Source organism: Flavobacterium sp. UBA5153, assembly GCA_002413745.1.
Classification (GTDB): domain Bacteria; phylum Bacteroidota; class Bacteroidia; order Flavobacteriales; family Flavobacteriaceae; genus Flavobacterium.
Genome location: DHXP01000062.1, coordinates 24,295 through 81,965, shown reverse-complemented (window position 1 = coordinate 81,965; position 57,671 = coordinate 24,295). Strand labels below are relative to the sequence as shown.

Here is a 57,671-nt window from a genome sequence, read left to right as displayed (position 1 = left end):
TATAAGCCATTTGGCCTTTGGATTCAGACCAATTGTCATTGCCTATTTACACTTGGTTTTCTTGGCAATAATTACCTTATTTTTATTGTTTTATATCTATGCAAATCATTTAGTAATAATTACCAAAAAAATAAAATATGGAGTACTCTTATTTTCCATCGGTGTTTTATTAAACGAAATTGTATTAGCTGTACAAGGTATGGCATCACTTAGCTATACCATGATTCCATATATAAATGAAATACTTTTTGCTGTTGCAATTGTTTTATTCATTGGAATTGGGTTAACTACTTATTTTTCCATAAAAAAAGTTAAAAATAACCCACCTTTATGATTGTACTCATAAAATAAATGTTTGGCAATGAGGTACTTTGCATCTATATAATTAAAGCACTTTTATTATGAAAAAACCAATTAAATTATTGCTTTTGGCTAGTTTTGTTATTGCTTTTGGATGCAAACAGAATAGCGAAGCTACAACTGAAACCAAAACAGAAGATACTTCAACCCAAAGTGTCGGACAATCTGGAGTGAAAGACGACACTTCTGCCCCAAACATTGTTCAAGTTGCCTCCGGAAGCAAAGACCACACGACACTTGTAACCGCTTTAAAAGCTGCCGGATTAGTAGATGCCTTGAGTAATGCTGGCCCATTTACCGTTTTCGCCCCAACCAATGCCGCTTTCGATAAACTACCTGCCGAAACAGTTGAAGGATTATTAAAACCAGAGAAAAAAGAAGACTTGTCAAATATACTGGGCTACCATACTTACGTAGGTGTTCTAAAAACAGAATACATGCAAGACGGGCAAGAATACGATATGGTTTATGGAGGCAAAGTAAAAATCACTAAAAAAGGGGACAAAACTTATGTCAATGGTTCAGAAATCGTGGCTTCAATACCAACATCAAACGGAATAATTCACGTGATTGGTGATGTATTACTTCCAAAATAAAATTATTAATTCTTCTTACTAGGTTGAAAAAGCGTGAATTAGAACAACTCACGCTTTTTTATTTAAAGTATATTATACCAATACTGTTTATAAATCAGTCCAATTATCAATCAAAGTGCAGTCGAGAATCATTATTACATCTCGACTACACTTGATGTGACAAAAAAATATTGGGCATACACATTGGCCGGTGGTTATTATCCCAATGTTTTATGTATCATTGCCGCAGAGATATTAATTGCTCTTTGCTTGATTTCTTCTGCTTTAACTCCGGCAAATAATTCATCCACCGTTTCATCAAACAAAGCGTTCCAATGTTGAAAATGACCTCGATTCATTTCTCTTTTTTTATGCAATTCCTCATGGGTTTCCATTGGATTCCCATTATAATTTCCAGTTGAAAACAAAATATTTTCCCAAAAATCATACATTTTAGGTAAATGTTCTTCCCAGTTCACTTTGGCAACATCATTAAAAAAATAACTGATTTTTGCATCGGTCTTTATTTTATCATAAAAAGCATTGACCAATTTTTCTATATCTGACCTGTTTTTAATATCTGTTTTCATGTTTTCTATGCTTTAAACGACGACAGTAATGTTGTATTTATGGCTAAAATCCTCCTTACAAATCTTTGTTTTTAAATTTTTTAAGTGAAATATAAAATGGAATAATTACCCATAAACATAATAACGAAAACGAAATAATCAATCCTAATGAAGTGCCGAAAAAGTCTTTAAAAATAGCTCCTGTGTAACCCATCATTGCCGAAACATCAAGGTGCAACAGTATTTGGATTCGGGCTAAATCAATTGGACTTAAAGCGGTAATGCCAACCATTATTTTTTCGATAGGGTATTCTGAAAATTGAAATAATAAAAACAAAACCATTCCATCAAAAATCAGGGCAAAATACAGCCAGGTCATTATGGCAATTCCTATTCCTTTGGATTTATCTCTGGTAAGAATGGAGCTCAAAAATGCCAAAGCCACAAAAACCAACGAAATCAAGCATCCTATAATAAGCATCATTATCCCGACACTATCCGGAGCATAGATTAATAGCGGAATTCCGGCACCAATAAAAAAAGCCAAAACCATTGATAAGGAAAGCCCAAGGAACAAACTCAACCAAATTTTTTTCCTCTTGACAGGCTGGCTTAACAAGAGTTCAATAAATTCTGAAGAATTGTATAGATAAATAGTTGCAAAAAGTATGGAAACTAATGGAACCGTAAATAAAATTACATTCAAAACTGTAAGCAATCCTTTGGCGGTATTATCTTCCAATCCAAATGAACTCCAGGAAAGCAGAGCCAAAATAAAGGCATAAGCCAATACAATCTTATTTTTTAGAATGTCTAGAAAAATGATTTTAATTATTCTGTTCATTACTTTGATTTTTTAGAATTTTTGCAATTGCCTTGGATATTTTGTGTTCGCCCGTTGATTCCAATAAATCATCAATTGTTTTATGAAAATGTACTTTGCCATCTTGCATAAAAATAATTTGGGTAATCATATCATCCAATTCGCTCAAAAGATGAGAAGTAATCAAAACAAGTTTTCCCTTTTCTTTTTCCTGTATTATTTTTTCCTTCAAAATTTCAGAAGCCAATGGATCTAAACCCGCTGTTGGTTCGTCCAAAATCAACACATCAGGATTAAACAAAAAAGCTAATGTAGCACTCACTTTTTGAGTTGTTCCACCCGAAAGTGTTCTCATTTGCTTGTCGAATATTTTTTCAAGTCCAAACGCATTCAACAAATCCTCATCCAGATCTTGATCAGAATTTCGAATTTTTTTAATCATTTCGATAATTTGTCCAACGGTCATATAATCCGGGTAACGTCCTATTTGCGGCATATAACCTATTTGTTCCCTATATTTAAACTTTCCAAGTATAGATTTTTGGTCAACTAAAATATCCCCTTTGCTGGGAATTACCATGCCCAAAATACTTTTTATCAAAGTTGTTTTTCCGCAACCATTAGGACCGATGAGCGCAATACATTCCCCTTTTTTGAAAGAAAGATTTATATCATTCAACACTTCTAATTTTCCGAATTTTTTGTAAATATTTTTTATTTCTATCATAAAGACAAGGAGTGCATTAATGGTGTATTATCTATAAAATTATCTGGGGTAATACTAGGTAAAACTTTCTCGGATTTATCTAAAAGCGTAATCATGAAACTCCTGAAAAGCAACATTGCCGATGGATTCTTTTCTGTAAGTACGGCAAACAAACTCAATGGATGATAGGGAACATCTCCCACACCATTTTTGTCTAAATCATAGCCTTCATATTTGTCCCAATAATTACTGTTGAAAGTGTTGAGGACCAAACTTCCATTGGTACTGATATCAAAAGTATTCCCTATGAAATTATTGTTTTTTATTACATTATCCATGCAACTTGCCTGGATATTCATTCCCCAACCATTGGCTTCAAAAACGTTTTTCTCTATAAGAATCCTATTCGTTCCTTCCATGTGAATTCCAGAGGTATTTTTAGTGAATTTATTTCCTATAATATAACTATCCGAAATTTCTTTAAGAAACAATCCATAAGCGGCATCCCCCCAGTTTTCTTCAAAATGGTTATTGAACATCTTCACTCTTTTGGTAAACATTACGGCAACTCCCGCGCCATTATTTTTAAAAACATTTGAAATATAGGCATCATCATTGGAGAACATAAAATGCAATCCGTAACGGATATTTTTAGTGGAAATATTTCTCCAGATTACTGAATTGGTTACAAATTCAAAATAAATTCCATCGCGATGTCCTGAAATAGTGTTGGCAATAATTTGAAGACTGTCACTTTTCCAACAGTGAATTCCGTTGCCTATTCGTTGTTCTTCTTTACCATAAGCAGATAATTTGTTGTTTTTTATAATGCAGTTTTTACCGTTTTGAATATAAATTCCGAAGAAATTATCGTCAAGAATATTATTCTGGATGACAACATAATTTTTATTATAAACTTTAATTCCACATGGATCTTCAAGCGAAGCATAACCAGATCGTATTACTTTAAAACCATCAACTATCACACCATCCGCTTTAATAGAAAGTATCTCATATTTTTTTTGACCATCCAGAACTGGGAAATTTTTACCTAAAAAAACAATTTTTTTATCTATAACAATATTACCTTCTCTATAAATTCCTTTATAAACAATAACAGTATCTCCTGTTTTGGCTATCCTAATAGCTTTTTTAATTGATTTTATTGATTTGTTGGCCCCAACTTCAATCACGTTTGCATAAAGAAATGAAGAAAACAACAGAAATAAATAGAGCAATCTTTTCATCATTTCCCTTTAAGACATTTAATTTATAATTGTAGATTGTTTTTGTAAAATCGCCTTCCAAGTGGTAGATTCTGCATTCAATTTTGCACCAAATTGTTTTGCTTCATTTTCATTGGAAAAAGCAATAATATTACCTCTCATCGGACTATGAATATCCCCTCCAGTGAAAAAAAAAGCAGTTTCAGCAGGAATCAAAACATTATCTTGGGTATAATCAAGTACATGAAAATCCTTCATTTTTGTTTCGGAATTTGATTTACAATAATTTACCATACACATAATATCGTCAAATTTATATACCCTTCCTTTCTGGGTAATCACTTCAGCTCCATATTTAGGATCCGCTATGCTCATTTTACAAAAATCACAATTATCCACATTTAATTTAATAGGGACTGCTTTGACATTTGTACATGATAAAACAGAAAATGACACCAAGAAAAATAAAACAGCTCCGATTTTAGGTTTTCTAAATCTTTGCAACAAATGGGTTTCTTTCACCACAATAATAAAAAGTAAAACCCCAGCGGCAATCATCATCCATCCGCCAATATCCGGAATAGAGTAAGCCCCAAAATTCAGCAATTGCCTGTATCCAATTAACGGTGGCTGATAGGCCATCCCTGGCACGACAATCGCGGCATTCGGGTTAAGATTATGCCCATACTCATAGTTCCATCTGTAAAAATCCACACCTGCCAATATTGTGAAAAGCACAAAAGACACGAAAAGTAAAATCACGCCCTTTCTTTTAGCCATAAAAAACACTGCCAAAGAAAACAATCCGAAAAAAACAAATATATAAGGCAATACTGAAAATTCCACAAAATCTTTCGTGTGCAATGTTTTCATGCCAATATAATGGTTCAATCCGTTAATAATGTCTACATCACCCCCAATTTTGTTGGCGTGTAATTGTAACACCAATCCTTCAGGATATTGAGGTGCCGTCAATTCAATTCTCCACATTGGAAACAACAAAGAACCAAATAATAGTGCGCTTACAATCAAAAGAACGACTTTTGAAAATAAAGATATTTTTGAAGTATTCATATGAATATAATATTTGTTTATTTAATGAATATGGAATTCGCATGTCTTCATCGGTGTTTCATCGAGTCATTGTTATGCTCCTTTCATAGTTGTTTTTATAAAAAAAGGGAACAAAGAAATTTTGTTCCCTTTTTTTATAAAAATTTATTTATTTAGTAGCCGGAAGATTTGTTCCTAGACTAAAAGTCAATGGAACATTGCTTCCAGCAGGCGAAACCCTAACATATCCTTGCATTTCTTGATGCAATGCGCTACAGAAATCCGTACAATAGAATGGAACTATTCCTGCTTTTTTTGGAACCCATTTTAAAGTGGCTGTTTCTCCAGGCATGATTAATAACTCCGCATTATCCGCTCCTTTAATGGCAAATCCATGAGGAACATCCCAATCTTGCTCTAAGTTCGTAACATGGAAATAAACCTCATCCCCCAATTTTATACCTTCAATATTATCAGATGCAAAGTGAGAACGAATCGAAGTCATATAAACATCAATTCTATTCCCTTTTCTTACCACTTTTGCTTCTTTCTCCCCTTTGGTCACATAAGGATTATTGTTATCCTCTATTTTATAGAATTTTAACTGACCATTATTTCTGATTAAATCTGCTGGTGCGGCTTGTGCATAATGGGGTTCCCCAATGGTTGGAAAATCTAGAATCAGTTTCATTTTATCACCGGTAATATCAAATATTTGGGCAGCTTGGGCTAATTCTGGACCTGTTGGCAAATAACGGTCTTTAGTAATTTTATTATAAACAATCATATATTTTCCAAATGGTTTTCTGCTGTCACCACCGGGGATACAAAGGTGTCCGGGAGAATAATAAGTAGGTGCTCTGTCTAAAATTTTTAATGATTTGATATCCCATTTTACTACTTCAGAAGAAACGAAGAAAGTAGTATAAGCATTTCCTTTTCCGTCAAATTCTGTGTGTAACGGTCCTAAACCTGGTTTTTTAACTTCACCGTGCAACACAGCTTCATATTTAATAACCGGAATTCCATCGAATTCACCATCAAATTGTTTATTGGCAATAGCCTTTTGTAATTTGTCGAAACTAAATACAGGAATTAACGCGGCTAATTTTCCACTTCCTACAATGTATTCCCCAGTAGGATCCACGTCACAGCCATGAGGCGATTTTGGACAAGGAATAAAATAACAAAGGTCTTTCAATACTTTAGAATCCAGAACTAAAACTTCCGTTTTTATTTCAGATTTTGCAGTATGTGTTTTTTCATCCCATGTGTTATGGGCATATTTTGCCGGCACTTTTTTTCCTTTACCCGCTTTAATATATTCTTCGGCTTTTTTCCAGTTTACAGCCATAATGAAATCTTTGTCTTTTTGTGAAGCATTTACTTCAAGTAAAGTATTGGCTTGTTCCGTATTATAACAAGAGAAGAAAAACCAACCGTGAGATTTACCTTTCCCGGCATGACTTAAGTCGAAGTTTACCCCTGGAGCTTCAATTTGGAAAGCAATATCCATTTGACCTTCTTTGCCCACTTTTACAAAACTTAAATATCCTTTAAAATTTTGTTTATAAGTGTTAATTGGCACATCCCCATTAGCGTTATCCGGCGGGATACTAAAACGAGTTCCGGCTACTACATATTCCGTGTTTTCGGTGATAAATGGTGAGGAGTGATTCCCTGCACTATTGGGTAGCTCAATAATTTCTGTCGTTTTGAAGGTTTTCAAATCAACACGAGCAATTCTTGGCGTATTATTGGCATTGGCAAAAACCCAACGGCCATCAACCTCCCCATTAGTTTGAGACATTTCAACGTGATGTTGATCATCCCATGGAATAAGCCCATGAGAAGTATTCAGCATTGGTTTCGTTTCTTCACTGAAACCATAACCACTTTGAGGATCCACAGAAAAAATAGGAATCACTCGCAGTAATCTTCCGCTTGGCAAACCATACACACTCATTTGGCCACTAAAGCCTCCCGAAACGAAATTATAAAATTCGTCATATTTTCCCGGTGCAACATAAGCTCTTTGTGCAGCGTCACCGCTAACAACGTCGCCTGAATCTTTTGGCTTACAAGAACTAAAAAATGCGGCTACCATAAAAATGACCAGGGTAGTTTTTAAAAATTTATTTTTACTCATAATTTCTGTTTTTTTTGGTTTCGTGAATCTTTGATTTTATAATACTTTCAATTATAGGTTAATTAATTTTACGATACTTATTTTACGCCATCATTTTTGCGCATAAACTCAAGGACATTTCTTGCGTCAGCATCATTAAGTGATTGATTTGGCATGCGAACCAAACAAATTTCCAATAGAGCTTGAAGCTTGGGATCTTTGTCAATCATCGCATCAGGATTTGTGATAAAATTCATAATCCATTCTGGTTTTTGTCTGGAAGTAACCCCTTTCCATCCTGGACCCACTAACTTTTCATCGGTCAACTTGTGACAAGCAGAACATTTTACTGATTGGATTTTTTCACCTTCGGCAGCCATAGCCACATCTAGCTTGTCTCCTAAATCTACAGTGGTAAATTTTCCAATACCCCTGTTTGGATCATAAGTAGACGAAGTTGCGGCTGCTTCGGTAGTTTCTCCCGAAGTTGTACCCGTTGAAAAATCTTCGGTGGATTTTTCTTTTTTGCCACATGATGTCAACATTGCAAACGCAACTATAAAATAAAATAATTTGTACATAAAAATTGGTTTTAAAATTTCTTGAACAAATTTCTGAATTATTTAAGTGACTGATTATGATTGTAATCATATTTAAAAATGTTTTTTGTTATATTTTGCACAATGCAAACAAAAAATAAATGATAAACTTTTGTTAATAATTAAACCTTTGAAACTTACCTAAGTCTTATATCAATACCTTAAAAATTTTAAAAGATGAAAAATTTAATTATTGTTGCCTTACTTATTGTTGGAATGTCGGCTTTTGCCCAGAACAGAAAAGAGATGGAAAAAAGACCGTATCGAACTGAGATGGAAAAACTATCCCCAGAACAACGAAACCAATTAATGTTGAAAAAAATGACATTGGAATTGGACCTGAATGCAAAACAGCAAGAACAAGTTGGGCAAATCATTGCCGAACAAAGCACCAAAAGAGAGGCTATGAGAGCCGAACGGATGGCGAAAAAAGAAAGTGAAAGAAGACCAACTGCCGATGAACGTTTTGCCTTGAAAAACAAAATGCTTGATGAACAAATTGCCATGAAAGATAAAATGAAAAAAATATTATCGCCAGAACAATTTGAAAAATGGAATAATTTAAAAGAAAAACATCAAGACAGAAGAGGAGACAGAAGAGGAGACAGAAGAGAAGGATGCAAAATGGGAAACTAATGTAAACAAAGGCTGTAAAGTGCTATTTATCGTGCCTAACAGCGCATTTTAACCTTGGATTCACAAAATTAAAAAGCTTCCGGTTAATGCCGGAAGCTTTTTTTACCCTTACCCCCGGTACCTATCGGAACTTCTCCGAAGGAGTGGGAGAAGGAATTCCTATAATTCTTTAAAAAGTTTTTGATACTTTATCGATGGCTCGAATGGTAAAATCCAAGTCTTCATAAGAAAGGGCGTCAGTGACAAACCAAGTTTCATAAGCCGATGGGGCAATATAAATGCCTTCTTGCAACAATCCGTGAAAGAATTTTTTGAAGGTATCATTATCTCCTTTTGCGGCAGTTTGAAAATCTACCACTGGAGCAGCATCAAAATGCACCGAAACCATTGATCCGATGCGATTAATTGTAAAAGCCACCTTATTTGCTTTTAAAACTTGGTCGATTCCTGCTGCCAAGTAAGCTGTTTTTTCTTCCAATCTTTTAAAAATAGCTGGTTCATTATCCAATGCTTGCAACATTGCCAGTCCTGCCGCCATCGCCAACGGATTTCCAGACAAGGTTCCGGCCTGATAAACAGGCCCAAGTGGAGCCAAATAATCCATTATTTCATTTCTGGCTGCAAAAGCACCCACGGGCAAACCGCCACCTATTACTTTTCCGAAGCAAACAATATCGGCTTTAATGTTAAACAATTCCTGCACCCCGCCTCTTGCGAGTCTAAATCCTGTCATCACCTCATCAAAAATCAACAGAATTCCATTGTCGGTACAAAGCTGTCTTAGTCCTTCAAGAAAACCTTTATTTGGTGGAATACAACCCATATTTCCCGCGACAGGCTCCACTATTATGGCCGCAATTTCGTTTTTATTGGCTCCAATTAAAGCGGCCACGTTTTCTAAATCATTGTATTTTGCCAGCAAAGTATCCTTTGCGGTTCCAGCTGTAACGCCAGGACTATTGGGTGTGCCAAAAGTAATTGCTCCACTTCCGGCTTGTATCAAAAACGAATCGGAATGACCGTGATAGCAACCTGCAAATTTGATTATTTTATCTTTTTTGGTAAAGCCGCGAGCCAATCTTACCGCGCTCATGCAAGCTTCGGTACCCGAATTTACAAATCTGATTTTATCGATATTTGGAACCATCGAAACTGCCAAAGCAGCAATCTGAGTTTCTAATTCTGTTGGCATACCAAAAGAAGTTCCTAATTTGGCTTTCTCGATTACGGCTTGAACAACCGGTTCATAAGCGTGACCCAAAATCATTGGCCCCCAAGAATTGATATAATCAATTAATTTGTTTCCATCCTCGTCATATAAATAAGCCCCTTTGGCGCTTTTGACAAAAATCGGAGTTCCGCCTACCGCTTTGAAGGCTCGAACAGGAGAATTCACACCGCCTGGAATTACTTTTTCTGCTGCAGCAAAAAGCTGGCTACTTCTTTGATATAACATATAGTTTACTTTATAATTATTGATTGCCCTATTGAAATTGCGTTATCTAAAATCTTGTTTTTCTTTTTTAAATCCTCAATTGAAATATTGTATTTTTTTGAAATTGAATACAAAGTATCTCCTTTTGTAACTTTATATGAATCATCGTTGAGAGCAATAACATCGTTTTGTTCAACAACTTCACTATCTATTCTTAAAGTTTCAACGTCATATTTATACAATTGAAACCGTTCTATTAAACTAATTAATTTTGCAGGATACAGCGAATCCGTGGCGTAACCCGCATCCTTTAAACCTTTGGCCCAATCCTTGTAATTTTTTTTATTTAATTTAAAAAGTTGTGAATACCGTGATCCAGCCGTTAAAAAAAGAGAGTGATCTCGAAACGAATCATACGGATTGTCATATTTTCTGAAACATTCGTCAATTGAATCATCATCATACTTAATGCTTGCCCCTAACCAATCTTTATGGCATTTTATCCCAAAATGATTGTTTGCATATAAACATAACGGTCCCGTTCCCGATCCTGATTCCAGTATTGCCTGTCCCAAAATTATACTTGCAGGAATACCATATTTTTTCATATTGGATTGTGCCACGCCTTTATATTTTTCGATGTAAGCCAGAATCAATTCATTGGTGACTTTTACGCGAGTTGTGGCTTCGAGAATTTGTGTTTCTGAAGTATTGTTTTCGGCATATTTTGCATTAGATGTATTCTCGTTTGTTTTTTTGACAGAAGATTTTCTCGGGGATCTTGCCACCGAAGTATACGGTTTGGAACCTTTTCTGGTGGTTTGAATGACCGACTTACTCGTATTACAACTTACGAAAAGCAAGGCTATAGTTAGGATTACATATATTTTATTCATATGTAGATATTTATTGTTTTTTATCGGTCATATGTAATTGCTTCGCCTGTTCGCTTTCGCTCGGGTCGCATATCTTCATTAGTGTTTGCGATTAATTTTTCGTTTATACTCATTTCATTGAAGTCTATTATTGGTAATTTTTTGGATTTCAGTTTCAAATTCATTCCTGCGATTCCTTGAATTCCACCGGTATGAATGAGTAAAATTTTTGAATTTTCCGGAAAATAATTCTTTTGAATCAAATCCATAACGCCAAAAACCATCTTCGCCGTATAAATGGGATCCAAAGGAACTTTATTGTCTACGTAAAACTGATTGATAAAGGCGATTAATTCCGGGTTTACTTTTCCGTATCCACCAAAATGATAATCGGTAATTAATTCCCAGTTCTCGTTTCGTGCAAAATTACGAATTTCATTATTTAAAAAATCACCTTTCAGGGCGGGAAATCCCAAAACTTTTTGATGTGCCAAAATACTATTTATAATTCCCGAAATTGTCCCTCCGGTTCCAACGGCGCAGCAAACAAAATCAAACTGGGCATCCTCCTTGGTTAGAATTTCCTCACAACCTTTGATGGCCAATTCATTGGTTCCGCCCTCGGGAACAAGATAAAAATCACCAAATTCGTGTTTTAATTTTTCCAAAAAACTAGCTTCGGTTTTATGGCGATACTCTTCTCGACTAACAAACTCGAACTGCATTCCGCAATCTTGGGCAAATTGCAAGGTGGGATTCTCCAATATTTTCTCCCGCAATTCATTCCCTCTAATAATTCCGATGGTTTTGAAACCTTGTTCTTTTCCCGCAAAAGCAACTGCAGCAATATGATTGGAGAATGCGCCGCCAAAAGTGAGTAGCGTTTCCTTGTTTTCGGCTTTTGCTTGAATCAGGTTATATTTTAGCTTTCGGAATTTATTCCCTGAAACAATTGGATGAATCAAGTCTTCTCGCTTAATATGCAAGGAAATTGAGTTCAGAAATTTTATGGATAATTGTTGATTCAAACCGGACTGTTTTTTACAAAGGTATAATTTATATGCAATAAAAATGCAACCTTTTTAGATTGCATTCAGTGTTATTGTCCGTTGAAGTGAGTTAATTTTTAACAACAATCTTTGTTCCCATTTTTGTTTTATCATTGGCGGTTAACTTAACAAAGTAAATACCATCACTTAGATTTGATGTCGAAAATTCATAAGAAGAATCATTTCCCAACTGGTTTTTAGTGAAAATTAACCTACCGACCACGTCATACAAATCGCAGGACGCAAGTTCTTTTTGCAAAGGATTGCTTATTGTCAGTTTTTTGGCAGCATTGTCTTGGTACACCACGAAGTTTTTATTTGCAAAATCATTTACCTTTAAAGTGCCATTTTTAAAGGTAATTTCATATTGCGTATTGTTTGTCCCTGCTGGTAATGTCACGTCAAATACGCTGTTTTTAATATCATAAAATAAATTAGCCGTTTTATCGTGCAAATAAACGTTTGTAACTTCGGCAAGGTTTAAAATTTCGTGGACTGTGATTTTATAATTGGCCTGTGCCGTATTTCTAAATCCAATAGCTATTTTTTTGTCAATATCAAAAGGCATGACATTGACAACATATTCATTATTATTAATTACAAAGTAATTATTTGCCAGACCATTATTTGGTGACGCAGCATCCATGGCACGATCGACTCCATCAGTGGATAAAGGATCGAATGCCAAAACCATCTGGCTAATTGGCCCGTTGTCTAATAAAGTATTAAAACGAATTTGTGGCGTTGTATCTGCAGTGGCAGCACTCTTATTGTTTGTCCTTTTTTCAAACTGTGAACTATTTGCGGCTCCTTCTTTTATAAAAATCCTGTAACTGTTTTTCATTTGAACATTCCCGTTTGCAAGCCCTTCAATCATGAATCCTTGACCTATGGGAGAATATTTTCTCTCAAAATAATTACCGGAGCTCCCTAAATTGGCAACTTCATTACCTGCTCCATCATAAGTAAAAAATACTGCGGGAACATAAATATTGGCTCCGGAATACGTGCCATATCCGCCTCTATAATCCCCTACATAATGTGAATTCACTGTTTTATCCTGTTCCCAGAAATAAGCAGTACCGGTACAATTTAATTCGGCAATTAAAAACGCCTGCAAATTTATTGCAGACGGATATGGGTTTCCGGTTAATGTTAATTCGCCTGTTAAAACAGGAATATTAATGGTTCCATCATTTGGTTTTCCCCTGAAATCGTAGCGCTGGTGCTTCCCATCGGGATTGTTTTGGACTCCATCGACCGTGGTTGAATTTGTCCCTGAACTCCCTTTCATAGTAAAACCTTCACCGGTATTTATGGTAGAAGCTGAACCTACCTGAACCCAATCAGAATATAAACTTTTGACGATGAATTTATAAATCCAATAAGGAGCGATTGCAAAAGGAGAAGCTGTACCATCATATACATTTGCGGCTAGAATAGTTGGAGCATTACTGGTTGTCAAACCTGTAATATCCTTGAGTTGAGTAATTCCAAAGGGATTGTTTATTGATGACGATGACGCCGTATTTCCCACAGGAGAACACCAATAATTATATTGATAATTATTCACGGTTCCTTCCTGAAAAACAGATAGCTCACCTATTCCCTTATTAGCTCCTGACCCAGTGGTGCCCTGCAACAGCTGCCCATCATTTCTTAAATAAAAATTACTGCTGGATGCGTTTAACTCTAGGTCATTTTTTATATAAACGTATTGGTTGCTTGCATAAACATAAGTATTTGCTTTCACGTACATATCTTGCGCATTTGCCTGAAACTGAAACAGAAATCCAACGGCAAACAATATCGATTTTAAAAGTAAATTTGGTTTCATAATCTAAAAGATTAAGTTAATTTCATTCCATTGAGCAACAGTTTATTTGCAAACTCATTCTCTTTATTGGCTGCTAATGTATAGCAGTTGTTGCTATTTACTAATTTTTTTATAATTCAATCTCCGAATTTTTTAATGGTTTATTAAAAATAATCATTTTTTAACAAAAACAACCTGCTAAGTGCAATAATAATCGATGAAGTACGATTTTAATTAATTTTATAAGTATAATAGTACGTAATAATAGTGACTCAAATCCGTTAAATGCAATAAAATAATTTGAGTTATTATAACATTAATGTTCTAAAGCATGTTGTCCAATAAAAATTAAAAACAAACGAGTTTAATTTTTATCGGACAACAATAATGTTAAATTCTAAAAAAAATATTTATTTTTTCATGGATTTTTATTTTACTCTCTAAACACCATTTTTGATAAGCTCCTGTTATTATCTATCTCCTTTTTGTTATTATTTTTTACTTCAGACATAAATATTGATAGCTCCCTTGTAAAAACATCAAGAGACACAGCAGATTTTTTGATATAACCGATTACTTCGTCTGTCGAACTACTTGATAAATCAGTAAGTTGATCTGCAAGCCCTATAATATTAGCAACAGGCTGTCTTACTTTATGTGAAATCATAAAAAGCATTTCTTCCAATGACTTTACGTACTCTTTTTTTTCCTCTTCCAGTAGTTTTCTCTCGGTGATTAATGTTCGTAATGACAGATATTGAGTTATCTTGCCTTTACCATCTTTGACTGGAACAATTACTGTATCTACCCAGTAATACCCCCCATCTTTGTCTTTGTTTTTTACTTCATCATGCCAAACTTCCCCATTTCCAATAATTTTCCACATATTTTTAAAAAATTCTTTTGGGTGATAGCCAGAATTGATAATATTATGGTTTTGTCCCACAAGTTCATCTGATGAATACTTTGTCACATCACAAAAATTTTGGTTGACGTAAATAATTGTTCCTTTCACGTCAGTGATAGAAGAAATAATATTTTCGTCAATACCCTTTCTATAAATTTGAACAAGTCGCAATAATTCCTCTTTGGATTGTTTTCCAATCTCTAATTCATCAGAATTGTGTTCCATAATCTATTATATTTTATAACGAAGCAAACTTAAATGCAACATTGATATTCTTTACTATTTTAAAAATTTATCTTGATCAACCATAAATAGTTTCTTTTATAGGTTAAACAAATAAAACGCTAAATGTTCTTATATTCATATAGTTACGTAGTTTAAAATGATCCTTTATAGAAAAATATTTTTCAAAATAAATAAACTATTACTTACAAAATACGTTGGTATGCGCCTTTCGTCGGTGAAAAATACCGATTATCTAAATAAAAAGCAAAAACAAACTTGTTTTCATGTTATTTTAATCGTAATTTAGATTTTATTTAAATAAAAAATACTGGATTTTGAGTCCAATTATTATTTGCTATTTATTCCAAATTATAACTCTTCTATTATGAAAAAAATTACTCTTTTATCAATTGGACTATTAGTTTTAATGATATGCACAAATGCAACTGCACAAGTAGGCATTGGAACCACGACACCCAGAGGCGCTCTTGAAATCAATTCAACCACAAATGGATTTATAGCTCCACAAGTTGCCCTTACTTCAGTCACTGTAGCCGCTCCTGTGACAAACCCACAAGGAGGAGCCATTATAGCGGGAACATTCGTTTACAACACGACTACTGCCGGAACAACTCCAAACAATGTAACTCCCGGTTACTATTTTTGGAATGGCAGCGTTTGGATAAAATTTAACGCAGGAAATACCGCTCTAGCCATTGAAGACGATTTAAGGGTTTCTCTTGATAAAGGAGCAGCTTCTGCGGTATTGGGATATTTATCAGGGACAACCGGTCCACAAATTTGGTTTTTCCGAAATAATCAGTCAGATGGGATGTCTTTTACCTTACAATTACCCCATAACTGGAAAGACGGAACAACCATTTATCCACATATCCATTGGGTTCCTAAATCAACAGGATCAGGAGATGTACAATGGAATTTAGATTACACCTGGGCAAATTTAAATACAGGAACTTTTTCTGCAGTTACTACGATTACTGGCATTGCAACTGGCCCTTTCACCGTTAACCAACATCTTTTAACTACTATAGGGACAGGCATCGACGGAACAGGAATGACTTATTCCAGCGTACTGATTTGCCGTATTTGGAGAGATTCTAGTTTAGCTGGCGATACTTATGCAGATGATGCCGGTGGATTATCTATGGATTTCCATACATCAATTAAAAACCCATTTGTCGAATATCCGTAGCGTTCATAACCTAACGATAATACAAAAATTTATAAAAAGACCTTTGCTTTAAATAGTCAAGGTCTTTTTCATTGATATAAGATTCTCGCTCAAAACTGATGTTTCTATAAGTCAAATCAGTGTTTTTGTGTTGCGATAAACACAAGGAAAAACTTCATAAATTACCAAATAAAAAAAGAAAGCAGCAGCAACTCCAATTGCTGAAGCAGATGAATTTGTTCGTGATTTATAAAAACTAAATTCCCTTTATCCAATCGTTATTTTACAAGTACAAATGGAAATACGGTCAATCCGCGGTATCCATTCGGAATTAAATAGTTGGAAACAATTAGAAACATTCGTTTTAAAGTTTATAAATTTGTAGGTATGAACGAACAAAGTAATGAAAATAAATTAATCGAAGGCGAAGATTTTTATTATACGCCGGAAGGCTATAAATGCTTTACCGAAAAATTCCATTTAAAACGCGGCTATTGTTGCAAGAGTGGTTGTCGCCATTGCCCTTATGGATTCGATAAAAAAACTGGAAAAATTAGAAAATGAGGCAATTTGAAAATTTGAAAATGAAGTACCATCTCAAATCAACAAATAACCGAATCAACAAATAAACATACAAATGAGTTTCAAAGAACAAATTCAAGAAGGAATTCCAAATGTTTTACCACTACCAAAACGGTACGAAACTACCATCAATCATGCGCCAAAACGAAAAGAAATTCTTTCGGCAGAGGAGAAAAAATTAGCGCTTCGCAATGCCCTTCGTTATTTCGAACCTCAACATCACGCGGAACTAATCAAAGAATTTGCGGAAGAACTAAACACCTATGGGCGCATTTATATGTACCGATTTCGCCCAGATTATAAAATGTACGCCAGACCAATACAGGAATATCCAGGAAAATGTGAACAAGCCAAAGCCATAATGTTGATGATTCAAAACAATCTGGATTATGCCGTGGCGCAACACCCTCACGAGTTGATTACTTACGGAGGCAATGGTGCGGTTTTCCAAAACTGGGCGCAATATTTATTGACAATGCAATACTTGTCAGAAATGACCGAGGATCAAACACTGACCATTTATTCGGGTCACCCTATGGGATTATTTCCTTCCCACAAAGAAGCTCCACGAGTTGTCGTGACTAACGGAATGGTGATTCCTAACTATTCTAAACCGGATGATTGGGAAAAATTCAATGCACTTGGCGTTTCGCAATATGGGCAAATGACTGCCGGAAGTTATATGTATATTGGCCCACAAGGCATTGTTCACGGAACCACGATTACCGTTCTGAACGGTTTCAGAAAAATAAAACGCAGTCCCGAAGGTGGATTGTTTGTCACTTCAGGATTGGGAGGAATGAGTGGCGCACAACCAAAAGCCGGAAATATTGCCGGTTGTATTACGGTTTGCGCCGAAGTCAATCCAAAAATTACCCACATTCGACATAGTCAAGGTTGGATAAACGAGGTTATCGAAGATATTAATGAATTGGTAAAAAGAGTCGCTTTGGCAAAATCCAATAAAGAAATAGTTTCCATCGCTTATCTGGGAAATGTGGTGGATGTCTGGGAAAAATTCGACCAAGAAAATATTCATATTGATTTGGGTTCAGACCAAACTTCCTTACACAATCCATGGGCTGGCGGGTATTATCCCGCGGATATTTCGTTTGAGGATGCCAATGAAATGATGGCCAATAATCCTGATTTATTCAAGGAAAAAGTACAGGAAACCTTGCGCCGACATACCAATGCCATCAATAAACACACTGCAAAGGGAACTTATTTTTTCGATTACGGGAATGCTTTTTTACTTGAGGCTTCTCGTGCCGGTGCAGATGTTATGGCCGAGAATCATATTGATTTCAGGTATCCAAGTTATGTGCAGGATATCATGGGTCCAATGTGTTTTGACTACGGATTTGGACCTTTCCGCTGGGTTTGTGCCTCAGGAAATCCGGAAAATTTACAAAAAACGGATGCCATCGCCTGCGATGTTCTTGAAGAAATGGCGAAAACGGCTCCGGCAGAAATTCAGCAGCAAATGCAGGACAATATTCGCTGGATAAAAGGCGCGCAGGAAAACAAGTTGGTCGTTGGCTCACAAGCCAGAATACTTTACGCCGATGCCGAAGGCAGAATGAAAATCGCCGAAGCTTTTAATCAGGCTATTGCCAAAGGCGAGATTGGAACAGTCGTGTTAGGCCGTGACCATCACGATGTTTCGGGCACAGATTCCCCTTATAGAGAAACCTCGAATATTTATGATGGCTCCCGCTTTACTGCCGCTATGGCGATACAAAACGTGATTGGCGACAGTTTTCGTGGTGCTACTTGGGTATCGATTCACAATGGCGGAGGCGTTGGTTGGGGCGAGGTCATTAATGGTGGATTTGGTATGGTTCTTGATGGGACAAAAGAGGCTTCAAAGCGCATAGAATCAATGCTTTTCTGGGACGTCAACAACGGAATTTCCAGAAGAAGTTGGGCCCGAAATGAAGGAGCTATTTTTGCCATAAAAAGAGCGATGGCGACACAGCCTTTATTGAAAGTTACCATTCCCAATATCGTTGAAGAGGGATTATTTGATTTTTAAACTCCAAAACTATCGTGATAGATTGAGCGTTTGAATACGCTGAGTTAAATTTTAAATACCGAAAATAACTATTCCAATCTATTTAGGCATTTTGAATATATTGTTGTAACTTTAATCTTTCTAATTATCTAATAATCAAAAATATGAAAGCAATTAAAACCCTTCCACTACTCCTACTTTTTATATTGGGATCTTGTGGCTCCGCAGTTAGTGTATATTCCGATTATGACAAAAATGTTGATTTTAGTCAATACAAAACCTATGCATTTCATAAAAGAGGTATTGACAGAGTCGCGATTTCAGACTTGGATAAGAAACGAATTCTTCATGCCATCGACCTCGAACTCAGCAATAAAGGAATGACCAAAAGTGACACACCCGATTTACTGATAAACATTTTTACTAAAGAACGAGAACATGTAGATGTCAATCAATATAATACCGGCTGGGGTTATGGCTGGGGTTATGGCTGGAATCCTTATTTATGGGGAGGGCAAACTTATGTTAGTACCTCAACCGAAGGAACGCTCTATATCGATTTAATTGATGCCAAGAAAAAAGAATTAATTTGGGAAGGTGAAGGAGTAGGTTACTTAACTCAAAATCGTTCCAAAAAAGAGGGACAAATCAACGAATTTGTCGCAAAAATATTGGCGCAATATCCACCAATGAAAAAGTAGGCAGATTGCAGATTTCAGATAGCGGTGTTGAGTCATTGCGAGTCCTGAAAATTTTCTGTGTGAAGTAATCTTTTGAAAAACATAACCGTGGCAGAAATGTCGCGGTTTTTTTGTTGAAAAATTATTCTGAAAAATTAGAATTTCACAAATGGATATCGAGACATAAGATTGGTGATTTTTTCTGCCAATTTGACTTCGAATTTTATATGGCTTTCAGCTTTTGGATTGAAAGGTCGATGTGCCAATCCTTTTTGGATATTGGCCACTTCTTCCATAATCGAATGACTTTCTTGAGAAACATTGGTTTCTGAAAACCGTTGCCAAATATAATCTATCGCCACGGGATTGGGATGCAACATATCTTCGGCATAAAAACGATAATCACGCAATTCATCCATCATAATCTCGTAGCTAGGGAAGTATACAGTGGTCAGTTTGCAGTGATCAGTTTGCAGTTGCTGATAAATGGCAGCTATCAAATTTGCCTTGCTCACTTGGTTTTCCACAAAACCGTTCTTGATGTGCCGAACTGGCGAAACCGTGAAAATGAAATTTGTGTTTGGATTTATTGAAGAAATTAACCTGATGATGTTTTCTATACTTTGCTTGATTTCTTCAATCGAAAGCAATTCTTTCTTGAATTTTTTTTGTGGCACTTTGTGACAATTGGCAACAATTTCGTTGGTTTCGATGTTTCGATAGGCCCAAGCGGTTCCCAAAGTGATAATAATATGCGTGGATTCGGAAATTTGTTGATGTGTTGATTGGATGATTTCATTCAAATTGACAATCAATTCTTCTTTATTGGAATTACTCAATTCAGAATGCACATCAAAACAATGCCAGCATTCATTATGAAAAAAGAGGTCTTTCTCCGTGAATTCTTTTTGGGAAACAGCAAACCCGATTAATTTCTCAATTGCCAAGGAATGAAATAAAATCCCAAACGGATTGCAAGTATTTTGGAACTTAAAATAGTCCAGTTTCTGGGCCATATTTACCGCAAAACAAGAACCCAAAGACACAATCTTGGAATTGTAATCTATTGGAAAATCACTTTTGGAAATGGATATTTGGGTTCTGAAATTCATAATGATTTCTCGCAAAGTCGCAGAGACGCAAAGATTAGAGATTATTAACTATTCTTGTAATTCCATTTTTTATTAATGATTCATTGAAATTAATCAGCAATCCTAATTTCATCCCAGTTACTTTTAGATAAGTTAAAAGTTGTTTCGGGTGAACATTTGCAATTTGTTCGACTGATTTTATTTCTATAATTACTTTGTCTTCAATTATCAAATCTGTTCTAAAACCTATATCCAAAAACACTTCATCCCAAATTACAGGTAATGGTTTCTGTCTTTCCACATTCAGACCTCGTTTAGATAATTCATAATAAAGAATTGCTTCATAAACTGACTCTAACAATCCCGGTCCAAGTTTAGTGTGAATTTTATAAGAAACATCAACAACAATTCTAGAAATCTCGTTTTCAGTCATCTTTGCATTTCTCGCTAATATATTAAAAATCTCGCAAAGTCGCAGAGAAACAAAGCTATTATTAATCAATTTTTTTATCCACTAACACTTGCGCCTTCGCGTCTTTGCGAGACAAAAAAGCCATATAGACTACTTCACAAACTCAACGGCTTTCGTCAAAGCTTCCTGAATTCCTTCCGCATTTTTCCCTCCGGCTGTGGCAAAAAACGGTTGCCCACCTCCTCCACCTTGAATGAATTTTCCAAGTTCGCGAACTACGTTTCCAGCATTCAGTTTTTTCTCGGCAACTAATTCTTTCGAAATGTAACAGCTCAACATTGGTTTATCCTCTTCGGCCGTGGCCAAAACCAAGAACATATTTTTTCCTAAATTGCCCAATTCATAAGCCAAATCCTTTGCTCCTTCCGGACTCAAATCGACTTGTTTGGCCAGAAATTGAATTCCGTTTATTTCTTGTAGTTCTGATGACAAAGCTGCTTTCAAATTTTTGACTTTATCTTTCATCAAAGACTCAATTTGGGACTTCAGCTTTGCATTTTCGTCTTGCAATGAATGAACGGCTTTCATCACATCTTGCGGATTTTTTAGTGCAATTTCAACTTCATTCAAAGTGTTTTCCTGCGATTCAAAATAGGCTTTTACCGCATCGCTGGTAATCGCTTCAATTCTACGAATTCCGGCTGCAACAGCACCTTCGGAAACGATTTTGAAATACCAAATTTCGGCGGTATTTTTCACATGAATTCCACCACACAATTCCATACTCTCACCAAACTTTATGGCACGAACTTCGTCTCCGTATTTTTCTCCAAACAATGCCATTGCACCTTCGTCAACCGCTTGTTTAAATGGAATATTTCTTCTTTCAATCAATGGCAATTGCTCCTGAATTCGAGCGTTTACAAAATCCTCCACTTGTTGTAATTCGGTATCGGTTAATTTTGCAAAATGCGAAAAATCGAAACGCAAATAATTCGGGTTTACCAATGACCCTTTTTGTTCTACATGTGTTCCCAAAATGCTTCTCAAGGCTTGGTGCATCAAGTGTGTCGCAGAGTGGTTTCTAGAAGATAAGCGTCTTAAATCCTGATTTACTTTGGCAACAAAACTGCCGTTAACGTTCTCAGGCAACTTTTTTGCGAAATGTAGAATTAAGTTATTTTCTTTTTTCGTGTCTATAATTTCGATGGTTTCATTGGCAGAAACTAACGTTCCTCTATCTCCCACTTGTCCTCCACCTTCCGGATAAAAAGGGGTTGCATCCAAAACTATTTGGAATAAAACGCCATCTTTTTTAGAATCAATTTTTCTGTAACGCGTGATTTTCACGTCATTTTCAGTTTTATCATAACCCACAAATGTCTCTACATTTCCAGGAATTAAAATTGTCCAATCTTCGGTAGAAACTTCAGAAGCGGCGCGAGAACGTTTTTTTTGTTCCTGCATCGCTTTGTCAAATCCCGCTTCGTCTAATTCCAGTCCTCTTTCCCTTAAAATCAAGGCGGTTAAATCGATGGGAAATCCAAAAGTATCATACAATTCGAACGCTTTCTGACCCGAAACCGTTGTTCCTTCTATTGATTTAATTACGTTTTCGAGCAATTGTAAACCTTGATCCAATGTTCTCAAAAAGGAACTTTCTTCTTCACGAATAACATTCATAACCAGGTTTTTCTGGGAAACAATCTCAGGAAACGAGCCCCCCATTTGGTTGCTCAAAGTTTCCACCAATTGGTAAATGAAAGCTTCCTTGGTGTTCAAAAATGTAAATCCGTAACGAATGGCACGACGCAAAATCCTGCGAATTACATAACCTGCACCAGTATTTGACGGCAATTGTCCATCGGCAATGGCGAAGGCTACGGCACGAACGTGATCCGCAATGACGCGAATGGCGATATTGATTTTTTCTTCTTCTTCGTCTTTGGCTTTGACGGTATATTTTGCCCCGGTGATTTTTTCGATATGTTGAATAATTGGCGTGAAAACATCGGTGTCATAATTAGACTGAACGCCTTGTAAAACCATACAAAGTCTTTCGAAACCCATTCCGGTATCGACGTGTTGCGCCGGTAATTTTTCGAGCGTGCCATCGGCTTTACGGTTGAATTCCATAAATACGTTGTTCCAAATTTCCACCACGTGTGGATGGTCATTGTTGACCAAAGATTTTCCTGAAACCAACGCTTTTTCTTCGGCAGAACGAATATCCACATGAATTTCTGAACAAGGTCCGCAAGGTCCTTGGTCTCCCATTTCCCAGAAATTGTCTTTCTTGTTTCCAAGAATGATTCGGTCTTCGGAAATTAAGGTTTTCCAAATATCATAAGCTTCTTGGTCGAAAGGAACATTTTCTTCTGCATTTCCTTCAAATACGGAAACGTAAAGAATGTCTTTTGGAATTTTATACACTTCAGTCAACAATTCCCAAGCCCAGTTGATGGCTTCTTTTTTGAAATAATCTCCAAAGGACCAGTTTCCCAGCATTTCGAACATCGTGTGATGATACGTATCAATTCCCACTTCTTCTAAATCGTTGTGTTTCCCTGAAACGCGAAGGCATTTTTGGGTATCGGCTATTCTCTTGCTTTTTGGCTTCGCATTTCCAAGAAAATACTCCTTGAACTGCGCCATTCCTGAGTTGTTGAACATCAGGGTTGGATCATCTTTGAGAACTATTGGAGCCGATGGAACAATTAAATGTCCTTTGCTTTCGAAAAAATCCAGAAATTGTTTGCGTACGTCTTGTGATTTCATATTCTTGTTATATATTTTGCCACACCCGAGCGACAGCGAACTGACGAAGTAAAGGCTCTAAGGCACAAAGTTTTTTTTGAATTATCTAATTATTTTTTGCCCCAGATAGTAATGAAATCCAGTCATTGCGAGGAACGAAGCAATCTTTTGATGAGATTGCTTCGTTCCTTGCAATAACGAATCGCAACGAATAGCTGGAAAAGCACATTATTTTATTTATTATTAAAAAAAGGGCAGAACAAATGAAACATTTATTAAATTTGTTCGACTAACGTTTTTACAATGTGCAAAAATAGGGTATTTTAAAATATGGCGAAAGTAAAATATTATTACGATTCCGAAAATCTGGCGTATCAAAAAATAATAACAAGAAAAAGAATAAAATTTGGAGTTGTTGCGTTGTTTTTAGTAGCATCGGCCTTGTTTGGTTTTTTAAGTTTTGTGGTTTTATTGAACACTCCCTATTTTGAAACGCCAAAAAATAGATTGCAAGCCCGTGAAATTGAAAATCTGAAACTGAATTATGCCATTCTGAACAAGAGAATGGATCAGGTAGATGATGCTATTTCGGCTATTGAAGATAGAGACAATAATTTGTATCGAGTATATTTTAACACTTCTCCCATTCCTGAAGAGGAAAGAAAATCAGGTTTTGGTAATATAAATCGGTATGCAGCATTAGAAGGATATGACAATTCTCAGTTGGTGCTGAACACCACAAAAAGGGTTGATGTGCTGAGTAAAGAACTGGCTATCCAGTCGAAATCATTGGATTATATTTTAAAATTGGCGAAAGCAAAAAACAAATTATTGGCGGCAATTCCCGCCATTCAACCTGTGAGAAACGAGAATTTAAAACGAATGGCATCGGGTTTTGGTTATCGAACCGATCCTTTCACCAAAGCCAGAAAAATGCATGAAGGAATGGATTTTACCGCAAAAACCGGGACTCCAATTTTTGCAACCGGCGATGGAGTTGTGGCACAGGCCGACAATACAGCTTCTGGTTTTGGAAATCATATCGTTATTCGGCATGGTTTTGGCTACGAAACTTTGTATGCTCATTTAAGTAAATATAAATGCAAGGTTGGACAATATGTAAAACGGGGCGACATAATAGGATATGTGGGAAGCACAGGGAGATCCGAAGGTCCTCATTGTCATTATGAAGTGCACAAAAACGGAAAAGTGGTAAACCCGCTCAATTTTTATTATGGAAATATTTCGGCGGTGGAATATGTTGCCATTTCTAAATTGGCCAACCAAGAAAATCAATCATTAGACTAATGCACATAGAGCTACAACCTGATAAAAGATATTACAGCATTGGCGAGGTCGCCAAGGCATTTGATGTTAACGCTTCGCTTATCCGGTTTTGGGATAACGAATTTGATATTCTGAAACCAAAAAAAAATGCCAAAGGCAATAGAATGTTTACGCCCGAGGATATCAAGAATTTACAGCTCATCTTTCATCTGGTAAAAGAGAGAGGTTTCACTCTCGAAGGCGCCAAAACCCATTTAAAGGAAGGACAAAAGAAAACCTTGGATAAATATGAAATCATCAGCAAATTAGAAACGATTAGATTGCAGTTGACGAATATCAAAAATGAGCTTTAATCCTCCTAACTTCCACTCAACTGACGGAGCAAAGAGGGAATAAAAAACAGAAAAATAAACAAACTAAACTTTAAATTAAACAAAAATGGATTTTAAAAAATTTTTACCTTGGATTATTGTAGCGATTGTGGTTATTGGAATTTACAGCTGGGCAAGTGGAATTTATAACAAATCCGTAATTTACGATCAAGACGTGAAAGAAAGTTGGGGAAATGTTAATACTGCTTATCAAAGAAGAAATGATCTTATCCCAAATTTGGTAAACACCGTAAAAGGATATGCTGAACATGAAAAAAGCACTTTAACAGCGGTAATGGAGGCTCGTTCAAAAGCAACTTCCATTACAATTGACCCTAAAAACATTACTCCGGAAAAATTAGCTGCTTTTAATTCGGCACAATCTAGTGTTTCCTCTTCTTTGTCTCGATTATTAGTAAGTGTTGAGCAATATCCAAACCTTAAAGCTGACGCAAGCTTTATGAAATTACAGGATGAACTTGCCAGTACAGAAAACCAAATCTTAACAGCTAGAACTCGTTTTAATGAAGCCGTTAAGCCTTACAACAATAATATTAACACTTTTCCAAGAAATATTTTGGCTGGAATGTATGGCCTTAAAGAAAAGCCATATTTCGAAGCAGTAGCTGGTGCAGAAAAACCTGCAGAAGTGAAATTCTAATTCTCCTCCCCAATCCCGCCTGGGCGGGACTTAACAAAAGGAATTTAAAAAAAACTTATGTCAAAAGTAGAAGATTTTTTAACCAAAGAGGAAGAGCAAGCAATTGTTGAAGCTATTGGTATGGCTGAAAAAGAGACTTCTGGCGAAATTAGGGTCCACATTGAAAAAACAACTTCCAAAGCTCCATACGATAGGGCTTTGGAAGTTTTTCAACAACTAAAAATGCACGAAACCCAACTCAAAAATGGGGTTTTAATTTATCTGGCCGTTGCCGATAAAAAATTCGTGATTTGTGGAGACCAAGGCATTCACGACGTGGTTGCCGATGATTTTTGGGACAGCACAAAAGAAGTTATGTCGATTCAATTCAAAACCGGAAATTTCAAGCAAGGACTAATCGATGGCATTTTAATGGCTGGAGAACAATTGCACAACCATTTTCCTTGGCAAGAAAACGACACAAATGAATTGTCTAATGAAATATCGAAAGGATAATGTTATTACAAAAAAAGATTACTTCTATTTTCCTGAAACTGCTCGTTTGTTTCCTGTTTACACAAATCAGTTTTGCCCAATTTACAATTCCTGAAAAACCGGATTTCCAAACCAGCGTTTATGATTATGCCAATGTTTTAAGTGCCACCGAAAAAGCACAATTAGAAGAAAAACTCATTAGATATTCCGATTCTACCTCAACGCAAATTGTGGTTATCACCATCGAAAGCCTGAAAGGCGAAGACATCGGAATTCTAACTCCAAAATGGGGACAAACCTGGGGAATTGGCGGAAGTGCAAAAAATGATAATGGCGTGTTAATTTTATTGGCTAAAGCCGAAAGAAAAATTTGGATTTCGCCAGGCTATGGTCTTGAAGACCGATTGACAGCAGGAATTGGGGGCGAAATTACCAGAAATATCATCATCCCTGAATTTAAAGCCGGAAGTTATTATAAAGGGTTAGACAAAGGTGCCGATGCCCTTTTTGATGTTTTCAAAGGAAAATATAAAGGGGAAAGAAAACAAACTAAAGAAAAAAACTTTCCCATTTTACCCATTATAATTATTGTTGTCATCATACTTGTTTTGATTTCCAGAAACAAAAAAGACGGAGGAAACTCCGGAAATTCTGGTGGAGGACCAAGTTTATTGGATGTAATTATCCTGAGCAGTTTGGGTCGTGGCGGATTTGGCGGTGGTGATTCCGGTGGATTTGGAGGCGGCTCTTCTGGCGGCGGAGGTTTCGGCGGTGGATTTGGCGGTGGAGGATTCTCCGGCGGCGGAAGCGGCGGGGATTGGTAAATCAGTAGTCAGTTTTTAACCTAAAAATATAAAAAAGAGTTTCGAGAAATTGGAACTCTTTTCTGTTTTCCAAAAATTTGAAATGCATCTATTAAAACCTCATTTTAGCTTACTTTTTAAAACAAAATAATGCAACCCTTTAGGAAAAAACCGTTTCAAATAAACGCCCATAAGATTTTTTTATTATCATATACAACTGTTTTTCAAAAAATTTTCTTACTTTTATGTAAAATTTTCTATATTTAAGACCTACTATTCAAACGGGATATTCTATTTATAAACTAGAAATTCATTTCCGTTTCAGGAAACATCAAACACTAAAATAATTTAACAACGAAAAAAGTATTTATAGTATTTGTCTTTCGTATTCCGTTGTTAAATTTTTATAGGTTGCAAGCTCCTTTATCTTTAGCGTGATTGCAAAGACTGAAAATATAAAAAGTTATAAGAACATCTATCCTTTAACTCGAAAAATGGCAACAGTTTCACAGCATAAAAAAAAATCTATCAGCATCGGAAAAATTATTTCTGTGAGAGGTAGCGTTGTGGACGTCTGGTTCGAAAATAAATTACCCTCCATTTATACAGTCCTTTATACAGGAATCGATAAGCAAATTATCATAGAAGTTTTAACCCAATTAGATGCAAATCATGTACGGGGTATTGCTTTAACACCCACCCAAGGATTAGCTCGCGGTATGAGTGTAGAAAACGATGGAAAACAACTTTCTGTGCCGGTTGGAAAAAAAATTATGGGTAGGATGTTCGATGTTTTCGGAAATACTATTGATCTACTAGAACCTTTATCTAATTATGAAAGACGAAATATACATCAATCACCACCTCCATTGGCAAAAAGATCTACAAAATCTGAAATTTTCGAAACAGGCATAAAGGCCATTGACATACTGATACCATTGGAAAGAGGTGGAAAAGCAGGTTTGTTTGGCGGAGCGGGCGTAGGCAAAACAGTTTTGCTTACTGAGATGATCCATAATATGGTTGGACGTAACAAAGGCGTAAGTATATTTTGTGGTATTGGAGAACGTTGCCGAGAAGGACAAGAACTTTACCATGATATGAAAGAAGCCGATGTATTAAAGAATATGGTAATGATGTTTGGCCAGATGAATGAACCTCCAGGCGCACGTTTTCGTGTAGGTCATGCAGCCTTAACAATGGCAGAATATTTTCGTGATGATGAACACCGTGATGTACTGTTGCTTATCGATAATATTTTTCGGTTTATTCAAGCAGGAATGGAAGTTTCAGGGTTAATGGGACAAATGCCTTCAAGATTAGGTTATCAGCCCACAATGGAAACTGAACTCTCAAAATTGGAAGAACGGATTGCCAATACCGATGCGGGAGCCATTACTTCTATTCAAGCCGTTTACGTACCCGCCGACGATTTAACAGATCCTGCTGCCGTTCATACCTTTTCCCATCTATCGGCATCGATAGTGCTTTCCAGAAAAAAAGCGAGCGAAGGTCTGTATCCTGCCATCGATTTGTTACAATCCAATTCAAAAATGGCAACTCCAGGAATTATTGGAGAAAGACATTATCAGCTTGCGCAGAAAATAAGACAAACCCTTGCGCAATATGAAGAACTCAAGGATATTATTGCTATGCTTGGGCTGGAACAATTATCTGTTATTGACCGAAATTTGGTAAATCGGGCAAGACGTTTAGAACGTTTCTTAACGCAACCCTTTTTCACCACTGAGCAATTCAGTGGAATCAAGGGAAAGGATGTCAGTTTGAAAGAGGCTCTTGATGGATGTGAACGTATTCTTGCGGATGAGTTTAAAGATTTACCTGAAAGTGCTTTTTATATGATTGGGACAATCGAAGATGCCATAGAAAAAGGAAAAATAAACAACAATGGTTCCACCAATTTTAAACCATCAACAAAAGAAAATGAAACTATTAAAAAGTAACTAAAAATGGGGACAACATTAATGGATTTAAAAATTGTTCTTCCATTTCGAGTTTTCGTTGAAATAAAGAATGTCACTAGAATTGTATTAGAAACAAGCGAAGGTTTTTATGGTTTATTGCCGCAAAGACTTGACTGTGTTGCCGCATTGGTTCCTGGAATTTTTACTTATGAAACTGAAAAGGAGGGTGATAATTACATTGCAATTGACGAAGGTGTTTTGATAAAAGCGGGTTCGCAAGTGATGGTGGCTGTTCGTAATGCAATTGGCGGAGCTGATTTGGGCAAACTTCAAGAATTGATTGAAAAACAATTTATGAATTTAGATGAAAAAGAAAAAAATGTGCGTTCGGTGATGGCAAAAATGGAAAGCGGATTCATTCAACGCTTGGAAAAATTTCATAAAGAATAAAATGAAAACTTCAGACAAAAAAGGGTCAAATTTATTTAGTGAACAAGTTGGCGAAAAAGAAAAACGCAAGCTTAGAGCTCAACATAGAAATAAGAGAAGTATTTGGTTTGGTTTAGGAATGTTTGGAATGGTAGGTTGGTCCGTTTCAGTCCCTGCATTGTTGGGAGCGGTGTTAGGAATGTGGCTGGACAAAATTTATCCTCAAACATTTTCTTGGACATTATCGTTTTTGATTATGGGGTTATTTGTTGGTTGCCTAATCGCATGGCATTGGATAGCTAAAGAACATAAAGACATGAATTCAAATAAAGAGGAAAAAGATGAATGAAATTGCATATAGAATAATGGTGTTTATCGCTGGTTTAATTATGGGAACTCTATATTTTGGTGGGCTTTGGCTTACTGTAAAAAAGACGCTTTCATCAAAAAATCCTGCATTATGGATTTTGGGCAGCTTTTTTTTTCGGGTAAGCATCGTAATGGTTGGATTTTATTACCTCGCTTCAAGTAACTGGCAAAGGTTACTTATTTGTGTGCTTGGATTTATTATTGCCCGTTACATTGTTGTCAACTATACCAAATCAATTGATGAAAAACAAATACCATTAAAAAAAGAGGAAAGTTATGAAACTTAGTCCAGACGAAACTATTTTTTGGGAACATGGTTTTATTACTATTAATCTAACCATTGTCACCACCTGGATATTAATGTTGTTGCTGGCAATCGCTTCGTGGCTGATTACTCGTAACCTCAAAAAAGACATCCATATATCCCGTTGGCAAAGTACCCTTGAAATAATAACAATAACCATAAAAAACCAAATTAAAGAAATCGGATTAAATGAACCTGAAAAATATATCGGTTTTATTGGAACCCTGTTTTTATTTATAGCCGTTGCCAATCTTTGCATCATTTTTCCGTGGTATGAACCTCCAACAGGTTCTCTTTCGACAACCGTGGCGCTTGCAATTTGTGTATTTATGGCTGTTCCTTTTTTTGGCATTGAAAAGAGTGGAATTTTGGGTTACCTGAAATCCTATTTACGACCCACTTTCATTATGCTGCCTTTTAATCTTATCAGTGAGATTTCGCGAACCATTGCTTTGGCGATACGATTGTTTGGAAACATTATGAGCGGAGGGATGATTGTCGCCATTCTGTTAAGTATTACACCGTTTATATTTCCAATTGTAATGAATTTGCTTGGATTGCTCACGGGAATGGTACAAGCCTATATTTTCAGCATTCTGGCAACTGTTTATATTGCCGCTGCGGTGCAAAAATCAGGATAACCAAATTATAAATCGAAGTATAAATCAAATGAATAAATCAACAATTTAAAGGATAATTAAAATGGACAATATGACAATTATCGGAGTAGTTTCAATTATTACTGCCGGATTAACAACGGGTATTGGATGCATGTTCCCCGCACTTAGCGAGGGTAAATCTGTAGCGTCGGCCTTAAGCTCAATTGCTCAGCAGCCTGATGCTGCGCCAACAATTACCAGAACTTTATTCGTGGGTTTGGCGATGATTGAATCAACAGCAATTTACTGTTTCGTAGTTTCGATGATTCTCATCTTTGCCAACCCTTTTTGGAATCATGTCATCGCTAAATAAAAAAATGAAAAATGAAAATTAACTGGTTTACTGTAATCGCCCAGATTATTAATTTTCTCATTTTAGTAGGATTGCTGAAACGCTTTCTTTATAAGCCCATTCTCAACGCCATTGATGAACGTGAAAAAAAAATAGTTTCTCAATTGGAAGACGCAAAAGCTATAGAAGAAAAAGCCGAAAAAGAGAAAATTGAATTCAAACAAAAAAACGACACTTTCGATAAAGAGAGGAAGGAATTAATGGATAAAGTGGTTGCCGAAACCAAGGAGGAACGTCAGAAACTCCTAGAAAATGCAAGGAAAGAAGCCGGGGTTTTGCAATCAAAAATGGAAAATGTTTTTCAAGAGACCCAAGAAAACTTGAACAATAAAATCGCCCAAAAGACACAGCAGGAAGTTTTTGCAATAGCCAGAAAAACTCTTGCCGACCTTGCCTCTTTAAGTTTGGAAGAACAATCTGTGGCCTTATTTACCAAGCGTCTAAATGAATTAAAAGAGGATGAAAAAAAATCTTTCATCGAAACATTTAAATCCGGCTCAAATATAATTCTCGTGCAAAGCGCTTTTGATCTACCCGAAAAACAACAATCCGAAATTAAAAACTCAGTTACCAAAATACTTGAAACTGAAACCCAATTTCAATTTAAAACCGCACCCGAACTAATTGGAGGCATCGAACTTACTGCAAATGGATATAAAATGGGCTGGAGTATTTCGGAATACCTCAATTCCCTTCAAAAAAGCATTTCGAAAATGACGAAAGAAAAACCGAACGAAGAACCAGAGACAAAAGCAGAACCTGAAAAAAAATAAAATGCCAGTACTCGAATTAAATAATACTATTGATACCCTATTCCATCAATTGGAACAGTGCAGGGAAAAGTATGTTTTCTCCTTTTTGCCCCGAGAAATTGGTTCTGTTATTAGCGTATCAGCGGGAGTTGTCAGGGTTTCCGGTCTTCCGGGCACTGGTTTTGAAGAGTTGTTAAAGTTTCCTGGTGACTTGTCCGGAATAGCCTATAACATTGATGAAAATGAGATAGGCGTGATCCTTCTTGGTGAAGATTATTTGTTGAATGTGGGCGATGAAGTGGAACGAACCGGCCGTGTAATGGACATTCCTGTTGGCAAAGCATTAATTGGCCGAGTGATAAATCCTTTGGGAGAACCAATGGATGGAAAAGGGACAATCAACTTCAGTCAACGTTTTCCAATTGAACGCTCTGCCCCTGCCATTATGGATCGAGCCCAAGTTACTGTCCCTTTGCAAACTGGACTAAAAGTTATTGACGCATTGATACCGATAGGTCGCGGTCAACGTGAATTGATTTTAGGAGACAGACAGACCGGCAAAACAGCCATTGCAATTGATGCAATCCTGAATCAAAGAGATCAAGATGTAATTTGTATTTACTGTGCTATAGGCCAGCGTGCCTCTTCGGTTGCAAAAGTAATCGCTAATCTGGAAGAAAAAGGGGCGATGGAATATACTGTTGTTGTTGTAACAGAAGGGAATGATGCCCCCGGATTGAAATATATTGCCCCTTATTCCGCTACCAGCATTGCTGAATATTTTATGGAACAAGGCAAAAATGTATTGATTGTTTATGATGACCTGGTACATCATGCTCGCGCTTATCGAGAACTTTCGTTACTCTTAAGAAGACCACCGGGTCGCGAAGCTTTTCCTGGAGATATTTTTTATATCCATTCACGATTATTGGAAAGAGCTACCCATCTGGGTGAAAAACTTGGAGGAGGCTCATTAACCGCTTTGCCCATTATTGAAACCGAAGCCCAGAATATCTCTGCCTATATCCCCACTAATCTCATTTCCATTACGGATGGTCAAATCTATTTATCGCCCAAATTATTTGAATTGGGCATTCTGCCTGCAGTTGACGTAGGAAAATCTGTTTCTCGAGTGGGAGGTAAAGCCCAATTGCCGGCCTATCGCTCTATTACTGGAAATCTAAAACTTGCCTATTCCCAATTCGAAGAATTAGAAAACTATGCCCGTTTTGGTACACGGATGGATGAACATACAAAAAACATAATCGAACACGGAAAGCGAATTCGCATCTGGCTTAAACAACAGGAACTTCAACCAATGTCTGTACCCGAACAAATTTTAGTGCTGCTTGCATTGACAAACGGCCTTTTTGACAATGTTCCAATTGACAAAATGCAGGACGGGGAGTCTGCCCTTCTCAAGAGCATTTCAGATATTAACGATGCTATTTTGAAACGCCTATTTTCAGACGACGAATTGAGCGATCCAGATCGTGAAGTTCTGTTGAATCTTGCAAGTAATACTCTTGCTGATTTTCAAATTAAACCAGAATCCAATAAAACATAACGTAATGGATACATTACAAAACTTACAAAGAAAATTAGAAGGAGCCGAGGATATAAAATCCATTGTCAGAACAATGAAAGCAATGGCGGCATCAAATATCGGACAGTATGAAATGGCCGTTAGTTCCCTTGGAGATTACTATCGTGTAGTAGCTTTGGGCATCATCGCCTATTTTAGAGAGGAGAAATTTGATGCAATAAATGCAATGAAAGAACCAAAAAAAAATAACGAGAACGTAATTTGTGCGATTGTTTTCGGTTCAGACCAGGGACTTGTTGGCCAATTTAATGATTCTTTGGCAGAATTTGTTTCACAGTCTCTCCATGCTTTGCCTGGCAAAAAAGAAATATGGGCTGTGGGTGATCGCATCCAATTGCTTTTGTCGGACGTTGGTTTTGCCAATACAGAACATTTTTTTGTACCTAATTCTGTTGATGCGATTACTTCTCTAGTGGGACAAATTTTGATTAAAAGTCAGGACAGTCTGGAAAAAGGAAATTTGAAAGAATTTTATATTTTTCACAATCAACATAAATCCGGTACGGGTTACGAACCCGTGCTTCAACAATTTTTGCCATTGGATGAAAATTGGAGAAATAAATTAGAAGAATTCCACTGGCCCACAAAAACAACGCCGCAAGTTGCCGGAGGATTTAAACCCACTTTGTCCGCACTTATTCGAGAGTATCTCTTCGTGACTTTATTCAAGGCATGTGCTGAATCTTTGGCATGTGAAAACTCAAGCCGATTGGCAGCGATGCAACGAGCGGAAAAAAATATTGACGAATTGTTGAATGATCTTAGCCAAAATTTCAATCATTTACGCCAAAGCACAATTGACGAAGAGTTGTTTGACGTGATTTCAGGATTTGAGGCTATGAAAAATGAAAGAAAATAATAGCTTTTGTGACGGGCTCATATTTTATATATAATTATTTAAAAATAAGAATGATACAAATAAAAGAGGCATAAACTGAATATTCAGTTTATGCCTCTTTTATTTAATCCTATTACAATTATTGCATATCATTATTATCTCTTGGTTCTCCATTGTCTCGTGGTTCCCTGGATTCTCTGGATTCTCTCATTTTTGCTCTATTAGCCTCTTCATTTTCTTTCATTTTTTTAAATTGCTCCGGTGACAAAATGGTTTTTAATTTGTTATCCATTGCTTCTTTTTCCTCTTTTCTGTTCTTCATAAAAGCTTCACGGTCTTCAGAAGTCATTTTTTTTTGTTTGTCCCTGTTCGCCATTCTTTCAGCTTGCATGGCTGCTCTTTTAGCGTTTTGTTCAGCAATAATAGGTTTGATTTGCTCTTGCTGTTTGGCATCCAAATTTAATTCGGTTGTCATTTTATCCAACTGGGACTGGTTCCTTTTCTCCGGAGATAGTTTTTCTCTACGGTTTTTATTCGATTTTTGCTCCGGTTGATTTTGGTCTTGAGCAAAAGAGGAAAATCCAACAATAAGTAGCGCGACAATGATTAATTTTTTCATATTTTTTTGTTTTTTGTTAGGTTAATGATTAGTAAGACAAGAGTAATTAAAAAAAGTTTAATTTTTAACAAAAAATTATTACTCTTCCCTACCTCTTCCTCTTTTTTGAAAGTGATTTCCTCTTTCTTTTTGCACGAAATTCCCAATTTTATATGCTAAGGAAAACATGGCATAGCGTTTTAAAACCGTGTTTTCTTCATCGCGAATTGTTGTTGGAGATATCGTTCTTGTGGCGCTTTGGTTTTGATTTAAAACATCATAGACTTTTACTTTTAGTATCATTTTTTTATCAAAAAAAGCATAGGATAAACTCGTGTTCCATAAATAAAAATCTTTTTTGAAATCATTTGAAATGTTCGAATTGTAGGTATATCCGAAATCATTTCCAAAAACCCAATTCTTAGGCCAATAGCTGGTAATTTGCATATTAATACTATGCACCACATTCGAGCTGGCTTTTAATGAAGAATTGACATATTTGGACTCGTTGTAGGACAAACTATACGATGGCGCAATAGTAAGCAGTTCACCATAATCATATGAAAAATAAACTCTTGGGGCAAGTCCCAATGATTTTGCCTCATACAAAACGGCATTGGTAAATCCTTTATCCAAAGAATAACTGCTATTTAAACCTACTCCATATCTTAAAACGTGGGCATCATTTTTTATGGTTTGATTCCAATTTCCTCCAATAGCTGTTGTATAGGTTCCTGTAACATTTTTAAAAGTAGTGGTTCTTTTACCGCTTGCATCATACACTGAAGTCGAGACTACTGAGTTGTTTAAAAAATCACCTCTCATATACAAAGTATAGCCAGAGCGTGTTCGAAAATCAAAATTCCTAAAATTGATATTTAGGCTATTTTTTTCATTAGGACTCAAATTTGGATTTCCTATTATTGTATTTAAAGGATTCGACAAATTCTCCACTGGCAATAATTGATCTGAAGAAGGAAGACTATTCGAATAATTATATCTAAAAGTAACAAATTTTGATCGGTCTAACTTATACCTAATTTGTGCACTGCCAAAAGGTAAAACATATTTCTGATTTAAATCGGTAGTTTTATTGAGATATAAGGAATGATTGTCAAAATCAATAATAGAAGTACTGGAATTTAAATTAAAAGTAAATTTGTTTTTTTCGAAAGTAAGGCCCACTTTTGGAGTAACGGAATTTTGTTTCGATGTCGTATAATTAGTTAATGCTTGATTTAAGACCGAATAAGATTGTGAAATTCCATCATAATCGAATGTTTTTACGTCATTGATATAATTCTCCCATCCGAATTCAGAACCAAATCGAACTCGTAATGAATCCTTTATAGGTTCAGTGTATTCAATATCGGCAGAATAAGAATCATCTGTATTGCCATTCTTGCTATTTTGGTTTCTGTTGATATCTGGGTTATCTCCTTGATAGAAAATAGTTTTTGACTGATTTAAAGCCTCTGAATCGCTATTTGAATTAGTGTTATTGAAAACAAAACTCAGATTACGGGATTTTTTTTGGAATGTTTTGTTGAAGTTTATTGTATTCCCAAAATTCGAAGAAGTGTTTTCCTTGTTTGAATTTGACGTACTTTCGTTTAAGGAATCCCCATTTTCATCCTTAGAGAAGCTGGAAGAATTGGACATACTGTTGGTGCGGGATTGATTAATTGTTGGTGTAACAACAAGTGTTGCAGAGGGATTGATTTTATATTCAAATTCAAAATTTACTTTGTTTCCTGTATTTTCATTTCGGGCTTTCGAATCAGCATCAGTAAAAATAGTCCCTGTAGGCAAAAAATTAGCTTGGTTGGATTTGTTCTCGTTATTATTTACTGTATTAGAAAAATTATAACTTGCACTTGCATCTAAAACTTTATCCCATTGATCCAAATAATTAAAGCCAACCAAATTAGATTCTGTAATACCTTTTGCAGAAATTTTTGCACCAGATTTTGAATTTCTTCCTCTCCCCATATTATCAAACACATCGTCCATGGAAAAACCAGTCGAATTAATATTATTGGCAGAAGCCAATAAACTTATTTTTTGATTATTATTAAAATAATTCAATAAAAAACTAGTATCATACCGATCATCAGTGCCATATCCTCCCATTACTTTTCCGAAGTAACCTTTGTTTTTCTTTTCGTCAATAGTCAAGTTGATACTGGAATAATCTGAACTGGACTCTTGCTTGGCCAATTCTTCTTTTTTGGTTTTAAAATCTGACACTTGAACTTTACTGATAATGTCAGCGGGTAAGTTTTTTAATGCTATTGCGCCGTCTTTATCAAAGAAAGCTTTTCCGTTAACTAAAAACTGTGTTACTTCTTTCCCGTTTACGGTTACTTTCCCATCATTATCGACTTCAAATCCGGGTAATTGTTTCAGCAAAAGTTCGACATTGGCATCTGGACGCACCTTGAAAGAAGCTGCATTAAACTCTAAAGTATCTTTTTTCATCAGTATTGGAGGAGCTTCGCTTTTTATGACAACCTCGTTTAATACGTTAGTATTTTGCAATAAGTATAATTTTCCAAAATCTTTGCTTTCTGAAAACCCATTTTGTTCCTCAATATAAGGTTGGTATCCCATATAATTGACCTTTAAAAAAACTGGTTTATCATATTTTTTGGTGCTGATTTTAAAAAAGCCTTTTTTATCGGTAGTTGCAAATTCTATAAGGGTTGAATCTTTTACGTTGGAAAAATAAACCGTCGCCAATTCTAAAGGAATCTGAGTATTAATATCGTATACGGTTCCTTCAATAACAATGTTGTTTTGAGCATTTGCGGAATAAAAAAATAAGAGCAACAATAAAAAAGAATAGATTTTGGACATAATGTAATTTGTTAAGTGTGTAAGACTGGAAAAATATTCAAAGGTTTAATTTTTATATAAACACTTATTTATTTTTTTCCGATTTGATTGACATTCAATTAATAATCCGGCATAACTAAAAAATAAATCATGAACTCACTTGAAAGTAGGTATAAAAAAAGCCCCAAATAGTGTCTAACTTTTTGGGGGCAGTTCATTTTTTTTGGCTTTTTATCTTATTTTTCTCTAATATAGATATCAATTGGAACACCTGAGAAATCCCAGTTTTCACGAATTTTATTTTCTAAATAACGTTTGTAGGCTTCTTTAACATATTGTGGCATATTGGCAAAAAACACGAACTGTGGCGTCAATGTTGGCAATTGCATACAATATTTAATCTTTACATATTTACCTTTTGTAGCTGGTGGCGGATAAGCTTCGATCACTTTCAACATATATTCGTTGAATTTTGAAGTCGCAATACGTTGTTTTCTATTTTCGAAAACCTGAACCGTAGCTTCAAGTGCTTTCAACAAACGTTGTTTTGTCAATGCCGAAACAAAAAGAATGGGCACATCGGTAAAAGGCATTAATTCTTCCCTGATTTTGGCTTCATAATCTCTGGTTGACATGGTGTCTTTTTCGACCAAATCCCATTTGTTTACCAAGATGACAACTCCTTTACGGTTTTTTTCGGCCAACCAAAAAATACTTTGGTCCTGACCTTCAAATCCACGGGTGGCGTCAATAATCAAGATACATATATCGGCGTGTTCAATCGCACGAACCGAACGCATCACGGAGTAAAACTCCAAATCTTCCTTCACTTTTGCTTTACGACGAATTCCTGCGGTATCGACCATGTTGAATTCGAACCCAAAACGATCAAATTTAGTGTCAATTGCATCACGGGTTGTCCCCGCAATGTCAGTAACCATAAAACGTTCTTTGCCAATCAAGGCATTTATAAAGCTTGATTTTCCAGCATTCGGGCGACCCACAACTGCAAAACGAGGTAATACAATTTCTTCTTGAACTGGCTCAGGTTTCACCGGAAAAGCATCAATTACTGCATCCAATAAATCTCCGGTTCCACTTCCGGAAATACTGGCAAAAGTGTAAAAATCGCCTAAACCAAGATTGTAAAACTCAAGAGCATCCTTTTCACGCATGGCGTTGTCAACCTTATTTACGGCAAGTAAAACAGGCTTTTTTACCTTACGCAAAAGTCTGGCAACTACGTCATCCATTGGTGTAATGCCTTCTTCGACATCTACCACAAAGATTATTACGTCAGCTTCATCAATGGCTAATTCCACTTGCTTGCGGATTTCTGCTTCAAAAATATCGTCTGATCCACGAACATACCCACCGGTGTCAATTACCGAAAATTCCTTTCCGTTCCATTCGCTTTTTCCATAGTTTCTGTCACGGGTCACGCCCGAAACCGAATCTACAATAGCTTCTCTTCTCTGGATCAATCGATTAAAAAGCGTCGATTTCCCTACGTTTGGCCTTCCTACTATGGCTACAATGTTGTTCATTTTTCTAATTTTTGATTTCAGATTTCAGCCCTTCGACAAGCTCAGGGTGACGATTAGATTTTGGATAGCCAAAACCATAATTCTTTAAAAATCCAAATAATACGGTATTTTAATTTTTTGCAAAGGTAGTGTTAAATACCATACTATCAATTTTTTTACTATTTTGCGCTCCTATTAATAAAACCGACCAAAAAATTTGCTGTTATGGATGCCAATAATGAAATCAGACTTCGCTTGCGTTTTTACAAAGATATCGAAGAAAACATAGATGCTGTTCGTCAAAAATTCGAAAATTATAAAATCAATTGTACGGAAGATTGTCATTTAAAGATAAAACACAATCATATTTGGATGAATATGCCCGATTCAAAACGAGAATATTGGTCGCCGCATTTGCATTTGGAATTGGAACCAAAAGACAATAACGGAACACACATCAGGGGATTATTTGGACCGGAACCCACCTTATGGACATTTTTTATATTTCTGCATTTTATGGTTGCGGGAATTTTTGTAATTTTTAGCGCCATCGCCTACTCTAACTATGTCTTGAAACAACCCACCACAATGGATTTAATCGTGATGTTGCTAATGGTAATCGTTTGGTTTTTACTCTATTTCATCGCCAAGCAAATCCGGTTTAAAGGCAACTCGCAAATGAATGAATTGGAAGGGAAGTTCTTGGAGATTTTGGAATCGTAATTTTTTTCTTGGAGCTATTTCCTGCTATTCGCTATATCCACGCCCAAAAGCGTGGGATGCCGCTTCTATCAGGGCTAGGGTATTTTAATAGAAATAGGCTTTTTTGGAATTATCGTTCCAACCTGCTTGATTCGAATATTCCATAAAATAAATTTTCACATCAGCTTAGTTGGCATATTGAACGAAAAATATTTTTTTATCTGCTTGATTGGCATATTGGGTAAAAAACCATAAACCATCATTCTTGCCTGCCTGATTATTATATTTGACTTTATAGACTTTTAAATCGGCTTGATTGGGGTAATCGACCACGAAAACTTTTACATCTGCTTGGTTTACATATTGAACGGAAAAGACTTTTTGGGCTTGGGCAAAAAAGATGAAAAACATTAAAAAGAAAGTAAATTTACTTTTACGCAAAAAAACATTCAAAATCTTCATTTTTATAAAATTATTTTTCACGTTTAATAAACATAAACTATTTAACTTTTACTTTACTAACAGCACTAGCATAATTGAAAAAGCGCTCATCTTCTTCGTTATATTTATCCTCCTCTTCTTTTGTAAGCCAAATCAATCCTGGATTTAAACAGTTTTTAATTCCACAAGTTGATGAAGTTTCAGGATAACCAATTGGTTCAACTCTGATTGTATATTGATTTTTCTTGCTAATTGGTTTTTTTTCTTTTTCACATCTACATAATGCCATAGTTTATATTTTTTAGTTAAATAATTTAATTATATTGGAATGACAATTCACCTTTTTTATTTTTAAAATTGTTGGTATCTAAATATTTGACTACTTTACCAATTGGAACATAATATAGTTTACCAGGGTTGCCGTTATTACTCCAAAAACTATTACTTCCGTTTTTGGTTATATAAACTTTAACTAAAACTTTGTTTTTTTGTATTTCAATTAAATTTGCTGTGGTCCTTGTGGCACCATCACCAAATATATCCCCATAATTATTGAATTTATTACCATAAAAATCTTCGTATGGTTCATATCCACCTCCTGCTAATTGCACCAATTTAAGTTTTTTCAACCTTTCTTCTTCTTCTTTTAATGTTTTAATAAAATCTAACTGTTCTATCTTAAAGGCGTCTATTTTTTCTATTTCGTTTAATGTAAAATATTCATCAAAAGTAAATGTAACAGAATTAATCTCTTTGGTATTCAGTTTAATACGATTTTCTAAGTTTTCAGCTAAATCTCCAATTTCAATTTTCCTTGTATTGTCAATATAATTAATTACTGTTTCTTCTTTAAAGAAATTCAAAATCGGAGTGAAAAAATTTTGATAAAACGGATAAATATTTGATGAATGTAAAATTTTCTCTGAGATGTATTTGTATTCATCAGAATAGTCAGCTTGAGCATATACAGTACTTATGGTTTCAACATTGACAAATGACTTTAAATTATTAAAGCTATAATTATCTTTAAGATATCGGTTCATTAATAAAAAATTTAGCTCTCTTATGTTTGAAGTAATTTTAAATGTTGAAGGAATTATATTGCTTCTAATGAATAAATTATGCAAATCTTTTATACTTTGTTCGTTTCTCAAATAATATATACTATCATCAATAATAACTTGAGACACAATCTTATTCAAATTTTCATAATCTTTAGCTTCTTCAGATGTCATTGATAAAGATTGAATTGTTTTTTTAAAATAGTCCATAAAAACAAAATAATTATCATTTTGTTTTGCATTAACTGTAAAGATAATTTTGTAATCATCTGGTTTAACTTCATTCAAGTAATAACCAAATTTATCACTGAAACTATAAGCGTTAATATTTTTATCATAGTTACCTTTATCTTCACCAACCATTTGTGGTTCTGAATGTTGAACTTCAAAATTAACAGCGTTTTTTAAGATTTCAAAACTTGATAAACAGAGATTTCTAATTGCAATATTTTCTGCAGCTTCATTTAGTTTTTGCAATTTTATTTTTTGTGAAAAAATACCTCCTTTAAATTCGATAACTTCTCCTTTGCTTTCTGAAAATTCTGTCAACTTGGTAATTGACACAATTACCTTTAAAGTTACGACAAACCCAATATTAGGAATTTCAATTTCGGATATTATATCATTTTGTTTTATATTACCATTTGAAGCTAAAACAAATTCATCTTTTGTAACTTTATTATTTATAATTTCTTTTTTCGATGAAATAAAAGTCCCATAAGTTTGTTCAATCGCATTTTGTAATGCAACTTGTTTCGCCTCTTCTTTTGATTTACCTTGACCTATAACGGTTAATGTCACAATTTGTTCTTCTTGCGCATTTGTTAATGTGCAAAATCCAATCATAAATAAAAATATAACCTTCTTCATTATTTAGTTTCAATTATAGTTGTCATTAATCCTTTCGCAACAGATTTATTACAAGGTCTCGATTTTATTTCATCAGGAAATTTTATTCTATACCAACTAATATCTGGAAACTTTTTATGAATTCTAAAATATCTATAAGTTTCTTCGATTAATTGTTTTGTTACTCTTTTTTGATTAGTTGGACTAATTCTATAAGTTATGGACTTAAATTCCTTTCCATTAATTTTTGTCGTAGAAACTCCAATGTAAGTATAAAAATGCCCTTGTCTTGCAAGATGGATTATATCATTTTCTTTAAAATGAGTGATTATTGATTCGAATATGTTTACCATAACATTTTTAAGTTTAATGTAAGTTATTTACTAATTGAGTCTGTGCTTAAATATTCACCATTACCGTAATAATTTCTTCTAATTTTTATAAAATTATTTTTGTGAAATTCGATTTCCTCACTTTTTAAAACCCCATCGTTATACCATTCTTTTTCTAAATTAGTAGAAAAGTTTTTTTCATACCCAATTTGTCCGGAATTATACCATCTTTGAAGTTTACCTATTCCCTTTCCATTTTTAAAATTACTTATTTCATAATATTTTCCATCATCATACCATCGTGTTTGTGAACCATTTTGATTTCCCTGTTTATTATAATTCATAAGTGAGGCTAACTGACCGTTTTTATGCCATTCTTTAACTACTCCAATAGAAATAGCAAGCTCATTTTCATTTCCAAATTGATCTATACTTACTAATTCGCCATTTGCTAAAGGCTTCCTTTTAATAATTTGATAATTCGTTTCACTTGCTAATTGACCATTTTCATACCACGTTTTTATATTACCATTTAAAACACCATTTTTATAATTAGATTCTTCTTTTAATTGACCATTTTCAAACCAGGTTTGTTGTTTACCATTTAGTTTATCTTGTTTATAATCATATACAAATTCTGGTTTTCCATTAAAAAACCATTTTTTACTAATTCCATCCAATTTGCCGTCTTTGAAACTTAACTCTTTTTCTATTTTTTTTTCATCAGCCATATCAAAAGCTATTCCATCAAATGGCTTGCCTTCATAATAATATATTTTCTCATCTAATTTTAATTCTTTTATATGAACTCTTTTTTTACTAAATGGGCTAAATCTTTCAATTAAAGAATTGTTATCTTCATCTGAATTGATATTCTCTTTTTTACAACCAATTATTAAAAAAATTAAACAAGTAAGAATTAGTGTTTTTTTCATTTTTAGGGTTTTATAATTCCCACAAATATATTAACACATTTTAACAACTTTTAAAAAAGCCTGATTTATTAGGCGTTTTATGTCGTATAAAAAACCTATATTAGTTTCATATTATAAAAGTTATGCTGAAACAAACCGAAAGGCTCAAAATAATTTATGATTTCCTCAAACAGACATCTGCTGATGCAAACACTATTTTAGAATATCTTAAACAAAAAGATGCGGAAATAAGCCTTCGTCAATTGCAACGTGATTTAAAAGAAGTAGAGAAAGTGTTTTTTCAACCTAATGAACAACTTATAATTACGGTTGCTGGTTGTCGCAAAAAGATTTGGAAAATAAACTTAAAAACTGCAAAAAACGAGCTTACTCAAAAAACAATAAACACATTGTATCTAGCCATATTGACACAACCCAATCTGTTAAAAGAAAATAGGAAAGATAATATTGATTTGTTTAAGGATTTGTTGCAAAATGCCTTACAACAAAGCAAAAACGAGATTATTAATGGCGACAATCAGCAATTAATCAATACTCATTTTTACGAAATCACTAAAGATAGCATTTTCAATGCTAATATTGATGATTTGATTGGGGCAATAATTCATAAAAAATACATTCAAATTCTAGAATTGATTAACGATTATACGGTAGATAATCACGCTTTCAAAACAGAAAAAATTGACTTTGCTCCTGTATCTATCTTGTATCATCGAGGAGCTTTTTTAGTTACTGGAGTAGAGAACCACAAACAAGAAATTGTGATTTATGAAATAGGTCAATTGAAGAAAATAAAAACACTTGATAAAGGCTACAATTTTGAGCAACTTTCAAAAAAAATAAAAACAGAATTAGACAAACGTTTTGGAATTACTAAAAACATAAACGATGAAGTTTATGATATTAAAATTGAATTCACATCAGTAACAGGTGCGTTAGTTTCAAAATATTTTTGGCATCATTCACAACATTTCGAAAAAAAGAAAGGCAATCATATAATGACAATGAAATGTGGTATTAATCGTGAATTACTAGGTTGGCTTTTTCAATGGATGTACAACATTCGTATTATAGAACCACTAATATTACAGGAGTATTATGATAAAACTTTAGACGAAATTATTGCTAACAGAAAGACTAAAAAACCTTTGGTTTACAGAAATATTTTTGAGCCCAAATGAAATTTTTGAAATCATTAATTGTTATACCCAAACCTCTTCAAGATATTAGCAATACTTCGCCATCCAGTGATATCCAATGCTAGCTAGTAGAAGTTTTTACAAAGATATTCCCAAAACAAAATGCTATTAGAAACTCAAATTTATTACTTCTCTACTTTTTGAAAAAGATTTTAGCGTTGTGTTTTCACAGCTTCCAAACCGCCCAACAAATATACCAATGGTGCATTCCAATTTATGGCAACTTCATTTGAGGCATACGCACATTGAACATCAAGATAAGATTTGGCTGGGATTTTGGATGAATAGGTAATTCCATTACATTCTATCAAATCTTGCTGACCTGGATTTGGACCTCCAACCAATAAGCCTGGAACGGGTTCCGTAATTCCGTCTGAAAATGATATTCGGTGATGAATATTTTGAGGTGATTTAATTCCAAATCCAGTCAAGAAAGAAAATCCAAGCGCATTACGCCCTAAAAGATAATCTGCATTAGCTTGAGCACTATCTACAAGACTTTGGTCTTTACTCAAAAGATAGGCTTTTATGAGAAACATTCCTTGATTACTGGCAACAGCATTGCTACCCCAAGCAAAATCTTTAGGATTTACTCCCATTGGAATTCCATAAGGAGAAAGAACTCCTTTTTGTTGTAAAACATTGGCAGCAGCTATAAATTGAGTTTTCATTTGGTTGATAATTGTACTAATTTTTTTATTTTTTGCAAATTTATCTGCATTTCGAACCATAGAATATACTCCTAACATTCCAACATTTCCCCAACTAGGAATATTGATGTTCTCGGAAATTGTACTACCTACATTACTGTCTGTTAAATACTTTTCATCTCCTGTTGCAATAAATAATTCGCATGATGCCCAATAAAATTCATCTTTTAATTTAGTATCACCATAAGCTCCTGTTTCAATTTTAGGATTCGCGAGTGTTTGCTGCTGATAATAGACTTTTGGATTTTTCTTTGCCCAAAAATACGCTTTGACACTTGCAACCCGACAAGAATCTGATAATCCCGGTAATTCTTTTGGGTATTTTTTATAAATTCTACTTGCCTGCGCCATCAATGCGGCAAAATCGAGTGCTGCGGCAGTACTTTTCATTACCACATAACGAGGCGTCGTAGCTTCATTTGGCATAATAAATTTATCAAATTTGGCATTGGTCAACTTGTGATATACGCCTCCATCCTCAGGATCCTGCATAGTGAGCATCCAACGCAAGTTCCAGTTCACCTCGTCAATAAGGTCTGGGATTGCATTTTTGCTTTCAGGAATAGTAAGATTTAGGGTTTTAGTATAAGAGGAAAAATCTTCGAAAAGCGCAAGAAGTGTATACGTGCTAATCCCTGAATTCACAATATATTTATTATAATCACCAGCATCATACCAACCTTTTGAAGAGCTAATAATTGTTCCTGCTGGCCTTTTTGCAGAAGCTGCAGAAGGGTGAACTATCACTTTGTCATCATCAGGATGTCCTTCTGGACGTGCAAACTTACCTGCGAATTGCGGCTTGAGTTCGATTCCGATTCTTTGATAATAAAACCCTTTAATGCTTGCCTTTGTTGCCTTTTCAAGAACTTTAGGCATAATTACAAAAGGATAGGAATTACCCAAACCTTGTACATACAAAACATACTTTCCGCTTTTTGTATATTTAGAAAAATCAGCTTTCATCGTTTCTTCTCCAGACAAATTCCAATTCCCTCCTTTTTCTAAATTAGATGAAAAAATGGTGTCTTTTTGATTTTCAAAATCAATTAAACTAAATTTAGTTAGTTTAGAACCAATAACAATGGCTATTTTGGGACCATTTGGATAAAACCCAATTTGATTTAACCGAATATTATCTGATGATAAATTATTTTGTCCTAAAATAAAATTGGAAAATAAATTAATTATTAAAACATAAATCAGATTTTGATTTTTCATTTTTTGTTATTAGTCAGTTAAAGAATAAAACTAAAATCAAAAAATCTACTCTTGATTTTAAAATATAGGAAAACGAATTTACAAAAAAACATACAACTCTTTCAAAGAATCGCAATTAAATTCCAAATCAAGGGCTTTTAAATCGAAAAAACCACCCTTTTCAGAATGGTTTTTAGCTTTTTTTTATGATTGTTTAAATCTTACTGATTATACCCAAACCTCTTCAACATATTAGCGTTGCTCCTCCAGTTTTTGTTGACTTTCACGTACAATTCGATATGGATTTGTTTTCCGAAAAACTTTTCTAAATCGGCTCGAGCTTCCATTCCCACTTTTTTCAAAGCAGCACCTTTGTGACCAATGATGATTCCTTTTTGGGTTTCGCGTTCCACCATAATCAGGGAACGAATTCGGATGATGTTTTCGTCTTCAAAGAATTCTTCGGTCACGATTTCCACCGCATACGGAATTTCTTTGCTGTAATTCAACAAGATTTTCTCGCGAATGGTTTCGTTTACGAAGAAACGTTCCGGTTTGTCAGTCAATTGATCTTTTGGATAATAAGCTGGAGATTCCGGCAATAATTCGATTATTCTTTGAAAAACTTCGGGAACATTAAAATTCTGCAAAGCTGAGATTGGATAAATCTCGGCATTAGGAACTTTCTCCGTCCAAAAAGCCACTTGTGCTTCCAACTGCTCTTGATTAGAATTATCAATTTTGTTCAATAACAACAAAACTGGAATTTTTGAATGGATAATTTTATTAAAAAAAGCTTCGTCTTTCAATTCTTGTTCCCCAATTTCGACCATATAAATCAAAATATCGGCATCCTCAAAAGCCGATTTCACGAAATTCATCATCGATTCCTGCATTTCATAAGCCGGCTTGATGATTCCGGGAGTGTCAGACAAGATCAATTGAAAATCTTCGCCGTTTACAATTCCAAGAATTCTGTGTCGGGTTGTTTGCGCTTTTGATGTGATGATGGATAATCTTTCTCCAACAAAGGCATTCATCAATGTTGATTTCCCCACATTTGGATTCCCGATGATATTTACAAAACCTGCTTTATGTGCCATTTAATATATAATTTAATTTGCAAAGGTAGTTATATCAAGTCGACAGATGAAATAAAACATTTTTTTAAATTTTTGTCGCAAATGATAAATTTCGCTATAACATTGCACCCGAAACAATGCGGGATAGAGCAATAGGCAGCTCGCCGTGCTCATAAGCCGAAAGTCACTGGTTCGAGTCCAGTTTCCCCATCCTTTTTTTTGACGGGCTTTTTTGTTTTTCTTTGGAATATCCATTTAAAAAATAGTTAACCTTAACAGCCTTTTCGGCTTTGTGGCTCGATATTTCTTTTTTTGATAGTATATGGTATTCAAGAGTATTTTTAAATTAATCGCGTTTGATATCGTTTAATTTTTAATCGCTTTTTTTAGATTTTCAACTAAAGGATTATCTAATATTCTAATTTGATTTATAGCCAATTTCGAAATTTCGGTTGCTCCTTTTACAGAAAGATGGGTGTTATCTTCTTTGCCTTCTGGATAATAAGGGATTTGGCCGGCTTTAAAATGCAAATGCAATTCTTTTATTTCTCTGGCCCATAGGATGTTTCCAATAATTCAGTGTAATATTGCAGGTCGATAAAAGGCACCTTATATTCTTGGGCAACTAAACGGGTTTCTAGCGGATATTCTCCATGCGTATCAACCAAAACACCTTGTTCATTAAAATTTCTTCGGACTATTGATGAAAATAAAATTGGAATGGCCCCTTTTTCTCTACTATCATTTACAAAACGAATTAAGTTATATCGGTAGCTTGTATGCGGATTGGTATAGCGGGCTGAATCTGCAACTTTTTCATCATTATGTCCAAATTGAATAAAAACATAATCTCCTGGCTTTAAAATTTTATATATAGCCTCCCAACGTTTTTCATTGATAAAACTACGAGTACTTCAGCCATTTACGGCTCTATTATCTATTATAATGTCTTCATTGAAAAAAGCGGATAACATTTGACCCCAACCTCTCTCTCGGGATTTCCATTCTCTGTTGGTTTATTTGCCATTGTAGAATCACCAATGGAATAGATTGTTTTCTTTTGTGCAATGCAGTTAAGTGAAATTAGCATTATTAGAATGAAAATATGTTTCATGAAATTTAGTTTTTTGTTTTAAAAAATTTACTTTACAGCTGTAGGAATTGTCGCTTTATCTCCTATTATAACTTCATTAATTGTTACGTTTTCAGAATTAGTAATGGTCATTCCGTTTTTTGCTGATTTTATTGTAATTGCATCCAGTTTAATATTTTTTATTTTTTTATTCGGATAACCTTCTATTACGATTCCTGTATTTGTAGCCTCGTTACAACTAATATTAGAAAAAGAAATATCTGAAATTTTAGAGGGAAATAAACCACTGCCTTCTCCGTGATAATTAGCTGTGATATAGATACAATCTTCTACTTTTCCAAACGCTAGGTTGTTGAAATAAATATCTTTGATATAGCCTCCACGATCTGAATTGGTTTTTATAAAAATGCCTCTTTTTAAATAACCTCGGAATTTGCTGTTTTCGACATATACATTTCGAACTCCGGCAGACATCTCACTACCAATTACAACCGCATGTAACCCTTTGAATTCACAATTTCTAATGACGATGTTTTCTGATGGCGTATTGGAATTGTTGCGACCTTCATCATCTCTTCCTGCTTTAATGGCAATATTATCATCCCCATTATCAAACAGAATATTTTCGATTAAAATGTCGCTGGAATATTCTGGATCGACGCCGTCATTATTATAATTATGGGCATCATATTTTACTCCTCGAACTGTTATGCTTTTACTCTTTAACAAATGGATACACCAAAAAGGAGCATCTTCTATTTGAACATCTTCAATAAGAATGTTTTTCGAATTGACAAACTGAATCAATTGAGGTCTTAAGTAATGACCTTCTCCAAAGATTCGCTCTTTTATTGGAGTATTATTATGGTTCATTTCTCTACTTAATAGTTGGTCCTCTTTTTCAAGAGACTTCCATTTTATCCAAGTATTTTTAGCTTCACCATCAATAATTCCTTTTCCGGTAATGGCTATATTTTCAACGTTATTACCATAAATCATCGGACTATAATTATAAAGCATTGTTCCTTCCCAACTGGTTAAAACGAGTGGATAATCTTTTGGATTGGAACCAAAACGAATTTTCGCGCCATCTTCCAAATGTAATTTTACGTTACTAACGAAATGAATGGGTCCATTTAGTGTATAAACACCTTTTGGGACAATTATTGTACCTCCATTATTTTTTTTGCAAAGCGCCATTGCTTTATCAAAGGCAGGTTTGGCATCACTAATTGAATCTCCTTTTGCGCCAAGTCGTGTCACCTCAATTTTAAACAAAGGAATTTTAGGCAATTGAATCCGTTTAATAATTGAGTCAACTTTAGCAGACGGAAAATTATTGTTTTGGGCAAAACAACTGATTGAAATCAGCAATAGAAAGGCAAATCTATATTTCATGTTTTTTTATTTTAAATAAGATTCTTTTATTATTTTGGAAAATTCCAATCCCATAATATTTTCAATGGTATATTTTTTTACTCCTGATTTTTTTAGTTGATGAGACCAAGAAACCCTTTTATTGGGCTGAAATCCTTCTCCGGTACAATTATATTCTGCGTAAAAGGAGTTTTTTTCTGCTTCAGGTTTAGACCAATTGTGCCAGCCTTCGGGTTTTATATGTTTGCCCATTTCACAATTAATGAAAACAGTTTTGGCATAAATCCGCCACGGTCTTCCAAGATATACTTCTGTCACATTTTCATCGGCAGTAAGTTTGCAGTTTTTAAAAACATACCCGAATTCAGTATTTTGAGGAGTAGAAGCAGCTGTTATATAGGAATTACTTTTGCTATGAATAATACAATTTTCGAATAACACGGTTGCATCTCCAAAGATAAAATCAGTGGTACCTTCTATATAACAATCTTTAAAATAGTTTTTTGCTCCTTCTGCCGATGTATAAAGCGTGTCCTGATTTCCTAATAAAGAACAGTTCGTTAATACCACACGATTTGCGTTTACATTCAATGCAACAGCTTGGCCTACCGGTCCAGATGTGTTTTGTATGGTTAAGTTTTGGGCTATGAAATCACTCCCTTCGACTAAAACAGTATAGGTATGAAAAGTACTGTTTCTGCCCAAATTTATCTTTTTGAAATAATCGTCATACGTAATAATTGTTTTTTCTCGACTTTCGCCAATCAATGAAATTTTTGGGTTCCAAGAATAAATTTTCACTTTTTCGTAGTAGGTTCCATTCTTTATAAAAATGGTAATTCTTTCTGAAGGAAATGCTTTTGCGGCATTTATAGCTTCTTGAATCGTGGTAAAATCACCACTTCCGTTTTTGTCAACAACAATGTTAAACTCGTCTTTTGGAGCTGAATTATTATTTTGAACTGCTTTTTCAGTTAGGACTTCAGTTTTTTTTTCCAACTTGGATATTCTTTCAAAACCTTTTTTGCACGATCGTTATACCAAGCGTATCCAACTCTACGTTCCTGACCAATTTCGGCATAAGAAGCTTTTTTGATTCCGTCACGATCACAGAAAAAAGGAGTATTGTCTTCCAGATTCATAAAACGTGCCCACATTGGCTCAGCATTAGGGTCTTTTATGAGAAGTTTTTCCTTTTTTGTGCTGTTTTCTATTGGAAAACGATCTTCTCTATAACCCGTGATTTTTGTTTTTTCAAACCAGACTACAGCATTATCTACCGCTGCAATAATTTCTTTGGATGGATTTTCAATAGACATTAACAGCAATACAATATTCACTGACTCTTGTCCACTTAAAGAAGGTAATTCATACGCTCTCGCCTTTGCAGGCAGTAAAGTGTTTTCATCGTGTTGTGCACACCAAACAGTGAGTACACCATTTTGTTTGTATTGCGTTTTTAGTATACAATCGATTCCTTTATTGAAAGCTATTTGAACTTTTTTAATAGTTTCATCTGATGGTTTTATAGAAAAATAGTCCGTTCTGTCTTTAATTTCTTTTAAAACATCAAGGATATTAACCATTGAATCGTCATTATAGGTAATATGCGTATAATAGCCTTTTTTTAAAGGATAAAATTGTGGCCATCCTCCATTTTCATATTGTGCCTCCAATAAATAGTCCAGCCCTAAAAGAAACGCTTTTTTATACCTTTCATCAGGTACTTGTCTGTACATTTTTGAAAGAAAAACCATTTCCTGATAAGTTGCTCCATTGTCGGTAGTAATATCGTGCAGGTCACTTTTAAGAGCAATTAATTGCTGTTTTTCTTCACTCGAAAGTGGATTTTGCATCTGTATGTTTTTAGGCCAACCACCAATATTGCGTTGGTAAAGCAAAACATTTTCGGCAATTGCTTTAGCTTCATCTGAAGCAAACCATTCGCCTTCTTTTTTTTCAGTTATACTTTCCCAAGATTTATCGTGTACTTGAGCATTAATGCTTATATTTAATACAAATATAAAAGCCAAGATAATTGCTGTTTTTAATTTTTTCATTTTAAATGTATTTATTTTGTGATTCTAAACCAGTCAATGCGAACACTTCCTGCATCGTTAATGTTTCCATTTCTAAGAGCCAAAAAGCCTAATTTTGCTCCAATCCACTTACCTTCTCTTGCCGTAAAACTAGAACCAACAGATTTGAATTTCACACCATCTTCACTATACAAGAAATCGCAAACCCCTACAACGCTTACTTTTACCTGAAGATAAAAGGTGTTGTTTTTTAATTTAGCAGCATCGCTTTCAGTCTCTAATCCTTTTTTATCTGCATTCTTGCAAATTACTTGAGACAAATAAAGTGCTCCCTTTGATTGTTTCACTTTCAAATAGCTATAATCAAGTCCCATAATCAACAAACCGGTTTGCTCCTCATCAAAACGGGCATTAAAAGTCATTTTTGTGGTTGCCGTGAATTCTTCGGCAGGAAACTTTTGCAATAATAAATTGCCTACATCGAATAAATTTGCAGCTTCCTTTGGCATCGGACGACAATACATCGTGTAATATCCCATTGAAGAGGGGAATCCCCAATATACTTGTGGATTAGCATGCCATTGCCATTGTAATCCTAGTGAAGGAGAATTAAATTCGTCAGAATCTTCAATTGTTTTTACAGCGAAACTTTTTCCAACATTCGGTTTTTTATACTTCATTACTGGCTCTCCAGTTCCATCACCGTCCTTATCAATACCAATTACTGGCCAATCTTTGATCCATTTCATCGGTTGTAAATGAACAATTCTACCATAAGCACCTTTGTCTTGAAAATGGAAAAACCAATCTTCCCCCGTTTGTGTTTGTACCCAAGCACCTTGATGTGGACCGTTTATGGATGATTTTCCTTGATCCATCACTTTTCGTTTTTCATAAGGACCATATATGTTTTTTGATCTTAAAACGGTTTGCCAACCTGTAGGAACTCCACCCGCAGGTGCAAAAACATAATAAAAACCGTTTCGTTTGTATAATTTAGGTCCTTCAATAGTAGATTCCCCCTCATGTCCGTCAATTATAATCACATCGTCATTATTAGCCAAAGTGCCTTCTAAATTCAAAGTACAAATAGCCAAAAGACTTTTGATTCCTGCCCTACTTCCAGCAAATGCATAAGCAAGATAAACTTTGCCATCGTCATCCCACAAAGGAGTTGGGTCAATAAGACCTTTTCCCTCTTTTACCATTATTGGTGCTGACCAAATTCCTCTGGGATCTTTTGTCTTCACCATATATATTCCATAATCTGGATCTGGATAATAAATATAAAATTCATTATCATGATATCGAATACAAGGAGCCCAAACACCATTCTCATGTTGTGGCTTGTCATACACATCAAATGGAGGTTGCTTTTGAAGTGCATAATTGACCAACTCCCAATTGACCATATCTTTCGAATGAAGAATTGGCAAGCCTGGCACACAATTAAAGGAGGAAGAAGTCATGTAATAATCATCTTCCACTCTAATCACATCCGGATCAGAGTAATCTGTATGCAATATTGGGTTTTTATAGGTTCCATCTCCATTATCAGCTATCCAAACTGATGAGTTTACCTTAATTTCATTTCCCTGCCCGAAGGACAGTTGACAAGAAACCAGCAATAAAACTGCAACTATAAGATGTTTAAATTTCATAATTAAATATTATAACCGAGAGACTGATGCCTTAATCCTATAAGAAAGCTATCTATTCAACTCTAGTGCGGCTAGTATAAATGGCCCTGTAGCTTTAGGGTCATTATCCTTTTTTCTCTCATTTACATAATATTCATACGAGCCATCTCGGTACGGATTTCCTCCTAGCCCAGCAACAGCACAGGCTTGTGTAATCGTAATTTCACCATCCGATTCCACTTTAATTAATTGAGTGGTCAATCCATCGAAAGCTTTATTGGCAATCGCTTTAAACTTAGAAGGCAAGTATCCTTTGTTTGCCCCTTTTGCAAAAGCATAGGCAAACATAGAACTTCCTGAAGCTTCTAAATAATTTCCCTCTTTGCTTCCCGAATCTGTTACTTGATACCACAACCCTGATTTATCTTGGAATTTAACCAAGCTCTCAGCAATTTTGTTTAAATAACCCACCAATTCTTTTTGTTTGGGATGCTCTTTTGGAAAATAATCCAAAGCGTCTACCAAAGCCATCACATACCAACCAATTGATCTTGACCAAAAATTAGGGGACGTTCCAGTTGCTGGATTTGCCCAAGGCATTTGTTTGCTTTCATCCCAACCATGGTATAACAATCCGGTTTTTTTATCCGTAGCATGCAATTGAATCAGTTCGAATTGTTTAGCGACATCATCTAGATTTTTTCCGTTTTCAAAAGTCGCAGTATATTGGGCATAGAACGGCTCTCCCATATACAATCCGTCTAACCACATTTGGTTTGGATACGTTTTTTTATGCCAAAACCCGCCACTTTCAGTTCTTGGTTGTTCCTCCAGTTGCTTTCTTAAAGTCTGCATGGCAACTAAGTAGCGATTTTCTTTTGTGGTTGAATATAAATTAAACAATATTCGCCCGGCAACAATCATGTCAATGTTGTAGTTTTCGATTTTGTAGGTTTTGATGTTTCCCTCTTTATCAATCAACTCATCCGCATAACTTTTGATATAATCAGAATAAGCAGGATTCTTTTTTTGTTTGTATAATTCTTCAAATGAAGTTAATACCAAACCATGGACATAATCCCATTTTGGTTCTTTTGCATCATCTATCCTATAGGATTCAGGATGGCGTTTCATAATAGATTGCGCCATACGTTCAGACCATTTTAATTGATCTGATATTAGTTGCTCTTTAGTAGTATCGGTTATTTTAGCAGGTGTCACTTTGGAAACACCTTTACAACTCACAAAAACTACCGAAAGGATTATAGCCAATGTTGCAAAACAATTAGTCAAAATGTTCTTTCTCATCTGAATTTATTTTAATTATTATTCTAAATTATATTTTATTTTTCTTGTTTAGCACTTCTAACTTTTCATCTAAATATTTGACAAATTCCTCTTGTGATTGGATTCCGCCCTTTTCTTGTTCCCATGCCCCTAAAAAGTAGAAAGAAACAAACTTTGTAGTAGGTTTAAATATCAAAAGATGATCAAATTCTGCATCAACAAAATTCTCGATAGTACTCGTTTCATAAAAAATTGCCATTCCTAATTTATCTGGAACCAGCGATTGTGAGCCATAAGTGGCAATATATGCCCATTTCTTATTTTTGCTCACTTTTTTAAGTAACTCCGTATTTTTTTGTTTTACAATTCCAGTGCAAATTCCTTGAATTTCTTTTGAAGGATGAATCGTATGTTGCGTATAGCGTTGATCTGGTTTAATGGTAAGTTCTGAGGTGAAATCAATTTTATCAGAAGCTGTTTTCCAACCAAAATAACGCACTTTTACAGTAGATTTGTTCACCTCATTTTTGACCTCGGCAATTGTAGAATCGACTTCATAAAAATGTAATCTTTCCTTGTTCAGATAGCGATCGATAGAGCCTATTCCGATTCCTTTTCCTGCTTTTAGGATATCTGCGCCCCAATCACTCATTTCATGGTAGGAATCAAAACCATCTTGCCCTACTTGTGGTAAAACAATTGCTTCTGTTTTTTTTCCAAAAATATCAATGGCATTTCTCCAATCTAAATACAAACGATATCCAATTTTATTGCTCTCCCAACCTGCTCCTTCGTAACGAATGTCAAAAGAATGATCAGTGTGTTCTTTGGCCAGTTTTAGTTTTTCTACATTTTTAAAAGTACCACCCTTGTATTTTCGACCTTCCCATTTGCCACCTTCTTTTACAGATAATTCCGCATAGGATTTAGCTGTTTTTATTTCATATTTATCTTGTGCTTTACAACTTGAAAGTCCTAAAAAAAGCACTGCAGAAAGAGTTATTATTGTTTTCATCTAATTATAATTTATTTAAAAATTGTGTCTAAAAATTGTGTGGTGTAAACGACCGTTTGATCAAACCAAGGTTGAAAAAGCCAAAAAGAATGTGGAGAATTATTTATACGCTTAACCTCATTATAAATTCCAAACTTATTCAATATCAAAATCATGTCATCTCTACCGGCATGAAATCTTTCCATGTCACTATTTACGAATAAAATGGGAGGATTGTGCTTATTAGCATGGGTTAAAGCAGAAGCTGATTGCCAGGTTTCAGGATTTTCATCATAATTCCCATTTAACCATAAACTTGCTACGGTACCTTCCTTAGATTGTGGATGTTTAAATGCTAAAATACCGTCTATATCAATTACAGCTTGAACATTTGTAGATGATTTATATATACTATTTCCTTCTTCAAAACTTTTATCCCCATTAGTAGCTCCAACTAAAGCTGCCATTTGTCCGCCTGAAGAACAACCTAAAACAGCGACTCTAGATGTATCTACATTAAATTTCGCAGCATTGGTTTTAATAAATTGAATAGCGCTTTTAACATCAAAAATAGCTGCTGGATATTTTGCTTCTGGTGATAATCTGTATTCAACTGTAAAACAAGAATATCCTTTTGAAGCAATCTCAACAGCCAATGGCTCCATGTGTGATTTGTCTCCAGATTTCCATCCTCCTCCATGTAATAAAATAACTGCTGGGTTTGCTTTATCAGATTTCAAATAAAAAGCATCTAACAACAAAAATCTTGAAGCTATATTTTTATAAATTATTCCTTTATCTTCAACTACGTTGCTTTTATTCTTTTTAGAGACAACTTGGATGAAAGGGTATTTTTTTATTTCTTTATTATAAGTACTAAATACAGTGTACGAGGTATCCCTTTCAACTGGATTTTGTGAAAATACAGCAAAGCTAATTCCAATAAAAAATATGACTAAAATTCTCTTCATATTAAAAACTACTTTTTTTAAAGAAAAGGGGCATAATAAATACACTAGTCCCCTTATTCAACCACCCAAAAACTAAATACCATTTGGATGTTGGATTTTGCTCAAAATTTTTGTTTTGATTTAAATCTAAAGCTTCTTGTGCTATTGGTTTACTAAACTGTTAATGTACACCTCAACATTTTCATACGCTGAACTCAGATCTTTCGCATTGTTATTGGCTTGTTTTGGGTTCAATACCGCTAGTTATTTCAAAT

58 protein-coding genes and 1 tRNA gene (1 of these 59 running past the window's edge) are annotated in these 57,671 nt (G+C 34.9%); 24 read left to right on the top strand and 35 right to left on the bottom strand.

Going from position 1 to position 57,671, the window contains the following annotated elements; genetic code table 11:
- Together B2145_RS12535 and B2145_RS12530 are read left to right on the top strand one after the other, a co-directional pair.
- A protein-coding gene (locus B2145_RS12535; RefSeq protein WP_291102770.1) for a hypothetical protein crosses the window boundary here: on the top strand, positions 1–334 show its 3' end. 899 nt of this gene lie to the left of the window's left edge; 334 of the gene's 1,233 nt are visible here — the last part of the coding sequence; its start codon lies beyond the left edge, outside the window; its stop codon occupies positions 332–334.
- Positions 335–401: 67 nt separating this feature from the next.
- Positions 402–956: a fasciclin domain-containing protein gene (locus B2145_RS12530; protein ID WP_291102768.1), complete on the top strand. Its 555-nt coding sequence runs from the start codon at positions 402–404 to the stop codon at positions 954–956.
- Positions 957–1,153: 197 nt separating this feature from the next.
- On the opposite strand, the gene B2145_RS12525 is transcribed toward B2145_RS12530, so the two are convergent.
- The 7 genes from B2145_RS12525 to B2145_RS12495 form a co-directional block, all read right to left on the bottom strand.
- Positions 1,154–1,525: a group III truncated hemoglobin gene (locus tag B2145_RS12525; protein WP_291102766.1), complete on the bottom strand. Its 372-nt coding sequence runs from the start codon at positions 1,523–1,525 to the stop codon at positions 1,154–1,156.
- A gap of 55 nt (positions 1,526–1,580) precedes the next feature.
- The gene (locus B2145_RS12520; RefSeq protein WP_291102764.1) at positions 1,581–2,348 is read right to left on the bottom strand and encodes an ABC transporter permease subunit; all 768 of its coding nucleotides are present in this window, start codon (positions 2,346–2,348) and stop codon (positions 1,581–1,583) included.
- The gene (locus B2145_RS12515) at positions 2,332–3,054 is read right to left on the bottom strand and encodes an ABC transporter ATP-binding protein (protein WP_291102762.1); all 723 of its coding nucleotides are present in this window, start codon (positions 3,052–3,054) and stop codon (positions 2,332–2,334) included. The genes B2145_RS12520 and B2145_RS12515 overlap by 17 nt, the downstream gene beginning before the upstream one ends.
- Complete coding sequence (locus tag B2145_RS12510; protein ID WP_291102759.1) at positions 3,051–4,283, bottom strand: nitrous oxide reductase family maturation protein NosD; 1,233 nt, start codon at positions 4,281–4,283, stop codon at positions 3,051–3,053. The genes B2145_RS12515 and B2145_RS12510 overlap by 4 nt, the downstream gene beginning before the upstream one ends.
- 15 nt (positions 4,284–4,298) lie before the next feature.
- Positions 4,299–5,333 carry a nitrous oxide reductase accessory protein NosL gene (locus B2145_RS12505; protein WP_291102758.1) on the bottom strand — a complete coding sequence of 345 codons (1,035 nt, stop codon included), beginning with the start codon at positions 5,331–5,333 and terminating at the stop codon, positions 4,299–4,301.
- A 148-nt stretch (positions 5,334–5,481) separates the two neighbouring features.
- Positions 5,482–7,461 carry a Sec-dependent nitrous-oxide reductase gene (nosZ, locus tag B2145_RS12500; RefSeq protein WP_414654629.1) on the bottom strand — a complete coding sequence of 660 codons (1,980 nt, stop codon included), beginning with the start codon at positions 7,459–7,461 and terminating at the stop codon, positions 5,482–5,484.
- Positions 7,462–7,538: 77 nt separating this feature from the next.
- Positions 7,539–8,021 carry a c-type cytochrome gene (locus B2145_RS12495; RefSeq protein WP_291102756.1) on the bottom strand — a complete coding sequence of 161 codons (483 nt, stop codon included), beginning with the start codon at positions 8,019–8,021 and terminating at the stop codon, positions 7,539–7,541.
- Between the two features lie 195 nt (positions 8,022–8,216).
- Here B2145_RS12495 and B2145_RS12490 point away from each other — a divergent pair, with 195 nt between their 5' ends.
- Positions 8,217–8,675 carry a Spy/CpxP family protein refolding chaperone gene (locus B2145_RS12490; protein WP_291102755.1) on the top strand — a complete coding sequence of 153 codons (459 nt, stop codon included), beginning with the start codon at positions 8,217–8,219 and terminating at the stop codon, positions 8,673–8,675.
- 169 nt (positions 8,676–8,844) lie between these two features.
- On the opposite strand, the gene hemL is transcribed toward B2145_RS12490, so the two are convergent.
- From hemL to B2145_RS12465, 5 genes are all read right to left on the bottom strand, one after another.
- On the bottom strand, positions 8,845–10,131 hold the full coding sequence (gene hemL / locus B2145_RS12485) for a glutamate-1-semialdehyde 2,1-aminomutase (protein ID WP_291102753.1): 1,287 nt from the start codon (positions 10,129–10,131) through the stop codon (positions 8,845–8,847).
- Positions 10,132–10,136: 5 nt separating this feature from the next.
- Positions 10,137–11,006: a glucosaminidase domain-containing protein gene (locus B2145_RS12480; RefSeq protein ID WP_291102751.1), complete on the bottom strand. Its 870-nt coding sequence runs from the start codon at positions 11,004–11,006 to the stop codon at positions 10,137–10,139.
- Positions 11,007–11,026: 20 nt separating this feature from the next.
- Positions 11,027–12,013, bottom strand: a complete 987-nt coding sequence (locus tag B2145_RS12475; protein WP_291102749.1) for a 1-aminocyclopropane-1-carboxylate deaminase/D-cysteine desulfhydrase — start codon at positions 12,011–12,013, stop codon at positions 11,027–11,029.
- A 91-nt stretch (positions 12,014–12,104) separates the two neighbouring features.
- A complete protein-coding gene (locus tag B2145_RS12470; protein ID WP_291102747.1) occupies positions 12,105–13,871 on the bottom strand; it encodes a T9SS type A sorting domain-containing protein in 1,767 nt (588 codons plus the stop codon).
- A 412-nt stretch (positions 13,872–14,283) separates the two neighbouring features.
- Complete coding sequence (locus B2145_RS12465; protein WP_291102745.1) at positions 14,284–14,982, bottom strand: PAS domain-containing protein; 699 nt, start codon at positions 14,980–14,982, stop codon at positions 14,284–14,286.
- Between the two features lie 385 nt (positions 14,983–15,367).
- Between B2145_RS12465 and B2145_RS12460 the strand changes: the two genes are divergently transcribed.
- The 4 genes from B2145_RS12460 to B2145_RS12440 all read left to right on the top strand — a co-directional run bounded on the left by B2145_RS12460 (position 15,368) and on the right by B2145_RS12440 (position 19,474).
- Complete coding sequence (locus tag B2145_RS12460; RefSeq protein WP_291102742.1) at positions 15,368–16,195, top strand: hypothetical protein; 828 nt, start codon at positions 15,368–15,370, stop codon at positions 16,193–16,195.
- 366 nt (positions 16,196–16,561) lie between these two features.
- Positions 16,562–16,738: a DUF5522 domain-containing protein gene (locus B2145_RS12450; protein WP_291102739.1), complete on the top strand. Its 177-nt coding sequence runs from the start codon at positions 16,562–16,564 to the stop codon at positions 16,736–16,738.
- 73 nt (positions 16,739–16,811) lie between these two features.
- Entirely contained in the window at positions 16,812–18,794 is a 1,983-nt protein-coding gene (locus B2145_RS12445) for a urocanate hydratase (protein ID WP_291102737.1), read from the top strand.
- 143 nt (positions 18,795–18,937) lie between these two features.
- Positions 18,938–19,474, top strand: a complete 537-nt coding sequence (locus tag B2145_RS12440; RefSeq protein WP_291102734.1) for a DUF4136 domain-containing protein — start codon at positions 18,938–18,940, stop codon at positions 19,472–19,474.
- 134 nt (positions 19,475–19,608) lie between these two features.
- Here B2145_RS12440 and B2145_RS12435 read toward each other — a convergent pair whose 3' ends face one another.
- From B2145_RS12435 to alaS, 3 genes are all read right to left on the bottom strand, one after another.
- On the bottom strand, positions 19,609–20,565 hold the full coding sequence (locus tag B2145_RS12435; RefSeq protein ID WP_291102731.1) for a GSCFA domain-containing protein: 957 nt from the start codon (positions 20,563–20,565) through the stop codon (positions 19,609–19,611).
- Between the two features lie 34 nt (positions 20,566–20,599).
- Positions 20,600–20,977 carry a GxxExxY protein gene (locus B2145_RS12430; RefSeq protein ID WP_291102729.1) on the bottom strand — a complete coding sequence of 126 codons (378 nt, stop codon included), beginning with the start codon at positions 20,975–20,977 and terminating at the stop codon, positions 20,600–20,602.
- Positions 20,978–21,106: 129 nt separating this feature from the next.
- Complete coding sequence (alaS, locus tag B2145_RS12425; RefSeq protein WP_291102727.1) at positions 21,107–23,734, bottom strand: alanine--tRNA ligase; 2,628 nt, start codon at positions 23,732–23,734, stop codon at positions 21,107–21,109.
- Between the two features lie 309 nt (positions 23,735–24,043).
- Between alaS and B2145_RS12420 the strand changes: the two genes are divergently transcribed.
- From B2145_RS12420 to B2145_RS12355, 14 genes are all read left to right on the top strand, one after another.
- Positions 24,044–25,021 (top strand): M23 family metallopeptidase, encoded by a 978-nt coding sequence (locus B2145_RS12420; protein ID WP_291102725.1) that lies wholly within the window; start codon positions 24,044–24,046, stop codon positions 25,019–25,021.
- Positions 25,021–25,353, top strand: coding sequence for a MerR family transcriptional regulator (locus B2145_RS12415; protein WP_291102723.1), 333 nt, complete (start codon positions 25,021–25,023; stop codon positions 25,351–25,353). Before B2145_RS12420 ends, B2145_RS12415 begins: the two co-directional genes overlap by 1 nt.
- Positions 25,354–25,438: 85 nt before the next feature.
- Entirely contained in the window at positions 25,439–26,032 is a 594-nt protein-coding gene (locus B2145_RS12410) for a LemA family protein (protein ID WP_291102721.1), read from the top strand.
- 57 nt (positions 26,033–26,089) lie between these two features.
- Positions 26,090–26,527, top strand: coding sequence for a TPM domain-containing protein (locus tag B2145_RS12405; RefSeq protein ID WP_291102719.1), 438 nt, complete (start codon positions 26,090–26,092; stop codon positions 26,525–26,527).
- Positions 26,527–27,330 carry a TPM domain-containing protein gene (locus B2145_RS12400; RefSeq protein WP_291102718.1) on the top strand — a complete coding sequence of 268 codons (804 nt, stop codon included), beginning with the start codon at positions 26,527–26,529 and terminating at the stop codon, positions 27,328–27,330. The genes B2145_RS12405 and B2145_RS12400 overlap by 1 nt, the downstream gene beginning before the upstream one ends.
- A gap of 473 nt (positions 27,331–27,803) precedes the next feature.
- The gene (atpD, locus tag B2145_RS12395) at positions 27,804–29,273 is read left to right on the top strand and encodes a F0F1 ATP synthase subunit beta (protein ID WP_291102716.1); all 1,470 of its coding nucleotides are present in this window, start codon (positions 27,804–27,806) and stop codon (positions 29,271–29,273) included.
- A gap of 6 nt (positions 29,274–29,279) precedes the next feature.
- Entirely contained in the window at positions 29,280–29,684 is a 405-nt protein-coding gene (locus B2145_RS12390) for a F0F1 ATP synthase subunit epsilon (protein ID WP_291102714.1), read from the top strand.
- A gap of 1 nt (position 29,685) precedes the next feature.
- Positions 29,686–30,012 (top strand): AtpZ/AtpI family protein, encoded by a 327-nt coding sequence (locus B2145_RS12385; protein WP_291102712.1) that lies wholly within the window; start codon positions 29,686–29,688, stop codon positions 30,010–30,012.
- Positions 30,005–30,319, top strand: coding sequence for an ATP synthase subunit I (locus B2145_RS12380; RefSeq protein ID WP_291102711.1), 315 nt, complete (start codon positions 30,005–30,007; stop codon positions 30,317–30,319). Before B2145_RS12385 ends, B2145_RS12380 begins: the two co-directional genes overlap by 8 nt.
- On the top strand, positions 30,309–30,977 hold the full coding sequence (locus B2145_RS12375; protein ID WP_291102709.1) for a F0F1 ATP synthase subunit A: 669 nt from the start codon (positions 30,309–30,311) through the stop codon (positions 30,975–30,977). The genes B2145_RS12380 and B2145_RS12375 overlap by 11 nt, the downstream gene beginning before the upstream one ends.
- Positions 30,978–31,047: 70 nt before the next feature.
- The gene (locus tag B2145_RS12370; protein ID WP_291102707.1) at positions 31,048–31,308 is read left to right on the top strand and encodes a F0F1 ATP synthase subunit C; all 261 of its coding nucleotides are present in this window, start codon (positions 31,048–31,050) and stop codon (positions 31,306–31,308) included.
- 11 nt (positions 31,309–31,319) lie between these two features.
- Complete coding sequence (locus tag B2145_RS12365; protein WP_291102705.1) at positions 31,320–32,120, top strand: F0F1 ATP synthase subunit delta; 801 nt, start codon at positions 31,320–31,322, stop codon at positions 32,118–32,120.
- A 1-nt stretch (position 32,121) separates the two neighbouring features.
- Positions 32,122–33,666: an alternate F1F0 ATPase, F1 subunit alpha gene (locus B2145_RS12360; protein WP_291102703.1), complete on the top strand. Its 1,545-nt coding sequence runs from the start codon at positions 32,122–32,124 to the stop codon at positions 33,664–33,666.
- Between the two features lie 4 nt (positions 33,667–33,670).
- Positions 33,671–34,564, top strand: coding sequence for a F0F1 ATP synthase subunit gamma (locus B2145_RS12355; RefSeq protein ID WP_291102701.1), 894 nt, complete (start codon positions 33,671–33,673; stop codon positions 34,562–34,564).
- Between the two features lie 118 nt (positions 34,565–34,682).
- Here the strand turns inward: B2145_RS12355 and B2145_RS12350 are convergent, their stop codons facing one another.
- The 3 genes from B2145_RS12350 to der form a co-directional block, all read right to left on the bottom strand.
- On the bottom strand, positions 34,683–35,162 hold the full coding sequence (locus B2145_RS12350; RefSeq protein ID WP_291102699.1) for a hypothetical protein: 480 nt from the start codon (positions 35,160–35,162) through the stop codon (positions 34,683–34,685).
- 78 nt (positions 35,163–35,240) lie between these two features.
- Entirely contained in the window at positions 35,241–38,000 is a 2,760-nt protein-coding gene (locus B2145_RS12345; protein ID WP_291102697.1) for an outer membrane beta-barrel protein, read from the bottom strand.
- Positions 38,001–38,215: 215 nt separating this feature from the next.
- On the bottom strand, positions 38,216–39,526 hold the full coding sequence (gene der / locus B2145_RS12340) for a ribosome biogenesis GTPase Der (RefSeq protein ID WP_291102696.1): 1,311 nt from the start codon (positions 39,524–39,526) through the stop codon (positions 38,216–38,218).
- 204 nt (positions 39,527–39,730) lie between these two features.
- Between der and B2145_RS12335 the strand changes: the two genes are divergently transcribed.
- The gene (locus B2145_RS12335; RefSeq protein WP_291102695.1) at positions 39,731–40,228 is read left to right on the top strand and encodes a hypothetical protein; all 498 of its coding nucleotides are present in this window, start codon (positions 39,731–39,733) and stop codon (positions 40,226–40,228) included.
- 165 nt (positions 40,229–40,393) lie between these two features.
- Here the strand turns inward: B2145_RS12335 and B2145_RS12330 are convergent, their stop codons facing one another.
- Genes B2145_RS12330 through B2145_RS12310 form a run of 5 tightly spaced genes read right to left on the bottom strand, consistent with a single transcriptional unit; the run spans position 40,394 to position 43,825 of the window.
- Positions 40,394–40,669 carry a DUF6150 family protein gene (locus B2145_RS12330; protein WP_349678073.1) on the bottom strand — a complete coding sequence of 92 codons (276 nt, stop codon included), beginning with the start codon at positions 40,667–40,669 and terminating at the stop codon, positions 40,394–40,396.
- A 37-nt stretch (positions 40,670–40,706) separates the two neighbouring features.
- Positions 40,707–40,937, bottom strand: a complete 231-nt coding sequence (locus B2145_RS12325) for a hypothetical protein (protein ID WP_291102694.1) — start codon at positions 40,935–40,937, stop codon at positions 40,707–40,709.
- A gap of 25 nt (positions 40,938–40,962) precedes the next feature.
- Complete coding sequence (locus tag B2145_RS12320) at positions 40,963–42,579, bottom strand: hypothetical protein (protein ID WP_291102693.1); 1,617 nt, start codon at positions 42,577–42,579, stop codon at positions 40,963–40,965.
- Entirely contained in the window at positions 42,579–42,911 is a 333-nt protein-coding gene (locus B2145_RS12315) for a hypothetical protein (protein WP_291102690.1), read from the bottom strand. Before B2145_RS12315 ends, B2145_RS12320 begins: the two co-directional genes overlap by 1 nt.
- 23 nt (positions 42,912–42,934) lie before the next feature.
- Positions 42,935–43,825 carry a toxin-antitoxin system YwqK family antitoxin gene (locus B2145_RS12310; RefSeq protein ID WP_291102688.1) on the bottom strand — a complete coding sequence of 297 codons (891 nt, stop codon included), beginning with the start codon at positions 43,823–43,825 and terminating at the stop codon, positions 42,935–42,937.
- A gap of 122 nt (positions 43,826–43,947) precedes the next feature.
- On the opposite strand from B2145_RS12310, the gene B2145_RS12305 reads away from it, so the two are divergent.
- The gene (locus B2145_RS12305) at positions 43,948–45,006 is read left to right on the top strand and encodes a WYL domain-containing protein (protein ID WP_291102686.1); all 1,059 of its coding nucleotides are present in this window, start codon (positions 43,948–43,950) and stop codon (positions 45,004–45,006) included.
- A 170-nt stretch (positions 45,007–45,176) separates the two neighbouring features.
- On the opposite strand, the gene B2145_RS12300 is transcribed toward B2145_RS12305, so the two are convergent.
- Both B2145_RS12300 and era read right to left on the bottom strand, forming a co-directional pair.
- The gene (locus B2145_RS12300; protein WP_291102684.1) at positions 45,177–46,955 is read right to left on the bottom strand and encodes a glycoside hydrolase family 9 protein; all 1,779 of its coding nucleotides are present in this window, start codon (positions 46,953–46,955) and stop codon (positions 45,177–45,179) included.
- A 200-nt stretch (positions 46,956–47,155) separates the two neighbouring features.
- A complete protein-coding gene (gene era / locus B2145_RS12295) occupies positions 47,156–48,037 on the bottom strand; it encodes a GTPase Era (protein ID WP_291102682.1) in 882 nt (293 codons plus the stop codon).
- 120 nt (positions 48,038–48,157) lie between these two features.
- Here era and B2145_RS12290 point away from each other — a divergent pair.
- Positions 48,158–48,226 (top strand) — tRNA-Met (locus tag B2145_RS12290).
- A 156-nt stretch (positions 48,227–48,382) separates the two neighbouring features.
- Here the strand turns inward: B2145_RS12290 and B2145_RS17640 are convergent.
- The 10 genes from B2145_RS17640 to B2145_RS12250 form a co-directional block, all read right to left on the bottom strand.
- Positions 48,383–48,547: a hypothetical protein gene (locus B2145_RS17640; RefSeq protein ID WP_349677733.1), complete on the bottom strand. Its 165-nt coding sequence runs from the start codon at positions 48,545–48,547 to the stop codon at positions 48,383–48,385.
- 11 nt (positions 48,548–48,558) lie between these two features.
- On the bottom strand, positions 48,559–48,855 hold the full coding sequence (locus tag B2145_RS17635; protein WP_349677739.1) for a hypothetical protein: 297 nt from the start codon (positions 48,853–48,855) through the stop codon (positions 48,559–48,561).
- Positions 48,856–48,956: 101 nt separating this feature from the next.
- Entirely contained in the window at positions 48,957–49,130 is a 174-nt protein-coding gene (locus B2145_RS17630; RefSeq protein WP_291122977.1) for a hypothetical protein, read from the bottom strand.
- A 27-nt stretch (positions 49,131–49,157) separates the two neighbouring features.
- Positions 49,158–50,507: a glycoside hydrolase family 28 protein gene (locus B2145_RS12280; protein WP_291102679.1), complete on the bottom strand. Its 1,350-nt coding sequence runs from the start codon at positions 50,505–50,507 to the stop codon at positions 49,158–49,160.
- Positions 50,508–50,513: 6 nt separating this feature from the next.
- The gene (locus tag B2145_RS12275) at positions 50,514–51,485 is read right to left on the bottom strand and encodes a pectinesterase family protein (RefSeq protein WP_291102676.1); all 972 of its coding nucleotides are present in this window, start codon (positions 51,483–51,485) and stop codon (positions 50,514–50,516) included.
- Entirely contained in the window at positions 51,461–52,546 is a 1,086-nt protein-coding gene (gene pelA, locus B2145_RS12270) for a pectate lyase (RefSeq protein WP_291102673.1), read from the bottom strand. Before pelA ends, B2145_RS12275 begins: the two co-directional genes overlap by 25 nt.
- A gap of 11 nt (positions 52,547–52,557) precedes the next feature.
- A complete protein-coding gene (locus B2145_RS12265) occupies positions 52,558–54,186 on the bottom strand; it encodes a glycoside hydrolase 43 family protein (RefSeq protein WP_291102670.1) in 1,629 nt (542 codons plus the stop codon).
- Positions 54,187–54,234: 48 nt separating this feature from the next.
- Entirely contained in the window at positions 54,235–55,473 is a 1,239-nt protein-coding gene (locus B2145_RS12260) for a glycoside hydrolase family 88/105 protein (RefSeq protein ID WP_291102668.1), read from the bottom strand.
- 28 nt (positions 55,474–55,501) lie between these two features.
- Positions 55,502–56,467, bottom strand: a complete 966-nt coding sequence (locus tag B2145_RS12255; RefSeq protein ID WP_291102666.1) for a DUF4861 family protein — start codon at positions 56,465–56,467, stop codon at positions 55,502–55,504.
- 11 nt (positions 56,468–56,478) lie between these two features.
- Positions 56,479–57,417, bottom strand: a complete 939-nt coding sequence (locus tag B2145_RS12250; RefSeq protein WP_291102665.1) for an alpha/beta hydrolase — start codon at positions 57,415–57,417, stop codon at positions 56,479–56,481.
- Positions 57,418–57,671: the final 254 nt, after the last annotated feature.

What these genes read in the sequence shown, in the direction of transcription:
- B2145_RS12530 (WP_291102768.1), top strand. Translation starts at nt 402, where the DNA reads ATGAAAAAACCAATTAAATTATTGCTTTTGGCTAGTTTTGTTATTGCT.
- B2145_RS12525 (WP_291102766.1), bottom strand. Translation starts at nt 1,525, where the DNA reads ATGAAAACAGATATTAAAAACAGGTCAGATATAGAAAAATTGGTCAAT.
- B2145_RS12520 (WP_291102764.1), bottom strand. Translation starts at nt 2,348, where the DNA reads ATGAACAGAATAATTAAAATCATTTTTCTAGACATTCTAAAAAATAAG.
- B2145_RS12515 (WP_291102762.1), bottom strand. Translation starts at nt 3,054, where the DNA reads ATGATAGAAATAAAAAATATTTACAAAAAATTCGGAAAATTAGAAGTG.
- B2145_RS12510 (WP_291102759.1), bottom strand. Translation starts at nt 4,283, where the DNA reads ATGATGAAAAGATTGCTCTATTTATTTCTGTTGTTTTCTTCATTTCTT.
- B2145_RS12505 (WP_291102758.1), bottom strand. Translation starts at nt 5,333, where the DNA reads ATGAATACTTCAAAAATATCTTTATTTTCAAAAGTCGTTCTTTTGATT.
- nosZ (WP_414654629.1), bottom strand. Translation starts at nt 7,461, where the DNA reads ATGAGTAAAAATAAATTTTTAAAAACTACCCTGGTCATTTTTATGGTA.
- B2145_RS12495 (WP_291102756.1), bottom strand. Translation starts at nt 8,021, where the DNA reads ATGTACAAATTATTTTATTTTATAGTTGCGTTTGCAATGTTGACATCA.
- B2145_RS12490 (WP_291102755.1), top strand. Translation starts at nt 8,217, where the DNA reads ATGAAAAATTTAATTATTGTTGCCTTACTTATTGTTGGAATGTCGGCT.
- hemL (WP_291102753.1), bottom strand. Translation starts at nt 10,131, where the DNA reads ATGTTATATCAAAGAAGTAGCCAGCTTTTTGCTGCAGCAGAAAAAGTA.
- B2145_RS12480 (WP_291102751.1), bottom strand. Translation starts at nt 11,006, where the DNA reads ATGAATAAAATATATGTAATCCTAACTATAGCCTTGCTTTTCGTAAGT.
- B2145_RS12470 (WP_291102747.1), bottom strand. Translation starts at nt 13,871, where the DNA reads ATGAAACCAAATTTACTTTTAAAATCGATATTGTTTGCCGTTGGATTT.
- B2145_RS12465 (WP_291102745.1), bottom strand. Translation starts at nt 14,982, where the DNA reads ATGGAACACAATTCTGATGAATTAGAGATTGGAAAACAATCCAAAGAG.
- B2145_RS12460 (WP_291102742.1), top strand. Translation starts at nt 15,368, where the DNA reads ATGAAAAAAATTACTCTTTTATCAATTGGACTATTAGTTTTAATGATA.
- B2145_RS12450 (WP_291102739.1), top strand. Translation starts at nt 16,562, where the DNA reads ATGAACGAACAAAGTAATGAAAATAAATTAATCGAAGGCGAAGATTTT.
- B2145_RS12445 (WP_291102737.1), top strand. Translation starts at nt 16,812, where the DNA reads ATGAGTTTCAAAGAACAAATTCAAGAAGGAATTCCAAATGTTTTACCA.
- B2145_RS12440 (WP_291102734.1), top strand. Translation starts at nt 18,938, where the DNA reads ATGAAAGCAATTAAAACCCTTCCACTACTCCTACTTTTTATATTGGGA.
- B2145_RS12435 (WP_291102731.1), bottom strand. Translation starts at nt 20,565, where the DNA reads ATGAATTTCAGAACCCAAATATCCATTTCCAAAAGTGATTTTCCAATA.
- B2145_RS12430 (WP_291102729.1), bottom strand. Translation starts at nt 20,977, where the DNA reads ATGACTGAAAACGAGATTTCTAGAATTGTTGTTGATGTTTCTTATAAA.
- alaS (WP_291102727.1), bottom strand. Translation starts at nt 23,734, where the DNA reads ATGAAATCACAAGACGTACGCAAACAATTTCTGGATTTTTTCGAAAGC.
- B2145_RS12420 (WP_291102725.1), top strand. Translation starts at nt 24,044, where the DNA reads ATGGCGAAAGTAAAATATTATTACGATTCCGAAAATCTGGCGTATCAA.
- B2145_RS12415 (WP_291102723.1), top strand. Translation starts at nt 25,021, where the DNA reads ATGCACATAGAGCTACAACCTGATAAAAGATATTACAGCATTGGCGAG.
- B2145_RS12410 (WP_291102721.1), top strand. Translation starts at nt 25,439, where the DNA reads ATGGATTTTAAAAAATTTTTACCTTGGATTATTGTAGCGATTGTGGTT.
- B2145_RS12405 (WP_291102719.1), top strand. Translation starts at nt 26,090, where the DNA reads ATGTCAAAAGTAGAAGATTTTTTAACCAAAGAGGAAGAGCAAGCAATT.
- B2145_RS12400 (WP_291102718.1), top strand. Translation starts at nt 26,527, where the DNA reads ATGTTATTACAAAAAAAGATTACTTCTATTTTCCTGAAACTGCTCGTT.
- atpD (WP_291102716.1), top strand. Translation starts at nt 27,804, where the DNA reads ATGGCAACAGTTTCACAGCATAAAAAAAAATCTATCAGCATCGGAAAA.
- B2145_RS12390 (WP_291102714.1), top strand. Translation starts at nt 29,280, where the DNA reads ATGGGGACAACATTAATGGATTTAAAAATTGTTCTTCCATTTCGAGTT.
- B2145_RS12385 (WP_291102712.1), top strand. Translation starts at nt 29,686, where the DNA reads ATGAAAACTTCAGACAAAAAAGGGTCAAATTTATTTAGTGAACAAGTT.
- B2145_RS12380 (WP_291102711.1), top strand. Translation starts at nt 30,005, where the DNA reads ATGAATGAAATTGCATATAGAATAATGGTGTTTATCGCTGGTTTAATT.
- B2145_RS12375 (WP_291102709.1), top strand. Translation starts at nt 30,309, where the DNA reads ATGAAACTTAGTCCAGACGAAACTATTTTTTGGGAACATGGTTTTATT.
- B2145_RS12370 (WP_291102707.1), top strand. Translation starts at nt 31,048, where the DNA reads ATGACAATTATCGGAGTAGTTTCAATTATTACTGCCGGATTAACAACG.
- B2145_RS12365 (WP_291102705.1), top strand. Translation starts at nt 31,320, where the DNA reads ATGAAAATTAACTGGTTTACTGTAATCGCCCAGATTATTAATTTTCTC.
- B2145_RS12360 (WP_291102703.1), top strand. Translation starts at nt 32,122, where the DNA reads ATGCCAGTACTCGAATTAAATAATACTATTGATACCCTATTCCATCAA.
- B2145_RS12355 (WP_291102701.1), top strand. Translation starts at nt 33,671, where the DNA reads ATGGATACATTACAAAACTTACAAAGAAAATTAGAAGGAGCCGAGGAT.
- B2145_RS12350 (WP_291102699.1), bottom strand. Translation starts at nt 35,162, where the DNA reads ATGAAAAAATTAATCATTGTCGCGCTACTTATTGTTGGATTTTCCTCT.
- B2145_RS12345 (WP_291102697.1), bottom strand. Translation starts at nt 38,000, where the DNA reads ATGTCCAAAATCTATTCTTTTTTATTGTTGCTCTTATTTTTTTATTCC.
- der (WP_291102696.1), bottom strand. Translation starts at nt 39,526, where the DNA reads ATGAACAACATTGTAGCCATAGTAGGAAGGCCAAACGTAGGGAAATCG.
- B2145_RS12335 (WP_291102695.1), top strand. Translation starts at nt 39,731, where the DNA reads ATGGATGCCAATAATGAAATCAGACTTCGCTTGCGTTTTTACAAAGAT.
- B2145_RS12330 (WP_349678073.1), bottom strand. Translation starts at nt 40,669, where the DNA reads ATGAAGATTTTGAATGTTTTTTTGCGTAAAAGTAAATTTACTTTCTTT.
- B2145_RS12325 (WP_291102694.1), bottom strand. Translation starts at nt 40,937, where the DNA reads ATGGCATTATGTAGATGTGAAAAAGAAAAAAAACCAATTAGCAAGAAA.
- B2145_RS12320 (WP_291102693.1), bottom strand. Translation starts at nt 42,579, where the DNA reads ATGAAGAAGGTTATATTTTTATTTATGATTGGATTTTGCACATTAACA.
- B2145_RS12315 (WP_291102690.1), bottom strand. Translation starts at nt 42,911, where the DNA reads ATGGTAAACATATTCGAATCAATAATCACTCATTTTAAAGAAAATGAT.
- B2145_RS12310 (WP_291102688.1), bottom strand. Translation starts at nt 43,825, where the DNA reads ATGAAAAAAACACTAATTCTTACTTGTTTAATTTTTTTAATAATTGGT.
- B2145_RS12305 (WP_291102686.1), top strand. Translation starts at nt 43,948, where the DNA reads ATGCTGAAACAAACCGAAAGGCTCAAAATAATTTATGATTTCCTCAAA.
- B2145_RS12300 (WP_291102684.1), bottom strand. Translation starts at nt 46,955, where the DNA reads ATGAAAAATCAAAATCTGATTTATGTTTTAATAATTAATTTATTTTCC.
- era (WP_291102682.1), bottom strand. Translation starts at nt 48,037, where the DNA reads ATGGCACATAAAGCAGGTTTTGTAAATATCATCGGGAATCCAAATGTG.
- B2145_RS17630 (WP_291122977.1), bottom strand. Translation starts at nt 49,130, where the DNA reads ATGAAACATATTTTCATTCTAATAATGCTAATTTCACTTAACTGCATT.
- B2145_RS12280 (WP_291102679.1), bottom strand. Translation starts at nt 50,507, where the DNA reads ATGAAATATAGATTTGCCTTTCTATTGCTGATTTCAATCAGTTGTTTT.
- pelA (WP_291102673.1), bottom strand. Translation starts at nt 52,546, where the DNA reads ATGAAAAAATTAAAAACAGCAATTATCTTGGCTTTTATATTTGTATTA.
- B2145_RS12265 (WP_291102670.1), bottom strand. Translation starts at nt 54,186, where the DNA reads ATGAAATTTAAACATCTTATAGTTGCAGTTTTATTGCTGGTTTCTTGT.
- B2145_RS12260 (WP_291102668.1), bottom strand. Translation starts at nt 55,473, where the DNA reads ATGAGAAAGAACATTTTGACTAATTGTTTTGCAACATTGGCTATAATC.
- B2145_RS12255 (WP_291102666.1), bottom strand. Translation starts at nt 56,467, where the DNA reads ATGAAAACAATAATAACTCTTTCTGCAGTGCTTTTTTTAGGACTTTCA.
- B2145_RS12250 (WP_291102665.1), bottom strand. Translation starts at nt 57,417, where the DNA reads ATGAAGAGAATTTTAGTCATATTTTTTATTGGAATTAGCTTTGCTGTA.